The 57671-nt window shown below is 67.9% G+C and carries 50 protein-coding genes (2 of these 50 cut by a window edge); 34 read left to right on the forward strand and 16 right to left on the reverse strand.

The features are described from left to right. The 11 genes from KM176_RS03125 to KM176_RS03175 all read left to right on the forward strand — a co-directional run. Positions 1 to 365, forward strand: partial view of a phosphodiesterase gene (locus KM176_RS03125; protein ID WP_160896355.1) — the 3' end only. 436 nt of this gene lie to the left of the window's left edge; the window shows 365 of its 801 coding nt (coding positions 437-801); its start codon lies beyond the left edge, outside the window; the stop codon is at positions 363 to 365. Between the two features lie 184 nt (positions 366 to 549). Continuing rightward, positions 550 to 2490: a methyl-accepting chemotaxis protein gene (locus tag KM176_RS03130; protein WP_160896354.1), complete on the forward strand. Its 1941-nt coding sequence runs from the start codon at positions 550 to 552 to the stop codon at positions 2488 to 2490. A gap of 42 nt (positions 2491 to 2532) precedes the next feature. Then, positions 2533 to 4116 carry a chemotaxis protein CheW gene (locus KM176_RS03135; protein ID WP_160896353.1) on the forward strand — a complete coding sequence of 528 codons (1584 nt, stop codon included), beginning with the start codon at positions 2533 to 2535 and terminating at the stop codon, positions 4114 to 4116. Between the two features lie 20 nt (positions 4117 to 4136). Next, positions 4137 to 5207 (forward strand): chemotaxis-specific protein-glutamate methyltransferase CheB, encoded by a 1071-nt coding sequence (gene cheB / locus KM176_RS03140; RefSeq protein ID WP_160896352.1) that lies wholly within the window; start codon positions 4137 to 4139, stop codon positions 5205 to 5207. Beyond that, positions 5207 to 5836, forward strand: coding sequence for a HEAT repeat domain-containing protein (locus KM176_RS03145; protein ID WP_160896351.1), 630 nt, complete (start codon positions 5207 to 5209; stop codon positions 5834 to 5836). Before cheB ends, KM176_RS03145 begins: the two co-directional genes overlap by 1 nt. Beyond that, a complete protein-coding gene (locus KM176_RS03150) occupies positions 5833 to 6675 on the forward strand; it encodes a CheR family methyltransferase (protein WP_160896350.1) in 843 nt (280 codons plus the stop codon). Before KM176_RS03145 ends, KM176_RS03150 begins: the two co-directional genes overlap by 4 nt. Then, positions 6672 to 7073: a response regulator gene (locus KM176_RS03155; RefSeq protein WP_160896349.1), complete on the forward strand. Its 402-nt coding sequence runs from the start codon at positions 6672 to 6674 to the stop codon at positions 7071 to 7073. The genes KM176_RS03150 and KM176_RS03155 overlap by 4 nt, the downstream gene beginning before the upstream one ends. Next, a complete protein-coding gene (locus KM176_RS03160) occupies positions 7070 to 9358 on the forward strand; it encodes a chemotaxis protein CheA (protein ID WP_160896348.1) in 2289 nt (762 codons plus the stop codon). The genes KM176_RS03155 and KM176_RS03160 overlap by 4 nt, the downstream gene beginning before the upstream one ends. Then, positions 9343 to 9588 carry a hypothetical protein gene (locus KM176_RS03165; RefSeq protein ID WP_160896347.1) on the forward strand — a complete coding sequence of 82 codons (246 nt, stop codon included), beginning with the start codon at positions 9343 to 9345 and terminating at the stop codon, positions 9586 to 9588. Before KM176_RS03160 ends, KM176_RS03165 begins: the two co-directional genes overlap by 16 nt. 3 nt (positions 9589 to 9591) lie before the next feature. Next, positions 9592 to 9963, forward strand: coding sequence for a response regulator (locus KM176_RS03170; protein WP_160896346.1), 372 nt, complete (start codon positions 9592 to 9594; stop codon positions 9961 to 9963). 9 nt (positions 9964 to 9972) lie between these two features. Then, positions 9973 to 11178, forward strand: a complete 1206-nt coding sequence (locus KM176_RS03175) for a methyl-accepting chemotaxis protein (RefSeq protein ID WP_160896345.1) — start codon at positions 9973 to 9975, stop codon at positions 11176 to 11178. Between the two features lie 596 nt (positions 11179 to 11774). Here KM176_RS03175 and KM176_RS03180 read toward each other — a convergent pair. Next, positions 11775 to 12437: a TetR/AcrR family transcriptional regulator gene (locus KM176_RS03180; RefSeq protein WP_236045139.1), complete on the reverse strand. Its 663-nt coding sequence runs from the start codon at positions 12435 to 12437 to the stop codon at positions 11775 to 11777. Between the two features lie 154 nt (positions 12438 to 12591). Here KM176_RS03180 and KM176_RS03185 point away from each other — a divergent pair, with 154 nt between their 5' ends. Beyond that, positions 12592 to 13755 (forward strand): efflux RND transporter periplasmic adaptor subunit, encoded by a 1164-nt coding sequence (locus KM176_RS03185; protein ID WP_160896344.1) that lies wholly within the window; start codon positions 12592 to 12594, stop codon positions 13753 to 13755. 9 nt (positions 13756 to 13764) lie between these two features. Then, on the forward strand, positions 13765 to 16863 hold the full coding sequence (locus tag KM176_RS03190; RefSeq protein WP_160896343.1) for an efflux RND transporter permease subunit: 3099 nt from the start codon (positions 13765 to 13767) through the stop codon (positions 16861 to 16863). A gap of 64 nt (positions 16864 to 16927) precedes the next feature. On the opposite strand, the gene KM176_RS03195 is transcribed toward KM176_RS03190, so the two are convergent. The 6 genes from KM176_RS03195 to KM176_RS03220 all read right to left on the reverse strand — a co-directional run bounded on the left by KM176_RS03195 (position 16928) and on the right by KM176_RS03220 (position 24783). Continuing rightward, positions 16928 to 17470 carry a response regulator transcription factor gene (locus tag KM176_RS03195; RefSeq protein WP_160896342.1) on the reverse strand — a complete coding sequence of 181 codons (543 nt, stop codon included), beginning with the start codon at positions 17468 to 17470 and terminating at the stop codon, positions 16928 to 16930. Between the two features lie 15 nt (positions 17471 to 17485). Then, the gene (locus KM176_RS03200) at positions 17486 to 18835 is read right to left on the reverse strand and encodes an ATP-binding protein (RefSeq protein ID WP_160896341.1); all 1350 of its coding nucleotides are present in this window, start codon (positions 18833 to 18835) and stop codon (positions 17486 to 17488) included. Between the two features lie 91 nt (positions 18836 to 18926). Next, entirely contained in the window at positions 18927 to 20576 is a 1650-nt protein-coding gene (gene cydC / locus KM176_RS03205; RefSeq protein WP_160896340.1) for a thiol reductant ABC exporter subunit CydC, read from the reverse strand. After that, the gene (gene cydD / locus KM176_RS03210) at positions 20573 to 22258 is read right to left on the reverse strand and encodes a thiol reductant ABC exporter subunit CydD (protein WP_160896339.1); all 1686 of its coding nucleotides are present in this window, start codon (positions 22256 to 22258) and stop codon (positions 20573 to 20575) included. Before cydD ends, cydC begins: the two co-directional genes overlap by 4 nt. Before the next feature lie 15 nt (positions 22259 to 22273). Next, positions 22274 to 23323: a cytochrome d ubiquinol oxidase subunit II gene (locus KM176_RS03215; protein ID WP_202398010.1), complete on the reverse strand. Its 1050-nt coding sequence runs from the start codon at positions 23321 to 23323 to the stop codon at positions 22274 to 22276. Positions 23324 to 23340: 17 nt separating this feature from the next. Next, on the reverse strand, positions 23341 to 24783 hold the full coding sequence (locus KM176_RS03220) for a cytochrome ubiquinol oxidase subunit I (protein ID WP_160896338.1): 1443 nt from the start codon (positions 24781 to 24783) through the stop codon (positions 23341 to 23343). A 365-nt stretch (positions 24784 to 25148) separates the two neighbouring features. Here KM176_RS03220 and gph point away from each other — a divergent pair, with 365 nt between their 5' ends. The 3 genes from gph to glpK all read left to right on the forward strand — a co-directional run bounded on the left by gph (position 25149) and on the right by glpK (position 28930). Continuing rightward, positions 25149 to 25793: a phosphoglycolate phosphatase gene (gene gph / locus KM176_RS03225; protein ID WP_160896337.1), complete on the forward strand. Its 645-nt coding sequence runs from the start codon at positions 25149 to 25151 to the stop codon at positions 25791 to 25793. Positions 25794 to 25863: 70 nt separating this feature from the next. Next, positions 25864 to 27420, forward strand: a complete 1557-nt coding sequence (gene glpD / locus KM176_RS03230) for a glycerol-3-phosphate dehydrogenase (RefSeq protein ID WP_160896336.1) — start codon at positions 25864 to 25866, stop codon at positions 27418 to 27420. 25 nt (positions 27421 to 27445) lie between these two features. Further along, the gene (gene glpK, locus KM176_RS03235) at positions 27446 to 28930 is read left to right on the forward strand and encodes a glycerol kinase GlpK (RefSeq protein ID WP_160896335.1); all 1485 of its coding nucleotides are present in this window, start codon (positions 27446 to 27448) and stop codon (positions 28928 to 28930) included. Here glpK and KM176_RS03240 read toward each other — a convergent pair. After that, complete coding sequence (locus KM176_RS03240) at positions 28927 to 29844, reverse strand: LysR family transcriptional regulator (RefSeq protein WP_160896334.1); 918 nt, start codon at positions 29842 to 29844, stop codon at positions 28927 to 28929. The genes glpK and KM176_RS03240 overlap by 4 nt on opposite strands. A 155-nt stretch (positions 29845 to 29999) precedes the next feature. Between KM176_RS03240 and chvE the strand changes: the two genes are divergently transcribed. From chvE to KM176_RS03295, 11 genes are all read left to right on the forward strand, one after another. Beyond that, complete coding sequence (chvE, locus tag KM176_RS03245; protein WP_160896333.1) at positions 30000 to 31058, forward strand: multiple monosaccharide ABC transporter substrate-binding protein; 1059 nt, start codon at positions 30000 to 30002, stop codon at positions 31056 to 31058. Positions 31059 to 31162: 104 nt separating this feature from the next. After that, the gene (gene mmsA / locus KM176_RS03250) at positions 31163 to 32692 is read left to right on the forward strand and encodes a multiple monosaccharide ABC transporter ATP-binding protein (protein WP_160896332.1); all 1530 of its coding nucleotides are present in this window, start codon (positions 31163 to 31165) and stop codon (positions 32690 to 32692) included. A gap of 12 nt (positions 32693 to 32704) precedes the next feature. Next, complete coding sequence (gene mmsB, locus KM176_RS03255) at positions 32705 to 33901, forward strand: multiple monosaccharide ABC transporter permease (protein WP_160896331.1); 1197 nt, start codon at positions 32705 to 32707, stop codon at positions 33899 to 33901. Positions 33902 to 34042: 141 nt separating this feature from the next. Continuing rightward, on the forward strand, positions 34043 to 35788 hold the full coding sequence (gene araD / locus KM176_RS03260; RefSeq protein ID WP_160896330.1) for an L-arabinonate dehydratase: 1746 nt from the start codon (positions 34043 to 34045) through the stop codon (positions 35786 to 35788). Further along, positions 35788 to 36711, forward strand: coding sequence for a Gfo/Idh/MocA family protein (locus tag KM176_RS03265; RefSeq protein WP_160896329.1), 924 nt, complete (start codon positions 35788 to 35790; stop codon positions 36709 to 36711). The genes araD and KM176_RS03265 overlap by 1 nt, the downstream gene beginning before the upstream one ends. A gap of 30 nt (positions 36712 to 36741) precedes the next feature. Next, positions 36742 to 37659: a dihydrodipicolinate synthase family protein gene (locus KM176_RS03270; protein WP_160896328.1), complete on the forward strand. Its 918-nt coding sequence runs from the start codon at positions 36742 to 36744 to the stop codon at positions 37657 to 37659. 12 nt (positions 37660 to 37671) lie between these two features. Then, positions 37672 to 39195 (forward strand): aldehyde dehydrogenase (NADP(+)), encoded by a 1524-nt coding sequence (locus KM176_RS03275; protein WP_160896327.1) that lies wholly within the window; start codon positions 37672 to 37674, stop codon positions 39193 to 39195. Beyond that, positions 39196 to 40089, forward strand: a complete 894-nt coding sequence (locus tag KM176_RS03280) for a 2-dehydro-3-deoxygalactonokinase (RefSeq protein WP_160896326.1) — start codon at positions 39196 to 39198, stop codon at positions 40087 to 40089. Between the two features lie 12 nt (positions 40090 to 40101). Next, on the forward strand, positions 40102 to 40707 hold the full coding sequence (locus KM176_RS03285; protein ID WP_160896325.1) for a 2-dehydro-3-deoxy-6-phosphogalactonate aldolase: 606 nt from the start codon (positions 40102 to 40104) through the stop codon (positions 40705 to 40707). Between the two features lie 11 nt (positions 40708 to 40718). After that, on the forward strand, positions 40719 to 41576 hold the full coding sequence (locus tag KM176_RS03290; RefSeq protein WP_160896324.1) for an SMP-30/gluconolactonase/LRE family protein: 858 nt from the start codon (positions 40719 to 40721) through the stop codon (positions 41574 to 41576). Beyond that, positions 41573 to 42565: an aldose epimerase family protein gene (locus tag KM176_RS03295; RefSeq protein WP_160896323.1), complete on the forward strand. Its 993-nt coding sequence runs from the start codon at positions 41573 to 41575 to the stop codon at positions 42563 to 42565. The genes KM176_RS03290 and KM176_RS03295 overlap by 4 nt, the downstream gene beginning before the upstream one ends. 118 nt (positions 42566 to 42683) lie before the next feature. Here the strand turns inward: KM176_RS03295 and KM176_RS03300 are convergent, their stop codons facing one another. The 4 genes from KM176_RS03300 to KM176_RS03315 all read right to left on the reverse strand — a co-directional run bounded on the left by KM176_RS03300 (position 42684) and on the right by KM176_RS03315 (position 45837). After that, a complete protein-coding gene (locus KM176_RS03300; RefSeq protein WP_160896322.1) occupies positions 42684 to 43988 on the reverse strand; it encodes a TRAP transporter large permease in 1305 nt (434 codons plus the stop codon). Then, the gene (locus KM176_RS03305; protein WP_311136186.1) at positions 43981 to 44493 is read right to left on the reverse strand and encodes a TRAP transporter small permease; all 513 of its coding nucleotides are present in this window, start codon (positions 44491 to 44493) and stop codon (positions 43981 to 43983) included. Before KM176_RS03305 ends, KM176_RS03300 begins: the two co-directional genes overlap by 8 nt. A gap of 6 nt (positions 44494 to 44499) precedes the next feature. Continuing rightward, on the reverse strand, positions 44500 to 45477 hold the full coding sequence (locus KM176_RS03310; RefSeq protein WP_160896320.1) for a TRAP transporter substrate-binding protein: 978 nt from the start codon (positions 45475 to 45477) through the stop codon (positions 44500 to 44502). A 66-nt stretch (positions 45478 to 45543) separates the two neighbouring features. Beyond that, positions 45544 to 45837, reverse strand: coding sequence for a hypothetical protein (locus tag KM176_RS03315; protein ID WP_160896319.1), 294 nt, complete (start codon positions 45835 to 45837; stop codon positions 45544 to 45546). A 150-nt stretch (positions 45838 to 45987) separates the two neighbouring features. On the opposite strand from KM176_RS03315, the gene KM176_RS03320 reads away from it, so the two are divergent. Together KM176_RS03320 and KM176_RS03325 are read left to right on the forward strand one after the other, a co-directional pair. Next, positions 45988 to 46881, forward strand: a complete 894-nt coding sequence (locus KM176_RS03320) for a LysR family transcriptional regulator (protein ID WP_160896318.1) — start codon at positions 45988 to 45990, stop codon at positions 46879 to 46881. A 210-nt stretch (positions 46882 to 47091) separates the two neighbouring features. Next, positions 47092 to 49296 carry an NADP-dependent isocitrate dehydrogenase gene (locus KM176_RS03325; protein ID WP_160896317.1) on the forward strand — a complete coding sequence of 735 codons (2205 nt, stop codon included), beginning with the start codon at positions 47092 to 47094 and terminating at the stop codon, positions 49294 to 49296. A gap of 111 nt (positions 49297 to 49407) precedes the next feature. Here KM176_RS03325 and KM176_RS03330 read toward each other — a convergent pair whose 3' ends face one another. From KM176_RS03330 to KM176_RS03345, 4 genes are all read right to left on the reverse strand, one after another. After that, positions 49408 to 50238, reverse strand: coding sequence for a GNAT family N-acetyltransferase (locus KM176_RS03330; protein ID WP_160896316.1), 831 nt, complete (start codon positions 50236 to 50238; stop codon positions 49408 to 49410). Continuing rightward, entirely contained in the window at positions 50235 to 50915 is a 681-nt protein-coding gene (locus tag KM176_RS03335; RefSeq protein WP_160896315.1) for a GntR family transcriptional regulator, read from the reverse strand. The genes KM176_RS03330 and KM176_RS03335 overlap by 4 nt, the downstream gene beginning before the upstream one ends. Positions 50916 to 51102: 187 nt before the next feature. Then, complete coding sequence (locus tag KM176_RS03340; protein ID WP_160896314.1) at positions 51103 to 52416, reverse strand: DEAD/DEAH box helicase; 1314 nt, start codon at positions 52414 to 52416, stop codon at positions 51103 to 51105. Between the two features lie 286 nt (positions 52417 to 52702). Continuing rightward, on the reverse strand, positions 52703 to 52972 hold the full coding sequence (locus tag KM176_RS03345; RefSeq protein WP_160896313.1) for a DksA/TraR family C4-type zinc finger protein: 270 nt from the start codon (positions 52970 to 52972) through the stop codon (positions 52703 to 52705). Between the two features lie 142 nt (positions 52973 to 53114). On the opposite strand from KM176_RS03345, the gene KM176_RS03350 reads away from it, so the two are divergent. From KM176_RS03350 to KM176_RS03370, 5 genes are all read left to right on the forward strand, one after another. Beyond that, positions 53115 to 53810, forward strand: coding sequence for an HAD family hydrolase (locus KM176_RS03350; protein ID WP_160896312.1), 696 nt, complete (start codon positions 53115 to 53117; stop codon positions 53808 to 53810). A 1-nt stretch (position 53811) separates the two neighbouring features. Beyond that, positions 53812 to 54771 carry a sugar-binding transcriptional regulator gene (locus tag KM176_RS03355; RefSeq protein ID WP_160896311.1) on the forward strand — a complete coding sequence of 320 codons (960 nt, stop codon included), beginning with the start codon at positions 53812 to 53814 and terminating at the stop codon, positions 54769 to 54771. A gap of 164 nt (positions 54772 to 54935) precedes the next feature. Further along, positions 54936 to 56249 (forward strand): ABC transporter substrate-binding protein, encoded by a 1314-nt coding sequence (locus KM176_RS03360; protein ID WP_160896310.1) that lies wholly within the window; start codon positions 54936 to 54938, stop codon positions 56247 to 56249. Positions 56250 to 56322: 73 nt separating this feature from the next. Then, a complete protein-coding gene (locus KM176_RS03365) occupies positions 56323 to 57195 on the forward strand; it encodes a carbohydrate ABC transporter permease (protein WP_160896309.1) in 873 nt (290 codons plus the stop codon). 3 nt (positions 57196 to 57198) lie between these two features. Next, positions 57199 to 57671 carry the 5' portion of a carbohydrate ABC transporter permease gene (locus KM176_RS03370; RefSeq protein ID WP_160896308.1) on the forward strand. Its footprint extends 358 nt past the window's final position, so the window shows 473 of its 831 coding nt (coding positions 1-473); its start codon is at positions 57199 to 57201; its stop codon lies off the right edge, out of view.

Genomic DNA, 57671 nt, shown 5'->3' on the forward strand with positions numbered 1-57671 from the left:
CGGTCACCGTCTTCGTGCATCATCCCCCGATCGGCGACGGCATCCGGCATTTCCGCGACATTTCCCTGCATGACGAGGGGCGCCTGATCGCCCGGCTGGCCGCCCATGGCCCCGGCGTGCGCCATATCGTCTTCGGCCATATCCACATCCCGATGGCGGGCACCTCTCCGGAAGGAATCTCCTACAGCTCGGGTCAGGCCTGTTCGCACCGCTTCATCACCGACCTCGACAGCCCGACGCCGGACTGGACCGGCGGCAATCCCTGCTACCGCATCCTGATGCTGGACGAGCTGGGCCTGCGCGCCTTCATGGCCGAGGCCGGCCAGCCGGTGCTGTCGCGCGCCACGCTCTGCACCGGCCCCTGAAGCCGGCGCCTTCCCCCGGGGCCCCCGCCGGGCAGATCCCTCGCGTCTTCCGGATCTTCCCGGCGGGTCTCAACCACTGATTAAGGTCCCGGTCTTATCTCCTGCTGCGACGCCAAGGCGCCGCATCCGTCGGGTCGCTCCTGGCGTTCCGGCATGCCGGCCAACGCCCCGGGAGAACGATCACATGGCTCTTGTGAAGAAGCAGAATTCCACCACCCCCGCCCCCCGCGAGGAGGCCCTGGATGCCGATTTCCAGGCCGCCGCAAGCGACCGCCGCCCCCGCGCCGCCGCCGACCAGAAGCGCCAGCGCGCCCGCACCCTGGCCCGCCAGCAGCAGGCCGCCGAACGCATCGCAGGGGCCTCGGCCGATCTCAACACCGGGGTCTCGCAGGCCAGCGCCGCAACCGAGGAACTGTCCCAGGCGATGCAGCAGATTGCCAGCGGCGCCGAGGAGGCCGCCTCGGCGAGCGAGGAAAGCGCCGCCGCGATGACCCAGATCAGCCGCCGGGTCGGCCTGCAGCGGGAGATGGCGGAGACCTCACGCGATACCACCCAGAAGCTTCAGGCCTTGCTGGAGGAAACCAATACCAGCGTCGCCCTGATGATCGACAACGTCGGCCGGGCCTCGCGCCGGCAGTCGGCCTCGGTCATGAAGATGGAAGAGCTGGAAAGCCAGGCCAAGGGCATCATCGAGGCCGTCAACCAGGTGATCCGGATCGCCGACCAGACCAACCTGCTGGCGCTGAATGCCGCGATCGAGGCGGCGCGGGCCGGCAAGCACGGCAAGGGGTTCGCCGTGGTCGCCGACACGGTGCGCACCCTGGCCGAGGCTTCGGAGAAGAACGCCACCAACATCGACACGCTGATCCGCCAGATCCAGACCGGCGCGCAGCAGATCTCGGACGGGGTGCGCCAGTCGGCGGAGGCCGCCGCGACCGAGGTCGAGAAGGGCCGCCGCGTCACCGCCCAGCTGGACGAGATCAAGGCCGACATGACGGAGATCATGGTCGGCGCGCGCGAACTGGCAGAGGCCGCGCTGGAGATGGGCACCGCCGCCGCCCAGGCCCAGAAGGGCGCCGAGGAGGTGGCCGCCGCCGCCGAGGAACAGTCCGCAGGCGCCCAGCAGGCCCGCAAGGCGGTGGACATGCAGGCCCAGGCCCTGGCCGAGGCCGAGCGCGCCGCCGCCGAACTGGACGATCTCTCGGACGAGCTGAAGACCTCCACCGACATTGCCAAGTCCTCCGAGGAGGTCGCCGCCGCCGCCGAGGAACTTTCCGCCTCCATCCAGGAGCTCAACCGCGCCAGCAGCCAGATCATGGGCGCCATCCGCGAGATCGCCGATACCGCCTCGGCGCAGTCGGCAGCGGTGGAACAGGGCGTCGCCGGCATTGGCCAGATCGAGACCAACTCGGCGCTCGCGGAATCGCGTTCCTCTGCCGCGCTGGAGAAGGGCGAGGCGATCCGCACGCTGCTGGAAAGCAACAAGGCCAGCATCGACGCGATGATCACCGGCATTTCCGGCGCAATGGATGCGGCGCAGAAATCCGTCGAGGAGATCCAGGAGCTGGAGCTGATCAGCCGCAAGATCGACAAGATCGTCGATGCCATCGCCAATGTGGCGATCCAGACCAGCATGCTGGCGGTGAACGGCGCGGTGGAGGCCGCACGGGCGGGCGAATACGGCAAGGGCTTTGCCGTGGTCTCGACCGACATCCAGAACCTGGCCAATGACGCTGCCGTCAATGCCGAGCAGATCAAGGACATGGTGAAGGGCATCCAGGACCAGATCGGGGTGGTGCGCTCGGATCTTCTGGCCACGGCCGAGGCCTCTCTGGCCGAGGTCGAGCGCGCCACGGTCACCACCACCCAGCTGGTCACCGTGGCCAGCGACATGACTTCGGTGATCGGCGGCAACCAGGAGATCCAGAACGCCTGCCTGGAAATCACCCGCGCCGTCGCCGATGCCAAGCGCGGGATGGAGCAGATCGCCTCGGCCGCCGAACAGGCGCGCACCGCCGCCGAACAGGCCGCCGCCGCCGCCCGTCAGCAAAGCAACGGCGGAGAGGAATTGGCCACCACCATCGACAGCATCGCGGCCATCGCCGACGAACTTCAGAGCGCGTGAGGCTCCGGTCCCGCGGACCCCGCCCAGGCAGGAGGACGACCCATGACCCTGACCGATGACGTGCTGGAAGAGGATCCCGCCGCCGCGCTGACCGAGGAGGCAGAGGATCAGGCCACCCGCCAATACGTGACATTCTTCCTGCGCGGAGAGTGCTTTGCCTTCCCCATCGACATGGTGCAGGAGATCATCCGCGTCCCCGATACCGTGGCCGTGCCGATGACTCCGCCGGCGCTGATCGGGCTGGCCAACCTGCGCGGCGTGGTGCTGCCGGTGGTTGATCTGCGCGGCGCGCTCGGCCTTCCGGTCCAGGCCCCGGAGGAAGCCTCCCGCGTGATCGTGGTGAATGCCGGCCAGTCGGTGGGCCTGCTGGTGGATCGCGTGGCCCGCGTCACCAATGTCTCCGAGGCGCAGATCGAACCGGCACGTCAGGTCGACAGGGCGGTACAGGTCGACATGCTGACCGGCGTGGTGAAAAGCCATGACGACACCGAGCTGATCCAGATCCTCGACCCCGCCCTGGTGATCGCACAGCAATTCCCCGAGGCCGAGGCGCGGGGCGATCCGGCCCGTGTCGCGGCCCTCGCTGCGGTCCAGCCGCCGCCCGTGAACGAGGCGGAGGACGACACCGTCCAGCTGGTCAGCCTGATGATCGCCCAAGAGGAATATGCCTTCCCGATCGACAGCGTCGACGAGATCGTCCGCGTGCCCGAAAAGATCTCGGTCGTGCCGCGCAACGCGCCCCATGTGCTGGGGCTGATCACGCTGCGCGACCGGCTGCTGCCGCTGGTGTCGCTGCGCGGCATCTTCGGGTTGGCGGCGGGATCGCGCAGCGACAGCAACCGCGTGGTGGTGCTGCGCCTGGGCCAGAGCGCGGAGGAGGACCTGCGCGTCGGCGTGGTGGTCGACCAGGTCCGCGAGGTGCTGCGGGTCCCCGCTTCGGCCCGCGATCCGCTGCCGGGCGTGCTGCGGGGGGCCGAACGCCAGGAGATCGAGGCGGTCTGCCAGCTCGACGGCGGCCAGCGGCTGGTCTCGGTTCTCTCGGGAAGCGCACTTTTCGACCTGCCAACGCTGCGCGACGTCGCCGCCCTGGCCCAGGGCACGCGGGAGGCCGGCTCGGACCCCGGAGAGGAGGAAACCGTCATGAACACGGGCGAAACCGAGGAGACCCAGCTGGTGGTCTACCAGCTCGACACCCAGGAATTCGGGGTCGACATCCATTCCGTTCAGGAGATCATCCGCGTCCCCGAGACCCTGGCCCGCGTCCCGAAGGCGCCCGAGACGGTGGAGGGGATCATCAATCTGCGCGGCATGGTCCTGCCGGTGGTCGAGATGCGCCGCCGCTTCGGCATCGCCCCGACCGAGCGTGGCGACCGTCAGCGCATCCTGGTGCTGAACGTCGACGGCATCCGCACCGGCTACATCGTCGACAGCGTCGCCGAGGTGCTGCGCGTGCCCGCCAGTGCCATGGAACCCTCGCCCCGGCTGTCGAAGGAGGCGGACCGGCTGGTCGGGCGCGTGGCCAGCCTGCAGAACGGCGCCCGCATGGTGCTGGTCCTCGATGCCCGGGCGCTGATGGCGGACGACGCCGAGCTGGAAGCCCTGCGCGCCGAAGCGACCCTGCCCTGAGCGGATCGGGAGGACCGGAGATGAAACTGCTGATCGTCGACGATTCCGCCCTGATGCGCCGGGTGCTGCAGCAATGCTTCGCCGAGGACCCCGAGATCGAGCTGATGACCGCCCGGGACGGCGAGGATGCACTTGAAAAGGCGCGGGAATTCCAGCCGGACGTCATCACGCTCGATATCAACATGCCGAAGATGGACGGGCTGACCTGCCTTGCCCACCTGACCGAGGACTGCGACGCCAAGGTCATCATGGTCTCATCGCTGACCGAGAAGGGGGCGCTGGCCACTTTCGAGGCGCTGGAGCTGGGGGCGGTGGATTTCGTCGCCAAGCCCGGCGGCACGGTGTCGCTGAACCTCGATCGGGTCTTCGACGAGCTGCGCGCCAAGGTCCGAGCGGCGATGGGGATGCGCCCGGTGCGGAGAGCACCGGCCCCTCCTCCGCCCCGGCCCCGCCCTGCCGCAGCTCCGCCGCCGCGCCGGGCGCTGCGCCGCCATGCGCCGGCGGATGTTCTGCTGATCGGCAGTTCGACCGGCGGGCCGAAGACCGTGGGCGCCATCCTGGAGGCGCTGCCCGTGGATTTCCCGATCCCCATCGTCGTCGCCCAGCACATGCCGGAACGGTTCACCCGCATCTTCTCGCAGCGGCTGAACGACTCCTGCGCGCTGCGGGTGACCGAAGTGACCTCGGCCCAGCTGCTGGAACCCGGGACTGCCTATATCGCCACCGGTGGCGCCGACCTGGAACTCAGGCCGCGCGGCATGGGCCTGGCCGTACACCCGGTCGCCGCCGATGACCGCTACGTCTGGCATCCCAGCGTCTCCCGCCTGGTGGCCTCGGCGCTGGATCACGTGGCAGCCGACCGGATGCTGGCGGTGATGCTGACCGGCATGGGCAATGACGGCGCGGCGGAAATGGCCGCCCTGCATGACGGCGGCGGCCGCACCATCGCGGAATCGGCGGAAACCGCGGCCGTTTTCGGCATGCCGGAACAGCTGATCGCCCGCGACGGCGCCACCAAGGTGCTGCCGTCCTACCGCATCGCGGATCAGATCCTGCGCTGGTCCCAGACCGCCGCCGAAAGGACCCCCTGATGCCGCTGATTTCCTCTCCGTCCGAGCCGTCGCATCCCCGGCGCAAGCCCAGCCGCAGCGCCATTCTGAAGGCCCTGGCCGAGGGCACCGCCTATGCCCGCCGCCAGGCCGCGCGCGACCTGATCGGCGTGCCCGAGGCCGAGGCGGCGCTGATCCGTCAGCTGGAACGCGAGGAGGATCCGGCGGTGCGCCGGGCGCTGCTGGACACGCTGACCGGCTTCGGCGGCGCCCGGGTCACCGCGACGCTGATCGCCATGCTGCGCCAGGACGATGCCGGGCGGCGCAATGAGGCGGTGACCGCCCTGCAGCAGCTTTCGCAGGAGGTGGCGCTGCACATGGCCGACCTGCTGAGCGATCCCGATCCCGACATGCGGATCATGGCGGTGGACGTGCTGCGCCTGCTGCCGCACCCGGAGGCGCCGCACTGGCTGCACGACCTGCTGCTGCGCGAGACCCATGTGAACGTGGCCGGCGTCGCCATCGACCGGCTGGCCGAGATCGGCACCCCCGCGCATCTGCCGGCACTGGAGGCGGCGCGCACCCGTTTTGCCGCCGAACCCTACATCGGCTTTGCCGCCGATTTGGTGATCCGCCGCATCCGCGCCCTCGACGCGGAGGGGCCACGATGAGCGTCACCGCCCTCAGCGCCGAGGATTTCGGCCTGTTCCGGGAATATTTCTACAAGAAGACCGGGATCGAGTTCGACGAGAGCAAGCGCTACTTCGTCGACAAGCGCATCCTCAAGCGGATCGAGGCAACCGGCGCGCCCTCCTTTCGCGACTATTTCGTCAAGATGCGCTTCGAGGCCTCGCAGAAGGAATTCCAGAACATCGTCAACCTGATGACGGTGAACGAGACCTACTTCTTTCGGGAAGAGCACCAGTTCCGCTGCCTGACCGGCCCGGTGCTGGACGAGGTGGTCGAGATCCGCCGCCGCCGCAAGGGACCGATCCGCATCCTGTCTCTGCCCTGCTCGACCGGGGAGGAACCCTATTCCATCGCCCTGTCGCTGATCGCCGACTGGCCCGGCCTGGCGCAGCACGACGTGGAACTGGCCGGCTGCGACATCGACACCGAGGTCTTGGCCCGCGCCCGCGACGGGCTGTACGGCGCCCGCAGCGTCCAGCATGTGCCCCCCGCCGTCCTGGCCCAGCATTTCACCGCCGAGACCGGCAACCGCTTCCGCATTTCCGAGGAGCTGCGCGGCGCGGTCGATCTGTTCCGGATGAACCTCTCGAACCCCGAGGAAGCCCGCAGCCTGCGCAACTACGACGTCATTTTCTGCCGCAACATGCTGATCTACTTCGACGATACCTCGCGCCGGATGGCGACCGATGCGCTCTATGATGCGCTCAACCCCGGCGGGTTCCTGTTTCTGGGCCATTCCGAAAGCATGAGCCGGATCTCCTCTCTGTTCACGATCCGGAAGTTTCCCCAAGCCATCGTCTACCAGAGGGGCCTGTCATGACCGAAGACCGATCCGAACCCCGTCGCCCGCTGGCCCTGGTGGTGGATGATGCGACCACCGTGCGGATGTACCACCGCGGCCTGATCGAGGAAGCCGGCTGGGATGTCATCGAGGCCGAGAACGGCATGGAGGCGCTGGAGCGCGTCATTGGCCAGCCGGTCGAGGTGATGTTCGTCGACGTCAACATGCCGGTGATGGACGGCTACCGCTTCATCGCCGCCGCCCGCAGCAGCGAGACCCTGGGCCAGGTGCCGGCGGTGATGATCTCCACCGAGGCGCAGGTGCTCGACAGTGACAAGGCCTTCGCGGCGGGCGCCAACCACTACCTGGTGAAACCGGCGCGTCCCGGGGACCTGCGGGCCCTGCTCGCGCTTCTCGCCCCGGAGGTTCCGGCATGAGCCCGCTTCTGACCCAGTTCATCCAGGAGACCCGGCACCTGATCGAACAGGCCTCCAGGGCCCTGTTGGCGCTGGAGGCCGCGCCATCGGACAGCGAACATCTCGACGGGCTGTTCCGCGCCGTGCACACCGTCAAGGGCGCCTCGGGCCTGTTCGAGATCGCGCCCTTCACCCGCATCGTCCATGCCGGAGAGGACGTTCTGGACGCGGTGCGCGCCGGCGACGTCCCCTTCGATGCCGAACTCGCGGACCAGCTGCTGCGGATGCTCGACCAGATGAGCGAATGGCTGGAGGCGCTGGAGACCAGCGGCGGGCTGACCGAGGAGGCCGCCGGGGTCGGAGAGGCGCTGTCGCAGGCATTGCGGGCCCATCTGATCGAGGCGGCGGAGGCGCCGGTGGTGCTGTCGCCCGATCTCTCCCCCCGCACCGACTGGCCCGAGGCCGTTCCCGAGGCGCTGCGTCACGGCACCGGCTGTCATCTGATCACCTACCAGCCGCATCCGGAGGTCTTCTATTCCGGCGACGACCCGCTGCTGACGGTGATGACCACGCCCGGACGCGGCTGGTGCCGGACCCTGCCGCCCGAGGTCTGGCCGGATCCGGAGGCCTTCGATCCTTTCACCGCACTGCTGGGCTTCCAGCTGGTCAGCACCGCCCCCCTGGCCGAGCTGGAGGCGCATTTCCTCTATGTCGCCGATCAGGTCCGGATCGAGGCCCTGCCCGACCGCGCGCCCCCGCCGCATCCCGCAGAAGGGCCCGGCGCCGTGCTGGCCGACATGGCCCGGGCGCTCTGCACCTCGCAGCTGCGCCTGCTGGAGGCCGGGGCCCCCGAGGCGCAGCGCCCGGCGCGGCAGGGCACCGCGCGTACCGTGCTGATGCGCGCGGCCAGGGCCCTCGGCCAGGCCGGGATCGCCGGGCAACTCGCGGCGCTCGACCCCGGGGAGGCCGGTGCTGCCGGAGCGCTGGCCGATCTGGCGCGGGCGCTGTCCGACAGCCTCAGCGCGCCGCCACCCGCCCTGCCCGGCCCCCCCGTGGCCGCGCCGCAGCCACCGCCCCCCGCAGAGGCGCCGGACCCGGCCCAGGCCGCCCCCCGCAAGGCCGCGCCGATCCGCGTCGACGCGGAACGGATCGACCAGCTGATGAACCTGGCCGGAGAGCTGATCGTCGCCAAGAACGCCATGCCCTTCCTGATCCGCAAGGCCGAGGAGATGGAGGACCCCCGCGCCCTCGCACGCGAAATCAAGGCCCAGCATGACGCCATCAACCGCATCGCAGATGCGCTGCAGACCGCCGTGATGCAGATCCGCATGGTACCGGTCGGCACCGTGCTGAGCCGCTTCAACCGGCTGGTCCGGGACCTGGCGCGCAAGCTCGACAAGCGGATCCGGCTGGAGATCACCGGTGAGGAGACCGAGGCCGACAAGGCCATCGTCGAGGAACTGGCCGACCCGATGGTGCACCTGATCCGCAACGCGATCGACCACGGGCTGGAGACGCCCGCCGAACGCCGCGCCGCCGGCAAGCCCGAGGAGGGCACTTTGCGCCTGTCGGCCAGCCAGCGCGACGATCACGTTGTGATCGAGATCGGCGACGACGGGCGCGGCATCGACCTGGACCGGGTGGTCGCCAAGGCGCTGGAAAAGGGCCTGATCGACGCCGCCGAACTGGACACCATGACCGAGGAGGCGCGGATGCAGCTGATCTTCCGCGCCGGCCTGTCGACCCGGGACGAGATCTCGGACCTGTCAGGGCGCGGCGTGGGCATGGACGTGGTGGCCAGCATGGTGCGCCGCGTCGGCGGGACCATCGCACTCAGCAGCCGGACCGGCCAGGGCACCACGGTCCGGGTCAGCCTGCCGCTGTCTATGGCGGTGCAGCGGTTGATGATGATCGAGGTCGGCGGCGGACTTTACGGCGTGGCGGTGGACCAGATCGTCGAGAGCCAGCGCCTGACCCGCGACCGAATCCACCGCCACCGTCACGAGGAAACGATCCTGCTGCGCCAGCGGATGATCCCGCTGCTGCGGTTGCGCGACCTGTTCGGCTGCCCGCCCGAAGATCCCGGCGAGGTGAAACCGGAAATCAACATTATGGTCGTAAGCGTCGACGGAAACGAGGTCGGGCTGGTGGTGGATCGCTTCCACGCCGGCATCGAGGCGGTCGTGAAACCGATGGAGGGCATCCTGAACGGCGTCAACTGTTTCGCCGGGACCGCCCTTCTGGGGGACGGCTCGGTCCTGCTGGCCCTGAACCTGTCGGAGGTACTGTCATGCCGCTGGAACTGACCGAGGACCGCGCGGTGCTGCACGGCCATGCCGAGATCACCGAGGCCGAGGACCTGTTGGCCTGGCTGCGCCGCACGCCGGCGCCGCGCGTCGATGTCTCGGGTTGCGGCTCGGCGCATCTGGCGGTGCTGCAGGTGCTGCTGGCCCTGCGCCCTGCCCTCGACGGGATCGGCAACGCGCAGGACTGGCGCGGCTTCCTCGCCGCGGCCCGGCCCCAGGAAACGGAGTGAGAGATGAGTACGATCCTGATAGTCGATGACAGCCCGACGGTGCTGATGAGCATGGAACAGCTGCTCAGCCGGTTCGGCTACGGCGTGATGAAGGCCGCCAGCGCCGAGGAGGCGCTGCGCAGCGTCTCGGGTGGCAGCCGGCCGAACCTTGTGATCACGGATTTCAACATGCCCGGCAAGAACGGCGCAGAGCTGATCCGGGCGTTGCGCGCCATGGCCCAGCACCGCTTTACCCCGATGCTGGTGCTGACCACGGAATCCCAGCGGGACCGCCGCGAGGAGGCCAAGGCCGCCGGCGCCACCGGCTGGCTGGTCAAGCCCGCCGATCCGGTCCAGCTGGAAAGCGTGCTGAAGAAGCTGCTTCCGAACGGCTGAGCGATGCGCGTGCGGGCGATCCGAACCCTTCTGGCCGGCCTGATGCTGGCCGCGCTCTCGGGCATGGGCGCATTGCTGTTGCCCCCGCTTGCCGTGGCCGGGCTGGTGCTGGTCGCGGCTGTCCTGACCCTGCATCTGACCGGGCGCCCCCCTGCCCCTGCCCCGCCCGAAGCGCCCCCGGATGCCCCCGAGGAGAGCGCCCGGATCCTTCCCCTTGTGCGCCAGCCCCCGCCCGCCGTCGGCCTGTCGGCGCCCCATCTGGCCGCGCTGATGGAGATCCTCGAACGGCTGGCCCTGAACGCGGTCGAGGACACCAACCGTTCCAGCACCGATTTCATCACCCGACTGATGGACATCGAAACCCGGGTCAGCTCGGCCAACCATCAGCACAGCGCCGCCCTGGCCGAGCTGACCCAGATCGACGCCATGGCCGAGGGACATGCCGACGACCGCACCGTGATCGACGAGGCGATCAACACCGCCATCGGCTTCAACCAGTCGATCCAGGTGGAATATGCGGCCTCGACCAATGCCCTGCAGGAGGTCGAGACGTCGATTTCCGAACTGCACAAGGAGCTGGGCACGATCAGCCGCATCGCCAAGGAAATCGACCTCCTGTCGATCAATGCCGCCATTGCCGCCGCCCGCGCCGGCGAGGCGGGCGCGGGCTTTTCGGTCATCGCACAGGCGATCCGCGGGCTGGCGCTGGAAACCCACAACATGACCCTGCGGATGGAACCGCTGCTGCAATCGGCGCGCGGCACCGTTCAGTCCCATGCCGCCCGCAAGCAGGACAGCCGCGACCGCCACAAGGGCGAGATCGGCCAGAGATTGGCGGACCAGGTGACGCTTCTGGAATCAATGCGGGTGAAACTGCGCCAGCTGGCCACGGATTATGCCGCGCTGATCGAGAACAACCGCGCCGACGTGGAGCATTCCCAGCAGGCCGGGCAGGATGTCGAACAGGCGATCCGCGCGGCCATGGCGACGGCGCAATACGGCGATATCATCCGCCAGCAGATCGAAACGATCATCGGCTGCCTGAAGACCCTGCGGGCGGTCTCGGAACGCGGAGCTCCGCTGGCCGAGACCGAGCCCGAGCTGGAGCGCCTTCTGGGGGGCCTGTCGGGCGGCTACGTGATGGACAGCCAGCGCCGCGCCCATGCCGGCGGCGGGCCGGGCACGCCGGAGGAACCCCAGGTCGAGCTGTTCTGATGTCCGCCCCGGCGCTGTCGCCCGCGCCGCGTCACGGGGCAAGGCGCTCCGGATCCCGCCCAACAGGGCGGCGCGCACACCCCACTTCGGCACGAATGGCCGGGAGACACGGGACGGACGGCCCCCTCCCTCCGGGCGCCGCCGGAACTTGCATCCGGACCGAAGGCGGAAGCAGCGTCAGAGAAGAAAGCTGGGACAGGGACAGGGACAGGGACAGGGACAGGGACAGGGACAGGGACAGGGACAGGGACAGGGACAGGGCAAAAAGCAGCGAACCCGCTGTCTCGCAAGGCGCCGTTCATCCGGTTTCAACCTGCCGCACCAGTTCGCCGGGCTCTTGGCTCTTGGCTCTTGGCTCTTGGCTCTTGGCTCTTGGCTCTTGGCTCTTGGCTCTTGGCTCTTGGCTCTTGGCTCTTGGCTCTTGGCTCTTGGCTCTGAAAAGATCATGTCGGGCCAGACATCCTAGCAAGGCCTTGCCGGCGGCCAGGGTCCATCAGGGCGCGGGGTGCGCCCGGAAGCGAACGGATCACGTCAGGCGGGCTGGCACACGCGATGCGTGCGGGACAACGGGCACATCCGGCCCGCCGCGTGCCGGATCAGCTGATGCCCTTCAGGAACACGCTCAGTCCAAGATTGAAACGGGCCTCCCAGGCGGCGGGGGACGGGCGGTGATGGGTGTCGATCAGGGTTTCCAGCACCGACAGATGCAGCATGTCCAGCAGCAGCGCCGAGGCGGCATCGGTGTCGCGCACGCTCAGCTCGCCGCGTGCGCAGGCCCGCTCCAGCTCGTATTTCAGGCGTTGCTGCTTGTAACGCGGTCCCTCCTCCAGGCAGCGCCGTGCCAGCCGGGGATGGTTCTGCGCCTCGGCCACCGCCAGGCGGAACAGCGCGATCGGCAGTTCCCAGGCATCGCAGGGCTGATCGAAGCGGAACATGTCGCGCAGCCGCGCGCTCAGGTCGCGGTCGTCGTCCAGGCAGCAGGCCTCCGGATCGCCATGGCAGAAACGCTGTTCCAGATAGGCTTCGAACAGGCTGTCGCGGTCCTGGAACAGCCCGTAGAGGGTCTGCTTCGACATGCCGGCGCGCCGGGCCACGGCCGACATGGTCATGCCCGCCAGCCCCACCTCGTGAAACAGGTCGTCCAGCGCATCCAGGATCTTCTGCCGCCGCTCGGAGGCTTCCATGACCACGGGGCGCCCCTTGCGGCCACGCGCCGCACCGCAGACCGATGCGGTTTCCTTCTCTGCCTGCCCCGTCATCACCGTTCCCTTCCGGACCGGTCATTTCCTCGCCGGTACGTGAATTGTCTTGCGAAATTTCTCCCGCAGCATTTAAAAGACTTCCGAGTCTTGTATTACATCCGCGGGCGCGCTCCAAGCGCTTTCCCCTCACAACTCCGAGAAGGAGCCGGTCATGGCCCACTTCAGCCTCGCCTCCCTGCGGGCGCTCCCCCTTGCGCTTGCCCTGCTGGCCGGAACGACCGCCCAGGCGCAACAGGGCGGCCAGATGCCGCCCGGCGCCGTGACCGTCGTAACCCTTGAGCCGCAATCGCTGACGCTGACCTCGACCCTGCCGGGCCGGGTGCGGGCCTTCGCGGAATCCGAGGTGCGCCCGCAGGTCAACGGCATCGTCACCGAACGCCTGTTCCAGGAAGGCTCGGACGTGAGCGAGGGCCAGGTGCTCTACAAGATCGACGCCACGACCTACCAGGCGGCAGTGGACCAGGCGCGGGCCTCCGTCACCTCGGCCCAGGCGACGCTGCGCGCCGCCGAGCGCGACTTCGACCGGGTCTCGGCTCTGAGCGACCGGGGCGTGTCGACCCAGCAATCGATGGACGAGGCGACCTCTTCGCGTGATACCGCGCGCGCGCAGGTCAGCGTCGCGGAGGCCGCGCTGCGCTCGGCCCAGATCGAGCTGGACCATACCGAGGTGCGCGCCCGCCTGTCGGGCCGCATCGGCCTGTCGGACGTCTCTCAGGGGGCGCTGGTGACCGCCAGCCAGACCACCGCGCTGGCCACGATCCGCAAGCTGGACGTGGTTTCGGTCGATGTGACCCAGTCGGCGGCAGAGCTGCTGCAATGGCGCCGCGGCCAGGGCGTGCAGGCGGTGGAGGATGCCGATGTGGCGCTGACGCTGGCCGATGGCAGCACCTATGAGCAGACCGGCAAGCTGACCGCCGCCGAGCCCCATGTCGATGAACAGACCGGCGTGGTGGTGCTGCGGCTGCAGTTCCCCAATCCCGACGGCGTGCTGCTGCCGGGCATGTATGTCCAGGTGGAAATGCCGACGACCCGGGTCGAGAACGTCTTCCTGGTGCCCCAGGAGGCCGTCAGCCGCGACCGGCGCGGCAACCCGACCGCCCTGGTGGTGAACGCCGAGAACAAGGTCGAACCCCACCCGCTGAAGGTGCTTCAGGACCAGGGCAGCGACTGGGTGGTGACCGGGGGCGTCGCCGCCGGCGACCGGGTCATCGTGGCGGGCATGAAAAGCGCCGCCCCCGGCGCGACGGTGGTCCCGCAGGAACGCAAGACCGATGCCGAGGCCCAGGCCTCGCCCGGTGCAGACGCTTCGAAATAAGGCGAACCGATGGCACGCTTCTTCATTGACCGGCCCATCTTCGCATGGGTCATCTCGATCATCATCATGGGCGTCGGGCTGCTGTCCATCATGACGCTGCCGGTGGCGCAGTATCCGCAGATCGCGCCGCCCTCGATCACCATCAACGCCACCTACCCCGGCGCCTCGGCGCAGACCGTCGCCAATACCGTCACCCAGGTCATCGAACAGCAGATGACCGGGCTCGACGGGATGCGCTACATGTCCTCGAACGCCTCCTCGGCGGGCACGACGCAGATCACCCTGACCTTCGAGACCGGGACCGATCCGGACATCGCCCAGGTGCAGGTGCAGAACAAGCTTTCTCAGGCGACATCGCTGCTGCCGGAAAGCGTGCAGAAGCAGGGCGTCACCGTGCGCAAGTCCTCTGCCGGCTTCCTGATGGTGATCTCGCTGATCTCGCCCGACGGCTCGATGGACGAGACCGACCTGGGCGACTACCTGCAATCCAACCTCGTCGACGACATGAGCCGGATCGAGGGCGTCGGATCGGTGCAGGTCTTCGGCTCGCAATACGCGATGCGGATCTGGCTCGATCCAGCCAAGCTGACCGCCTATGAGCTGACGCCCTCGGATGTGGTGTCCGCCGTCAGCGAGGAGAACGCGCAGATCTCGGCCGGGGCTTTCGGCAATCGTCCCGCCCCCGAGGGCCAGATGCTGAATGCCACGATCACCGCCCAGTCGCTGCTTCAGACGCCCGAGGATTTCCGCCAGATCGTGCTGCGCGCCGAGGAAGACGGCGGCCTGGTGCTGCTGGGCGATGTCGCCAAGGTCGAGATCGGCTCCGAAGGCTACAGCTTTACCGCCACCTACAACGGCCAGCCCGCGACCGGCATGGCGATCAGCCTCGCCCCCGGGGCCAATGCGCTCGACACGTCCGAGCGGGTGCACGAGCGGATGAAGGAATTCGCGCAGTTCTTCCCGCAGGGCATCGACTACGTGATCCCCTACGACACCACCCCCTTCATCGAGATCTCGATTGAATCGGTGATGCACACGCTGGTCGAGGCGATCGTGCTGGTGTTCCTGGTGATGCTGCTGTTCCTGCAGAACTTCCGCGCCACGCTGATCCCGACGCTGGCGGTGCCGGTGGTGCTGCTGGGCACCTTCGGGGTGATGGCGGCCATGGGCTTTACCATCAACACCCTGACCATGCTGGCCATGGTGCTGGCCATCGGCCTGCTGGTCGATGATGCCATCGTCGTGGTCGAGAACGTCGAACGCGTGATGGCCGAGGATGGCTCCTCTCCGCTGGAGGCGACCAAGAAATCCATGGGCCAGATCACCGGCGCGCTGATCGGCATCGCCATGGTGCTGTCGGCGGTCTTCGTGCCGATGGCCTTCTTCGGCGGCTCGACCGGCGTCATCTACCAGCAGTTCGCCATCACCATCGTCTCGGCCATGGCGCTGTCGGTGGTGGTCGCGCTGACGCTGACCCCGGCGCTTTGCGCGACGCTGCTCAAGCAGGGGCACGGGCCCAAACGCGGCCTCTTCGGGCTCTTCAACCGCGGTTTCGAGGCGACGACACGCGGCTACGGGCGCGGCGTGGCGGGGATCGTGAAACGGCCCTTCCGCATGGCGCTGATCTATCTGGTGATCGTCGGCGTCATGGTGGGGATGTTCCTGCGCACCCCGACCGGCTTCCTGCCGGACGAGGATCAGGGCATCATGTTCGTGATGATCCAGGCCCCCACCGGCGCCACGCTGGAACGCACCGAGGCGGTCGTCGATCAGGTCGAACAGTACTTCCTGAAGAACGAGGCCGACGCGGTGCAGGCGGTCTTCGGCGTGGCGGGCTTCGGCTTTGCCGGCCAGGGGCAGAACATGGCACTGGCCTTCGTGCGGCTGAAGGACTGGTCCGAACGCACCGACCCCGCGCTGTCGGTCAAGGCGGTGGCGGGGCGGGCCTTCGGCGCGCTCAGCCAGATCCAGGATGCCTTCGTCTTCCCGATCGTGCCCCCTGCGGTGACCGAGCTGGGCAATGCCTCGGGCTTCGACATGTATCTTCAGGCACGCGGCGGCCAGACCCATGAAGAGCTGACCAATGCCCGCAACATGCTGCTGGGCATGGCCGCGCAAAGCAAGCTGGTGACCGGCGTGCGCCCGAACGGGCTTGAGGATGCGGCGCAGTTCGACCTGGACATCGACTGGCGCAAGGCCGGCGCGATGGGGGTTTCGGCGACCGACGTGTCGAACCTGCTGGGCATCGCCTGGGCGGGCTCCTACGTGAACGACTTCATCGACCAGGGCCGGATCAAGAAGGTCTATGTCCAAGGCCAGGCCGACAGCCGCGCCACCCCCTCGGACATCGCCAAGTGGCGGGTGCGCAACTCTTCCGACGGGCTGGTGCCCTTCGCGAACTTCGCGCAGGGGTCCTGGAAGACCGGCGCGCAGGGCATCTACCGCTACAACGGCGTGCCCGCGATGCAGATCCAGGGCAGCCCCGCCCCCGGCGTCACCACGGGCGAGGCCATGGCCGAGATGGAGCGCCTGGCCGGCCAGCTGCCGCCCGGCTTCAACGTCGCCTGGACCGGCCTGTCGCTGGAGGAAAAGCAGTCCGGCAACCAGGCGCCGCTGCTCTATGCGCTTTCGCTGGCCGCGGTCTTCCTGTCGCTGGCGGCGCTCTATGAAAGCTGGACCATTCCCTTCGCGGTGATGCTGGCCATGCCCATCGGGGTGCTGGGCGCGCTGATCGGTGCCTGGCTGGGCGGCTACGAGAACGGCGTGTTCTTCCAGGTCGGCCTGCTGACCGTCATTGGCCTGACCGGCAAGAATGCCATCCTGATCGTCGAGTTCGCCCGCGAAAGGATGCAGTCGGGCGAGGCGCTGATCCCCGCCACGGTAGAGGCCGCACGCCAGCGCTTCCGACCGATCATCATGACCTCCATGGCGTTCTCCCTCGGGGTGGTGCCGCTGGTCCTGTCGACCGGCGCGGGGTCGGGCGGGCGCAATGCCATCGGTGCGGGGGTGCTGGGGGGCACGCTGGCCTCGACCATGCTGGGCGTGCTGCTGGTGCCGCTGTTCTTCGTCATCGTGATGCGGCTGTTTACCCGCCGACCGAAGGGCTGAACCTGGCACATACGAAAAACGGGGGCCTTCGGGCCCCCGTTTCGCATCCCCCCGGGATCTCTGCCTAGCGGATCTGCCGCTTGGCCAGCCGCCGCGCCAGGGTACGCCGGTGCATCCCCAGACGCCGCGCGGCCTCGCTGATGTTGAAGTCGGTGTCGCGCAGCACTTCCTGGATACGCTCCCATTCGCCGACCCGCAGCCCGCCCGAGGCCTGGCCCAGCGGCAGCGTCGGATCGCCCTCGCCGCGCTCGAAGGCGGCCTCGATCTCGCTCGCGGTGGCGGGTTTGGCAAGGTAATGGCCGGCGCCCAGCTTGATCGCCTCCACCGCCGTGGCGATCGAGGCAAAGCCGGTCAGCACGACGATGCGCGGCGGCGGGCTGAGGGCGGCAAGGTCGCGCACGCATTCCAGCCCGCTGCGCCCGGGCAGCTTCAGGTCGACCAGCGCGCAATCGGGCACGCGGGCCTCGCCCATCTCCTGGGCCTCTTCGGCCGAGGCCGCGATGCGCACATCGAAGCCGCGCCGCTGCATCGACTTCTGAAGGGTTTCCGCCAGTGCCGTGTCATCCTCGACGATCAGCAGGTCGCGGCGGCTTTCCGTCTCGCTCATGACGTGATGCTCCGTTCAGGGCGGCAGGACGAGGACGACACGCGCCCCGCCCTCCGCGCGGTTCTCGATCCGCCAGTCGCCGCCCAGGCGCCGCACGGCGTTCGACACGAGGTAGAGGCCGAAGCCCCGCCCGGGGTTGCCCTTCTCGGCCTGGACCGGGCGGATCGGATGGGCAAGGATCTTGTCCGGGAAACCCGGACCGTCATCCTCGAATTGCAGGATGATGCCGCCGGCACCGCTGCGCCCGGCGCGGATCGTCATGTGCTGCGCCCCCGCCTGCCCCGAATTGGTCAGGATGTTGCGCAGCGCCTGTTCCAGCAGCGCATCCACCAGCAGGGTCTGCTGCGCGATCTCACCCTCGGGCAGGCGCACCTTCAGCGTGCCGCCATCATCATGCCAGTCGGCCACCAGCTCTTCCAGGAAGTCGCCCAGAAGGATGCTCTCGGCGGCCTCGAACCGATCAAGACCGGCGGCGAACAGCATGTGGCTGACGATGCGCCGGCAACTGGCCAGTTCCGCCTGCATCTGCGCCAGGTTCGCCTTGAGTTCCGCCTCGGGCGGCAGACCGACCTGGGCCCAGTCGTCCAGCGTCACCGCGACGGTGGTCAGCGGCGTGCCCAGCTCATGCGCGGTGGAAGAGGCCATGACGCCCAGCCGCACGAAATGCTCGTCCTCGACGATCTGCTGGCGCAGGGCGCCGATCTGGGCGTCCCGGGTCGCCAGGTTGCCCTGGATGCCGCGCAGGATCCAGGTCAGCAGCCCGACCGACAGCACGAAGCCCAGGAACATCCCCTCAAGGTGCAGGCTCATGAAGGTGGAGCCATGCGCCAGGTGTTGCGGCAGCGTCAGCGGCAGGCCGTGGTTCAGCAGCCAGAAATAGGCCAGCACAGCGGCGCCGAGGATCGCCAGGACCTGCGGCATCGGGATCAGCACCAGCGCCAGCATGACCTGCAGGAAGTACAGCGTCACGAAGGGATTGGAGGCACCGCCGCTGAAATAGAGCAGGATGGTCAGCGCGATGACGTCGAACAGCAGCTCGACCGTCAGGGTCCAGCGCCGCACCCGGCGTTCCCGGAAGGAGCGCCAGACCGCCGCCAGATTGATCGCCGCCGAGATCGCGATGACCGTCAGCATCGGCCCCACCGGCAACTTCGCCTTGAACAGGAAGACCGTCAGCGCGATGGCCATGACCTGCCCGACCAGCGCGAACCAGCGCAGCCGGATCAGCAGGATCAGGTTGCGCAGCGCCGCATTGTCCGAGGCCGCGCGGATCGCGGCATCATGGGAAGCTTCCGTCCCGCCGCCCCCTGGGGATGCGGGGCCGCCGGGCGCGGGGCCCGCCTTCCACCTGGAAAATACACTCATGACCATCACCCCTTCATCCGGGTGCAATCATGGCCTGCGACCGCCGTCAATGCTACCTTCAGATAGGGCACTGCGCTGTCGCCGGGGCGCGTCATGCGCGGGCACCACCGATCACGACCTGACGGTCGGCCAGCGCCAGGGCCTGCGGGCGGTGGGTGACCAGCAGCACCGTGCGCCCCCGGATCAGCGTCGCCAGCGCCGCGATGACCTGCGCCTCGGTGGCACTGTCGAGGCCCTCTGTCGGCTCATCCAGCAGCAGTACCGGCGCATCGACCAGCAGCGCCCGCGCGATGCCCAGCCGGCGGGCCTGCCCGCCCGACAGCCGCGTGCCCAGCTCGCCCAGTCGGGTCTTCAGACCCTCGGGCATGGCGCGGATCTCGGCGGCCAGCTGGGCCTGCTCCAGCACCTGCCAGAGGCGGTCCTCGTCGGCATCGGGACGCGCCAGGCGCAGGTTCTCGGCGATGGTGGCGTTGAACAGCTGCACCTGCTGCTCGACCACGGCGATGCGTTGGCGCAGCGTCGCATCGGCGATGCGGCGCAGGTCGGTGCCGCCCAGGCTGACAAAGCCGCGATCAGGATCGTGGAAGCGTTGCAGCAGAGCAAGAACCGTGCTTTTGCCCGCGCCGGTGGGGCCGGTCAGCGCCAGGCAGCGGCCCTCTTGCAGGGTCAGATCGAACCCGTCCAGAACCGGGCTGCCACCGTCATAGGCAAAATGCACATCTTCAAAGCGGACCGCATTGCCCCGAGGGGTTTCGGGCATGGCGGGTTCGCTGACCGCCGGGGTCTGGTCGGTCAGCGCGAAGATCCGCCGCGCCGAAGCCAGCGTCGCATCCCAGGCCGCGAAGGCACCGGGCAGCGAGGACACCGCCTCAACGCTGGCCATGGCGCCCAGCACCAGCATGGCGAAGATCGGGCCGGAAACCTCTCCGGCGGCGGCGCCCGGCAGCAGGATCAGCGCTGCGCCCAGGGTCATCGCCTGGCCGACGCCGTTCGTGAGGGCCGTGCCCGCAGCGGCGGCCCAGGCCGGGCGGCGCTGCGCCGCGATCAGCCGCAGCGACAGGGCGCGCAGCCGGTCGATCTGGGCACCGGTCGCGTTCAGCACCCGCAGCTCCTCGAAGCCGCGGGTCAGATCGCCGGTGCCCGATTGCAGCTCGGCTCGGGCCGAGGACAGCGCGCTCCCCGCACCCAGCGTGGCGCGGCGCACCAGCAGCGGCACCGCGACCCCGGCCAGCAGCAGCCCCAGGGCCGTCATCACCGCCACACCGGGCGAGACCAGCGCGAAGGCCGCCACGATGATCACCGAGGAGATCAGCGCCGCCAGCCCCGGGCCCAGAATGCGCAGGTGGAAGGTGTCGAGCGCGTCGATGTCGCTGCGGATGCGCGCCAGCAGGTCCCCGTGGCGCAGGCCCTGAAGCCGCGCCGGGGCCAGCGGCACCAGCTTCTTGTAGAACCAGGGCCGCAGCCGGGCCAGCACCGCCAGCGTGGCATCATGGCTGACCAGCCGTTCAAGGTAGCGCGCGCCCGAACGCAGCAGCGCCAGCCCCCGGATCCCGGCGGCAGGGGTGAAGAATTCCAGCGTCATCTTGCCAAGGCCCGCCAGCGCCATGGCGGTGATGAACCAGCCCGACACCGCCATCAGCGCGACGTTGGACAGGATCACGATCACCGAGAGCAGCACGCCCAGGGCGATCTTCCAGCGCATCGGGTGGCACAGTCTGAGAAGGCGGCGAACTTCGGTCATGCGATCTCTCCCTCTGGGCGCTCCAGGCGGATCACCCGGTCGGCGCGGGCGGCGCAGTCGGCATCATGGGTGACGATCAGGCGGGCGGCCTGCGGGCAGGCGCGCAGCACCGATGTCATCACCGCCCCGGCCATGTCGCGATCCAGCGCGGCGGTGGGTTCGTCGAGGATCAGCAGCGCCGGATCCCCGACCAGCGCACGCGCCAGGGCGACGCGGCGGATCTGCCCGCCGGACAGGCCCGCGCCGGATTCACCCAGCGGTGTGTCGTAGCCCCTGGGCAGCGCGACGATGAAGTCATGGGCCTGCGCCTTGCGGGCGGCCTCTTCCAGGTCGTAGCGGCTGGCGCCGGGATGCCCCAGGGCGATGTTCTCGGCGATGGTGCCGGCGAACAGCGTCGGGCGCTGCGGCAGCCAGCCGATGCGGGCCTGCCAGTCGGCGGCGGCAAAGTCGGAAAGCGGGCGGCCATCAAGCAGGATCTGCCCCTGCTGCGGCGCAAGCAGGCCCAGCAGCAGGCGCACCATGGTGGTCTTGCCGGCGCCGCTGGGGCCCATCACGGCCAGGGTTTCGCCCCGGGCCAGATCGAAGCTGAGGTCGCGCAGCCCTTCCGAGCCCGCGTGGATGTAGCCAAGCCCCTGGACGCTGATCCTCTGCGGGGCGCCCGCGGGCAGGGCCGCGCCGGCGCGGGCCTCGGCCTCGGGCATCTGCATGATCGAGATCAGCCCCTCGGCGGCGCCGATGGCGGTCATGCGGGCATGGTAATGCTGGCCCATTTCGCGCAGCGGGCGGAAGAATTCCGGCGCGATCAGCAGCGCGAAGAGGCCGGGCAGGAAGGCGATTTCGCCGTAGTACAGGCGGAAGCCGACGTAGACGGCGACCATGGCCACCGCGATGGTGGCGAAGAATTCCAGCACCAGAGAGGACAGGAACGCCAGGCGCAGCACCTTCATGGTGGCGCTGCGATAGCCCTCGGACATGGCGGCGACCAGCGCGGCCTCGCGCTCGGCGGCGCCCAGCTGGCGCAGCGTCACGAGGCCCGACAGGCGGTCGAACAGATGTGCGCCCATCAGCAGCAGGCGCTGCCACTGACGACGGTTGAGCGCCTCGGCCCCCTTGCCGACGACGATCATGAAAATGGGAACGATGGGGGCACAGATCGCAAGGATCAGGCCGGTGACCCAGTCGAAGGGGAAGACGGCGGCCAGCACCAGCAGGGGCACCATGGCTCCGATGATCTTCTGCGGCAGATAGGCGGCAAAATAGTCCTGCACCGCCTCGACACCCTCGGAAAGGATGCCCGCCACCTCGCCCGAGGACCGGGCCTGCATCGCCACAGGCCCGGTCGACGCGATCCGCACCAGCACCGCCTCACGAAGTGCCTTCCTGATCTGCGCCCCGGCCTCGAAGGCCGTACCCTGCCGAAGCATGTCCGACAGTATTCTTCCCAGGATCGTCCCGACGAACAGGAGGATCGGGGTCGCGAGGTCCGAAACCCCGCTGCCCTGCAGAACGACCCCGGCAATGATGCGCGCCAGGGCCCAAGCCTGCAGGATGGTCAGGCCGGCCGAAAGGCCGGCCATGGTGATCGACAGGCCCAGCATCCGCCCCCCGTACCGGCGGTAGCCTCCGAGCCAGCGCTCGTCCTGCTTCGCTTCGGCACCATGGGGAGAGCGGATCTGGGTCATGTCGTTCGGCCTTCTTCAGTGCGCGTGGCTAACCAGCTTGGAAATCCGCGCGCGGAATACCCAGATCTGGTACCAGTTGTACATAACCATGACGGGCAGGAAGCCACCCATGGTCATCGTGAAGGTGATCAGCGACACCTGCGGGCTTGCGCCGTCGCGGATGCTCCAGGTGTGGGGCACCAGCCAGGGGTGCAGCGTGATCAGCATGCTCAGGCCCATGATCAGCAGCGCACCGCAGTACCACAGCACGGCGCTGACATCGTCGTCGCGCAGGGTGGCGCGGCGCACCTTGTCGATGCAGACCAGCGCCAGGATGCCGAAGATCGCCCAGATCCAGAAGAAGTGACCCAGCCACTTTTCACGGGCCCAGTCGAACTTGAACAGCGACCAGACCAGGGTGATCACGACCGACCCGATGGCCAGCCAGAAGATCGTCGCGGTCCAGCGGGCCGCGTCCTGGCGGATCGGCTCGTCCTTTTCGAAGCGGGCGCGGACGAAAAGCACGCCCGAGAGCAGCACGGCCACCACGGCGGCAATGCCGGTCCAGATCGAGAAGGCAGAGACGAAGTCGAAGGCAGAGCCGGCAAAGTGCGGAACCTGGCCCTCGACATGGGTCAGCTTGAAGCCCTGAAGCGAGGCGCCCACGCACATGCCGCCGAAGAAGGTGACGACAAGGCTGGAGATGCCGAAGACCCAGTCGCCGAAGCACTGCCACTTCGCGGAGGCAAGGTGACGGAACTCAAGCGTCACCGCCCGCGCCATCACCCCCCAGAGCACGAAGGCCAGGGGCACCATCAGATAGTGGAAGGCAGAGCCGTAGACGAAGGGGAAGGTCCCGAAGAGGATCCCCCCGGCCACGATCAGCCAGGTTTCGTTGGCGTCCCAGGTGCCGGCCATGGCCGCCATGATGGCGCCGCGTTCCTCGTGGTCGCCCACGAAGAGGCCGAAGATCCCGGCGCCGAGGTCGGCGCCGTCAAGTGCGATGTAGAGCAGTACGGCGACGCCGAGCGCCAGCCACCAGGCATTCGCCAGGAAATACTGCATGTCGTCCAGATGGTTTGTCATTTGGTCGCTCTCCTGGCTCAGATCGGGCGGACGTATTCGGGGTGATCGGCCTTGCCGGCTTCCGGCAGGTCCAGTTCGCCCAGGTGTTCATGCCCTTCCCCGGCCACGGGGCTGGTCAGGTCGGGACCCATGCGGCAGACCTTCAGCAGGAACCAGATGGTGCCCAGGACCACGGCGGTCTCGAAGACGGCGAAGCCGATCAGCCAGAAGGTGGCCAGCGCCGTGGACATGTGGCTCATGCCGTCCTTGACGGTCATCATGCCGTAGACGATCCAGGGCTGACGGCCGATCTCGCGCGTCCACCAGCCGGCAATGACGGCGATGTAGGGCAGCGCGACGGCGGCGGTGCAGGCCATCAGGAACAGGCGTTGCTGAGAGGCCAGGCGCTCGGTCAGCTGACCGCGGTAGCGCAGCCAGCAGCCCCAGAGACCCAGCAGCAGCAGTGCGCCACCGATCGCCGCCATGACGCGGAACGAATAGAAGGGCAGCACGACGGGGGGCTGTTCATCTTTCGGGAAGCTGTTCAGGCCCTCGACGGCGCCGTTCCAGGTCTTCGTTTCGATCAGCGACAGGGCGTGGGGGATCTTGATCGACCAGGCAAGGCCCGTGCCTTCCTTGTTCGGCCAGCCGATGATGTTCCACGCGTTGTTGACGTTGCCGTCCTTGTCGTAGGTGTCGTACTGGCCTTCCATGGCGGCCAGGGCGGCCGGCTTGTTGTCCAGGACGTTTTCACCCAGCACGTCGCCCATGTAGACCTGAACCGCCGCAACGACCGCCAGAGCCACCAGGGCGTATTTCAGCGGGCGCAGGAACAGATCGACGTTGCGCCGCTTCAGCACGAACCAGGCGCAGACGGCGACCACGAAGGTCAGCGACAGCTCCACGGCGGCCAGCAGCATGTGCGGGAAGGCGGCGAAGACGTTGGGGTTGAACAGCGCGGCCAGCCAGTTGGTCACCTCGAAGATGCCATCCTTGAACTCGACCCCGGTGGGCGTCTGCATCCAGCTGTTTGCGACAAGGATCCACATCGCCGACAGCGTCGAGGACAGCGCGACGTTGAAGGTGGCGAAGAGGTGCATCTTGCGGCTGATCTTGCCCCAGCCGAAGATCATCAGGCCGATGAAGCCCGCTTCGTACATGAAGGCGGTGATCGTCTCGTAGCCCAGAACCTGGCCGAAGAACGGGCCGGCGGCCTGGGAGAAGGGACCGTAGAGAATTCCGAAGGCCATCTCCATGGTGACGCCCGTTGCCACGCCTGCGCCGAAGTTCACGATGAACAGCTTCTCGAAGAAGCGGCAGAGGCGGTACCAGCGTTCGTCCTGCGTCTTCACCCAGAGGGCTTCGGACACGAAGAGGATGATCGCCAGGCCGATGGTCAGCGGGGGGAACAGGATATGCACAGACGAGATCAGGGCGAAGTCTATCCGCGAGATCAGGGTGCTCAGTGTGTCGGGCGGCATGCCAGACCTCCTTTGCATCGGCGGAGCAAGCGCCCTCCGGGGCCGCCAGAGGGCGGAATTGCAAGGGGGATCCGAGGAGATCGCGACCGCAAAGGGGGACGACCAGCACCACCAGGGTTGCTGTCGGGCGGTTGGTAGGAGCCTCCTCCGCGCGGACACATTGGACAAATTGTCCAATGCGAGATGTATCTTTTGACCAAGGGGAAACCTTGGTATGCAGGGTTTCGGGAAAATAGGAGATTTTTCAACTTTTCCCGGACAGCCTTGCACGAGGCGGATGGCGGGGTTGTCTTTTCGCACCCCCTGCGACCGGTCTAGGATGGCCCGGCGGGCCGCTGCGCCCCTCCCCTCCCGAAGGAAAGACCATGGCCCGAATCGTCTTCGACCTCGACGGCACGCTGATCGACAGCGCCCCCGACATCCGCGAGGCCGCCAATGGCCTGCTGGAGGACGAGGGGCTGCCGCCGCTCTCGATCTCCGAGACGCGCCGCTTCATCGGCGAGGGCAGCCCGACCTTCGTGCGCCTGATGATGGCCGCCCGCGACATCGAACCGGACCGCCATGCGCCGCTGCTGGCGCAGTTCCTGGACCGGCTGAAGGGCGCGGTGGCGCTGACCCGGGTCTATCCCGGTGCCAAGGCCGCGCTGGACGCGCTGGCGCAGGCCGGGCACAGCCTGGCGATCTGCACCAACAAGCCCGAGGCCCCGGCCCGCGCCGTGCTGGACCATCTGGGCCTGCTGCCCCGCTTTGCCGAGGTGCTGGGCGGCGACTCCCTGCCCCAGCGCAAGCCCGCCCCCGAACCGCTGCTGGCGGTGCTGGACCGCCTGCCCGCCGGCCCCGCGATCTACATCGGCGACAGCGAGGTCGACGCCGCCACCGCCGAGGCCGCCGGCGTGCCTTTCCTGCTGTTCACCGAAGGCTACCGAAAGGGCGCCGTGCACGACATGCGCTGGCAGGCCACCTTCGCCGATCACGCCCGGCTTCCCGAGCTGATCGCGGCCCTGGTCTGAGGTCCAAGCTTTGACATTCCGGGCCGGGACCTGTTTCCTGCCGCCGACCCCCGGCCCGGAAGGATGACCCATGGCGACCCCTGGTGAACGGCACGACTTCGACCTCTTCATCATCGGGGGCGGCGTGAACGGCTGCGGCATTGCCCGCGACGCGGCGGGGCGCGGGCTGCGCACCGGCCTGGCCGAGATGGGCGATATCGGCGGCGCCACCTCCTCGGCCTCGACCAAGCTGTTCCACGGCGGGCTGCGCTACCTGGAATACTGGGAGGTCCGGCTGGTGCGGGAATCCCTGATGGAGCGTACCCGGCTGCTGAAGGCGATGCCGCATATCTCATGGCCGATGCGCTTCGTGCTGCCGCTGCACCAGGAGATGCGCTTTGAAGGCAATACGCCCACCTCGCGGCTGCTCAGCACGGTGATGCCCTGGATGAAGGGCCGCCGCCCGGCCTGGCTGATCCGGCTGGGGCTGGCGATCTACGACCGGCTGGGCGATCGCGGCCCCCTGCCCGGCACCACCAGCCTGTCGCTGCCCGGCACCCCCGAGGGCGCCGGGCTGAAACCCGGCTTCACCCGCGCCTTCGAATATTCCGACGCCTGGGTGCAGGACGCCCGCCTGACGGTGCTGAACGCCCGCGACGCCGAGGCCCGCGGCGCCACCATCCTGCCGCGCACCCGCGTCACCGGGGCCGAGCGCAGCGCAGAGGGCTGGTCGATCACCCTCTCGGACGGGCGGCAGGTGACGGCCCGGCTGCTGGTCAATGCCGCCGGCCCCTGGGTCGGAGAGATCCTGCACGACACGCTGCGTCTGAACACCCGCGAAAATGTCCGCCTGGTGCGCGGCAGCCATATCGTCACCCGGCGGCTTTTCGACCACGACAAGTGCTACTTCTTCCAGGGCACCGACGGGCGGATCATCTTCGCCATCCCCTACGAGGACGACTTCACCCTGATCGGCACCACCGATGTCGACCATCCCGATCCCGACCAGCGCCCCGAAGCCTCGGAAGAGGAAATTGCCTACCTGATCCGCTTTGCCAACGACTACCTTGCCCGGCCCATCGGGCGGCAGGACGTGGTCTGGACCTATTCCGGGGTGCGGCCGCTTTATGACGATGGCGCCGCCAGCGCCTCGGCGGCGACGCGGGACTACGTGCTGAAGCTTGAGGAAGGCGCGGCACCGCTGCTGTCGGTCTTCGGCGGCAAGATCACCACCTACCGGCGCCTGGCCGAGCACGCGATGCAAAAGATCGCCCCCGCGCTTGGGGAAAGGGATGCGCCCTGGACCGCCGGCGTCCCCCTGCCCGGCGGCGACTTCCCCGTCGAGGAAACCGCGCAGCGGATCGCGGCGCTGTGCCAGACCTATCCGTTCCTCGGCATGAAGCAGGCCCGCCGGATGTTCCGCCATTACGGCACCGAGGCCGCGCAGATCCTGGGCGACGCGACCCGCTGGGAGGACCTGGGCACCGATTTCGGCGCCGGGCTGAGCGAGGCCGAGCTGCGCTGGCTGATGAGCCGGGAATATGCCCGCACCGCCGAAGACGTGCTGTGGCGGCGCACCAAGCTGGGGCTCAGGCTGGACGCGGCGCAGGTCGCCGCACTGGAAGACTGGATGGCGCGGGCCACGTAAGCCATCGAAGGGAGGAGACCACCCCATGACCCATATCCTTGCCATCGACCAGGGCACCACATCCAGCCGGGCGATCCTGTTCGACGCACAGATGCAGATCGCCGGCTCTGCCCAGCAGGAATTCCCGCAGCATTTCCCGCGCTCGGGCTGGGTGGAACATGACCCCGCCGACATCTGGTCCTCGACCGCCGCGACCTGCCGCGCCGCGATCGAGAAGGCCGGCCTGCGCGCCAGCCAGATCAGCGCCATCGGCATCACCAACCAGCGCGAGACCGTCGTGCTCTGGGACCGGGAGACCGGCAAGCCGCTTTACAACGCCATCGTCTGGCAGGACCGGCGCACCGCCGCCCTGTGCCACGACCTGCGCGAGGCCGGCCACGAGGAGCGCGTGACCGAGATCACCGGCCTGCTGCTGGATCCCTACTTCTCCGGGACCAAGCTGAAGTGGCTGCTGGACACGGTCGAGGGCGCCCGCGAACGCGCCGCCGACGGCCACCTGGCCTTCGGCACCGTCGACAGCTACCTGATCTGGAAGCTGACCGGGGGCGCGACCCATGTCACCGACATCACCAATGCCGCGCGCACCATGCTCTGCGACATCCGCACCGGCGACTGGTCGGAAGAGATGTGCGCCCTGCTCGACATCCCGATGAACCTCCTGCCCGAGATCCGCGACTGCGCCGATGATTTCGGCGTCACCCGGCCGGATCTTTTCGGGCGCGAGATCCCGATCCTGGGCGTGGCGGGCGACCAGCAGGCGGCGACCATCGGCCAGGCCTGCTTTGAACCCGGGATGCTGAAAAGCACCTATGGCACCGGCTGTTTCGCGCTGCTCAACACCGGCGACACACCCGTGCGGTCGAACAACCGGCTGCTGACCACCATCGCCTACCGGCTGGACGGCCGGACCTCCTATGCGCTTGAGGGCTCGATCTTCGTGGCGGGCGCCGTGGTACAGTGGCTGCGCGACGGCATGGGGCTGATCCGCAAGGCCGGCGACAGCCAGCGCCTGGCCGAGGCCGCCGATCCCGAACAGCAGCTGATGCTGGTGCCCGCCTTCACCGGCCTGGGCGCGCCCTACTGGAACCCCGAGTGCCGCGGCGCCGTTTTCGGGCTGACCCGCAATTCCGGACCCGCGGAATTCGCCCGTGCCGCCCTGCAATCGGTGGGTTTCCAGACCCGCGACCTGCTGGAGGCGATGCATGCCGACTGGAGCGGCGGCGAAACCCAGGCGCTGCGCGTCGATGGCGGCATGAGCGCCTCGGACTGGACGATGCAGTTCCTGGCCGATGTCACCGGCGCCCCCGTCGACCGCCCCGCCATGGTGGAAACCACGGCCCTTGGCGCCGCCTGGCTGGCCGGGCACCGCGCCGGGCTTTATCCCGACCAGGCGGGCTTTGCCCGCGCCTGGGCGCTGGAGCGCACCTTCACCCCCGCGATGCCCGCCGCACAGGCACAGGCGCTCTATGATCGCTGGAAACGCGCCGTGGCGGCGGCCCAGGCCTACTAGATCCGCCGCAGCACCTCTTCCAGCACCGTCTGGGCGGCGCGCGGCAGCTGCTTGCCCCGGTTGGTGATCACGAAATAGGGCGAGACGGTGAACCGGCTGGCGACGTTCAGCGTCACCAGCCGGGCGCCCAGCTCGGGGCCGGTCAGGATCTCGGCCACCTCGCTGGACTGCGGCGCGATCACCTCGGCGCTGGCCAGCAGCGCCAGCACCACCAGCAGCGAGGAGGAGTTGTAGATGTTGCGCGGCACCTCCACCCCCTCGGCGACAAAGCCGTCCTCGACCGCGCGCCGGATCGGAGAGCCGCGCTCCTGCACCACCCAGGGGTAGTGGCGCAGCGCCTCCAGCGGCACCTCGGCACGGCCCGCCAGCGGATGGCTGTCGCGCACCAGAAGCGAGACATCCTCGGAGCGGGCGGGATAAAGATGCAGGTCGCGCCGGTCATGTTCGGGCGGCAGGCGCGCGACGATGAAGTCGAAGCGCCCCTCCTGGAGCCCGCGCACCAGCTGCACCGAGGGGCTGACCTCGATCGTGGCCTCGATGCGGGGTGATTGCTCCTTCACGTATTGCAGCGCCGGCATCAGGAATCCCATTGCCGGGCCCGTCACCGCGCCCACCCGGACCTCGCCCATCTGGCCGCTGTTGAGGCTTTCGACCTCGGATTGCAGGCTCTCCATTTCCCAAAGGATAACACGGACATGGCGCAGGAAGGCCTCTCCCAGCGGGGTCGGTTCCATCCAGCGGGGATGCCGGATGAACAGCGGCGCGCCGGTCTCCTGCTCGATGTCGGCCAGCATCCGGCTGGCGGCGGGCTGCGACATCGCAAGTGCCTCGGCCGCAAGCTGCAATTTCTGCCGGCGTGCGATCTCTGCCACCAGGCGCAGATGCGTCGGCTTCAGGCGGCGAAACAGGTCCATGGCTCCTCCCTCATACCAGTTTCGGTATATATTTCACCGTAAATAGCATTTTACAGATATGGAAGCGCGGTTTACCCACACTGTTGGTTGAGGAGACAACCAGGGAAACGCCCGTACGGCAAAGGAGAGCTGTCCGGGTTTCAGTGGAGGAGATCATGATCTTCAAGAAATTCGCGGCCCTTGCGGCCGCCTCTCTCATGCTGGCCGCAGGGTCCGCTCAGGCCGATGGTCTCGTGGGCATCGCGATGCCGACCAAATCCTCGGCGCGCTGGATCTCGGACGGGGATTCCATGGTGAAGCAGCTGAAGGCTGCGGGCTACGACACCATCCTGCAATATGCCGAGGACGACATTCCGAACCAGGTCGCCCAGATCGAGAACATGATCACCCGCGGCGTCAACGTGCTGGTGATTGCCGCCATCGACGGCACCACCCTGTCGAACGCGCTGGAGAATGCCCATTACGCGGACATCCCCGTGATCGCCTATGACCGGCTGATCCGCGACAGCGACTATGTCAGCTATTACGCCACCTTCGACAACTTCAAGGTCGGAGTCGAACAGGCGACCTCTCTGGTGGACGGGCTGAAGGAACGCTTCCCCGATGCCAAGCCCTGGAACGTCGAACTGTTCGGCGGCAGCCCGGACGACAACAACGCCTACTTCTTCTACAACGGCGCCATGTCGGTCCTGCAGCCGCTGATCGACGACGGTTCGATCGACGTGGTGTCCGGCCAGGAAGGCATGGACAAGGTCGGCACGCTTCGCTGGGACGGCGCCGTCGCCCAGGCCCGCATGGATAACCTGCTGTCGGCCTATTACACCGACAAGCACGTCAACGGCGTGCTCTCGCCCTACGACGGGCTGTCGATCGGCATCCTGAGCTCGCTCAAGGGGGTCGGCTACGGCTCGGGCGACACGCCCATGCCCATCGTCACCGGCCAGGACGCCGAGATCCCCTCGATCAAGTCGATCATCGCGGGCGAACAGTACTCCACCGTGTTCAAGGACACCCGGGAGCTGGCCGGCGTTGCCGTCAACATGGTGAACGCGCTGATGCAGGGCAAGGAGCCCGAGATCAACGACACCACCACCTACGACAACGGCAAGAAGGTCGTTCCGGCCTACCTGCTGGAGCCCAAGCTGGTCGACAAGTCGAACTGGAAGGAACTGGTTGTCGACAGCGGCTACCACGACGCGTCGAACTTCCAGTGACGCCGCGCGCCGGGTGACCGGCCCGCGATGCGTCGCCCCGGGCCTGCCCGCGCCCCTTACGGGGGCAGGCCCACCCCATCCTCCTGATTTCGAGAGGCAAAGCCATGACTTCTTTGCTTGAAATGCGCTCCATCACCAAGGAATTCCCCGGGGTGAAGGCGCTCGACAACGTCAACCTGACGGTGGCCGAGGGCGAGATCCACGCGATCTGCGGCGAGAACGGCGCCGGGAAATCGACGCTGATGAAGGTGCTTTCCGGCGTCTACCCCGCCGGGACCTACGACGGCGAGATCCATTACGACGGCAAGCTGGCGCAGTTCGCCGGCATCAACGACAGCGAAGAGCTGGGCATCATCATCATCCACCAGGAACTTGCCCTGGTGCCGCTGCTGTCGATCGCCGAGAACATCTTCCTGGGCAACGAACGCGCCAGCCGCGGCGTCCTCGACTGGCGCGAGACCTTCCAGCGCACCGAGGGGCTGCTGAAGAAGGTCGGGCTGAAGGAAAGCCCCGGCACGCTGATCGACAGCCTGGGCGTCGGCAAGCAGCAGATGGTCGAGATCGCGAAGGCCCTGTCCAAGGACGTGCGGCTGCTGATCCTCGACGAACCCACCGCCGCGCTTTCGGAACACGACAGCCAGGCGCTGCTGGACCTGATGCTGGAGCTGAAGGCCCAGGGCGTCACCCAGATCATCATTTCCCACAAGCTCAACGAGGTGAAGCGCGTCGCCGACAGCGTGACGGTGATCCGCGACGGCTCGACCGTCAGCACCATGTCGGTGCACACCGACGAGATCACCGAGGACCGCATCGTGCGCGACATGGTGGGCCGCTCCATGTCGGACCGCTATCCGCCCCGCGTGCCCACCCCCGGCGCCCTGCTGATGGAGGTCGAGGGCTGGAACGTCTGGCACCCCGAGCACAAGGGCCGCCAGGTGATCCGCAACGCCAGCTTCAACGTCCGCGCCGGAGAGGTGGTGGGCATCGCCGGCCTGATGGGATCGGGCCGGACCGAGCTGGCGATGTCGATCTTCGGGCAAAGCTACGGCAAGAACATCTCGGGCACCGTGAAGATGCACGGCCAGCCCGTGGATACCTCCAGCGTGGGCCGCGCCATCGCCGCCGGGCTGGCCTATGTGACCGAGGACCGCAAGTCGCTTGGCCTGGTGCTGGAGGAAACCATCCAGAAGAACACCACCCTGGCCAACCTGCCCGGCGTGTCCAAGGCCGGCATCATCAACGAGGCCGAGGAAACCCGCGTCAGCGAGGAATACCGCCGCGCGATGAACATCCGCACCCCCTCGGTGTTCCAGAAGGTGATGAACCTTTCGGGCGGCAACCAGCAGAAGGTGGTGCTGTCGAAATGGCTGTTCTCGGGCCCCGAGGTGCTGATCCTCGACGAGCCCACGCGCGGCATCGACGTCGGCGCGAAATTCGAAATCTACGGGATCATCAACGACCTCGCGGCCCAGGGAAAGGGCGTGGTCATGATCTCGTCCGAAATGCCCGAGCTTCTGGGCATGTGCGACCGGATCTACGTCATGAACGAGGGCGCCCTGGTGGGCCAGCTGACCAAGGACGAGGCCAGCCAGGAACGGATCATGTCGATGATCGTGACGGAAGTCGTGGAATAGGGAGTGAGAGACTTGGAACTGGCAGAAAAGAACAATTCCGGCAGCGAAGGCCCCAAGCTTGGCGCTTATCTGGCCGGCCACCTGAGGGATTACGGCCTGCTGGTCGCCCTGATCGCGATCATGGTCTTCTTCCAGATCGTCACCAACGGCACGCTGCTGAAGCCGGTGAACATCACCAACCTGTTCCTGCAGAACAGCTACATCATCATCATGGCGCTCGGCATGCTGATCGTCATCGTGGCCGGCCATATCGACCTTTCGGTCGGCTCGGTCATGGGCTTCATCGGGGCGCTGGCGGCAGTGATGATGGTGAACTGGGGCTGGCCCGTGTGGCTGACCATCCCGGCCTGCCTGGTCGCGGGCATCGCCATCGGGGCCTGGCAGGGCTACTGGGTCGCCTACTGGAAGATCCCCGCCTTCATCGTCACCCTGGCGGGTATGCTGGTGTTCCGCGGCCTGTCGCTGTGGCTGCTGGAAGGCCAGTCCATCGGCCCCTTCGACCGCAGCTTCCAGGCGCTTTCGACCGGCTTCATCCCCGACCTCTTCGGCATCAACCGTCCCAACGGCACGGCGCTGGCCGCCGGCGTGATCGCGGTGATGCTGGTGATCTGGATGGGCCTGCGCAAGCGCGCCGCCAACCGCAAGTACGGCATGGATGACGAACCCGCGATGTTCTTCGCCGTGCGCACCCTCGTGATCTGCGGCGCCCTGTTCTACGTCATGTACAAGCTGGCGGGCTTCCGCGGCCTGCCCAACGTGATGATCTCGATGACCATCCTGACGGTGATCTACGCCTTCATCACGGAAAACACCGTGCTGGGCCGCCGGATCTACGCCCTGGGTGGCAACGAGAAGGCCGCAAAGCTCTCTGGCATCAAGACCGAGAAGCTGACCTTCCTGGCCTTCATCAACATGGGCCTGCTGGCCGCCCTTGCCGGGCTGATCTTCGCCGCCCGCCTGAACACTGCGACCCCCAAGGCCGGCTTCGGCTTCGAGCTGGACGTGATCGCGGCGGTCTTCATCGGCGGTGCGTCGATGTCGGGCGGCTCGGGCAAGATCATGGGCGCGGTCATCGGCGCCTTCATCATGGGCGTGCTCAACAACGGCATGTCGATCATGGGGATCGGCATCGACTACCAGCAGGTCATCAAGGGCCTGGTGCTGCTCGCCGCCGTGTTCTTCGACGTCTACCAGAAGAACAAGGGCTGAGGGTTCCTCCCGGCGGGCCTCCCTCCCCCGCCACCACCGGACCGGGCGGCGGCCTGACCGCCGTCCGGAACCCCGGCGCGACCGCGCGCCCCATCTGCCCCGGCGCCGCGCGCCTCTCGTCTCAGGACAAGGTTCAAGGAAATGACGTTCAAACCCGCTGAATGGCCCCGCAAGCTGCGCTCCCAGGAGTGGTACGGAGGCAACTCCCGCGACACGATCTACCACCGTGGCTGGCTGAAGAACCAGGGTTACCCGCATGACCTCTTCGACGGGCGCCCGATCATCGGGATCATGAATACCTGGTCCGACCTGACCCCCTGCAACGGCCACCTGCGCGAGCTGGCCGAGAAGGTTAAGGCCGGCATCTGGGAGGCCGGCGGCTTCCCGGTCGAGGTGCCGGTGTTCTCGGCCTCGGAAAACACCTTCCGGCCCACGGCGATGATGTTCCGCAACCTCGCCGCACTGTCGATCGAGGAACAGATGCGCGGCCAGCCGATCGACGGCTGCGTGCTGATGGTGGGTTGCGACAAGACCACGCCTTCGCTGCTGATGGCGGCGGCCTCCTGCGACCTGCCCTCCATCGTGGTGACCGGCGGGCCGATGCTGAACGGCTATTTCCGCGGCGAGCGTGTGGGATCGGGCACCCACCTGTGGAAATTCTCCGAGGACGTGAAGGCCGGCAAGATGACCCAGGAGGAATTCCTGGAGGCCGAACAGTCCATGTCGCGCTCCACCGGGACCTGCAACACCATGGGCACCGCCTCCACCATGGCCTCCATGGCCGAGGCGCTCGGCATGGCGCTGTCGGGCAATGCCGCGATCCCCGCGGTGGATTCCCGGCGCCGCGTCATGGCGCAGATGTCGGGCCGGCGCATCGTGCAGATGGTCAAGGACGACCTGAAGCCCTCGGACATCATGACCAAGCAGGCCTTCGAAAACGCCATCCGCACCAATGGCGCCATCGGCGGATCGACCAATGCGGTCATTCACCTGCTGGCCATTGCCGGGCGTCTCGACGGCGTGGATCTGACCCTGGACGACTGGGACCGCTGCGGGCGCGACGTGGCGACCATCGTGAACCTGATGCCCTCGGGCAAGTACCTGATGGAAGAGTTCTTCTATGCCGGCGGCCTGCCGGTGGTGCTGAAACGGCTGGGGGAATCCGGCCTGCTGCACAAGGACGCTCTGACGGTTTCGGGCGACACGATCTGGGACGAGGTCAAGGACGTCGTGAACTGGAACGAGGACGTCATCCTGCCGGCCGAGCGTCCGCTGCGCGACCATGGCGGCATCGCCGTGCTGAAGGGCAACCTGGCGCCGAACGGCGCGGTGCTGAAACCCTCGGCCGCCTCGCCGCACCTGATGCAGCACCGGGGCCGCGCCGTCGTCTTCGAGGATATCGACGACTACAAGGCCAAGATCGAGGACCCGGACCTCGACATCGACGAAACCTGCGTGATGGTGCTGAAGAACTGCGGGCCGAAGGGCTATCCCGGCATGTCCGAGGTCGGCAACATGGGCCTGCCGCCGAAGGTGCTGCAGAAGGGCATCACCGACATGGTGCGGATCTCGGATGCGCGGATGTCGGGCACGGCCTATGGCACCGTGGTGCTGCACACCTCGCCCGAGGCCGCCGCCGGGGGGCCGCTGGCGGTGGTGAAGAACGGCGACATGATCGAGCTGGACGTGGAGAACCGCCGCATCCACCTGGATATCCCGGATGCGGAACTGGCCGCGCGCCTCGCCGCCTGGGCCCCCACCCATGAAATCCCGCCCTCGGGCTATGCCTGGCTGCACCAGCAGCATGTGCAGGGCGCCGATACCGGGGCGGATCTGGACTTTCTCAAAGGGTGCCGGGGCTCCCCGGTCGGAAAGGACGCGCATTGATGGAGATCGCCCTCATCGGTATCGGCAAGATCGCCCTCGACCAGCATGTCCCGGCGATTGCCGCCTCTCCCGACTGGGAGCTTGCCGCCACCGTGTCGCGCGCCGGCACGGTGGAGGGCACCCCCGCCTTCACCGACTTCGACGAGCTGCTGGTGACGCGCCCCGACATCCGCGTGATCTCGCTCTGCCTGCCGCCGGTGCCGCGTTTCGACTATGCGTCGAAGGCGCTGGCCGCCGGGCGCCACGTGATGCTGGAAAAGCCCCCCGGCGCGACGCTGGCGGAATGCCATGCCCTGACCGAACTGGCGAAGCAGAACGGCGTGTCGCTTTACGCCACCTGGCATTCGCGCGAGGCCGACAAGGTCGCCGATGCCAAGGCCTGGCTGGCCTCCCGGGTGCTGAGATCGCTCACCGTCACCTGGAAGGAGGATGTCCGCCGCTGGCATCCCGGCCAGGACTGGATCTTCGAGGCCGGCGGCCTGGGCGTTTTTGACCCGGGCATCAACGCGCTTTCCATCGTGACCGAGATCCTGCGCGAAGAGATCCATGTACGCGACGCCACGCTGGTCTTCCCCGAGAACCGCCAGGCCCCGATCGCCGCCGAGGTCGCCTTCCATCATCCCCAGGCGCAGGTGCAGGCGACGCTCGATTTCCGCCAGGAGGGAGAGCAGACCTGGTCCATCGAGGCGGTGACCGACACCGGCACCCTGCTGCTGACCCATGGCGGCGCGCGGATGTTCATCGACGGCGTCGAACAGGGCGCCTCGCAGGACGGCCTCTCGGGGGAATACCCCAGGCTTTACGCGAAGATGGCGGCGCTGGTGCAGCGCGGCGGCCTCGACATGGACCTGCGGCCGATGACCCACGTCGCCGATGCCTTCCTTCTCGGGCGGAGAGAGACCACCGCCCCCTTCCATTTCTGACTGTCTGCAAAGACCGAAAGGACCGTTGCCGTGAAAACCCCTCTGACCGGGATCCTGCCTGTCGCCCCCACGCCCTTCAACGCCGATGGCACGCTGGATGTGCCGGGGATGCGCAATGTCATCGACTGCCTGATCGACCAGGGCGTCGATGCGATCTGCATCCTGGCGAACTACTCTGAACAGATGGTGCTGTCGGACGAGGAACGCGCGCTGATGACGCGCGTCAGCCTGGAACATTGCGCGGGCCGGGTGCCCGTGATCGTCACCATCAGCCATTTCAGCACCGACATCGTGGTGAAGCGCGCCATCGAGGCCCAGGCCCTCGGCGCCTCCATGGTGATGATGATGCCGCCCTACCACGGCGTCGGCATGGTTCCCGCCCCGGACACGATCTTTGAACATTTCGCCGCCGCCTCGGACGCGATCAGCATTCCGATCATGATCCAGGACGCGCCGCTGTCGGGCGTGACCCTGCCGGTGCCGCTGCTGGTGAAGATGGCGCAGGAGATCGAGAACGTCTCCTATTTCAAGATCGAGACGCCCTTTGCCGCCGACAAGCTGGCCGCGCTGATCGCGGCGGGCGGCGATCACATCGTCGGCCCCTTCGACGGCGAGGAGGCGGTGACGCTGCTGGCCGATCTGGATGCCGGCTGCACCGGCACCATGACCTCGGGGATGTTCCCCGAGATGATCCGCCCCATCGTGACCGAATACCTGGCGGGCAACCATGACGCGGCGCTGGCACAGTGGAAGCTGTGCATGCCGCTGATCAACCACGAGAACCGCCAGTGCGGGCTGCGCGCCTGCAAGACGGTCTATGCCGCCGGCGGCGTGATCGGTTCGGATTACGTGCGCCATCCGCTGAAACCGATGTCCCAGCGCACCAAGGACCGCCTGCTGCAACTCGCCGGCGATCTGGACCTGATCGCGCTTCGCTGGGGCAAGTAAGGGAGACACCGCATGACCTTCGATCCCCATGGCAAGCACCTGATCGCCGGCGCCTGGGTCGCCACCGACACCACCTTCCAGTCCGTCCCGGTCAGTGGCCCCGCCCACAGCTTCTTTGCCGGCACCGCCGCGCTGGTCGACAAGGCCGCGCAGGCCGCCGAAGAGGCCTTCTGGAGCTACGGCTATTCCACCCGGGAGGACCGCGCCGTCTTCCTCGACACCATCGCCGAGGAGATCGAGGCCCGCGGCCCCCAGATCACCGAGATCGGCAGCGCCGAGACCGGCCTGCCGCCCGGCCGTCTGGAAGGCGAGCGCGGCCGCACCACCGGCCAGCTGCGGCTTTTCGCAGAGCACATCCGCAAGGGCGCCTACCTTGACGTGCGCCACGACCCGGCGCTGCCGGACCGCGCCCCCCTGCCCCGGCCCGACCTGCGGATGATCGAACGGCCCATCGGCCCGGTGGCGGTCTTCGGCGCCTCGAACTTCCCGCTGGCGTTTTCCACCGCCGGGGGCGACACGGCCTCGGCCTTGGCCGCCGGCTGCCCGGTGGTGGTCAAGGGTCACGAGGCCCATCCCGGCACGGCGGAAATCGTCACCGAAGCGATCCATGCGGCCATCGTGAAATGCGGCCTGCACCCGGGCGTCTTCTCGATGATCCACGGCGGCATGGGCCACGAGGTCGGCGCCGCGCTGGTCCAGCACCCGCTGATCCGCGCCGTGGGCTTCACCGGCTCCTACCGGGGCGGCAAGGCGCTGTTCGACCTCTGCGTCACGCGCCCCGAGCCGATCCCCTTCTTCGGCGAACTGGGCTCGATCAACCCGATGTTCCTGCTGCCCGCCGCGATGTCCGCCCGCGCCGCCGAGATGGCGACGGGCTGGGCCGGATCGCTGACCATGGGCGCCGGGCAGTTCTGCACCAACCCCGGCTCGCTGGTGATGATCGCCGGCCCCGAGACCGAAACCTTCCTTGAGACCGCCGCCGCCGAGCTGGCCAAGGTCGCCCCCCAGCCGATGCTGACCGAGGGCATCGCCAATGCCTACCGGAAGGGCACCGCCGCCATTGCCGCGCAGACCGGCGTGCAGGAGGTCATGACCTCCACCTGCGACCTGCGCAACGCGGCGCCCTACGTCTTCCGTACCACCGGCGCGGAATGGATGGCGAACGAGGCGCTCTCGGAAGAGGTGTTCGGCCCCTCGGGCATCGCCATCGTGGTCAGCGATTTCGAGGAAATGCTGGCGGTGGCCCGCAGCTTCCACGGCCAGCTGACCACCACGCTGATGATGGATGCGGGCGATACCGGGGCCGCGCAGCGCCTGATGCCGATCCTGGAGCGCAAGGCCGGGCGGCTGATGGCCAACGGCTTCCCCACCGGCGTCGAGGTCTGCGACAGCATGGTCCATGGCGGGCCCTTCCCGGCCTCCACCAACTTCGGCGCCACCTCGGTTGGCACGCTGGCGATCCGCCGTTTCCTGCGGCCCGTCTGCTACCAGAACCTCCCCGAGGCGATCCTGCCCGAAGACCTGCAGGGGCTGTGAATGGCCCGGCTCTGGATCGCGGCGGACTGGGGCACCTCGAACCTGCGTCTCTGGGTCCTTGGCCCAGAGGGCACGGTGCTGGCCGAGCGTGCCTCGGATCGCGGCATGGGCCAGCTTGCCCCCGACCAGTTCGAGGGCGCGCTGCTGGATCTCTGCGCCGATCTGCTGCCCGAAAAGGGCCGCACCCAGGTGCTGATCTGCGGCATGGCGGGGGCCAAGCAGGGCTGGTGCGAGGCACCCTATGCCGCCACCCCCTGCGCGCCGGCGGGACTGGCGCCCGTCACCGCCCCCACGCAGGATCCGCGCCTTGTCGTGCGCATCCTGCCCGGGGTGGCCCAGGCCGCGCCCCCGGACGTGATGCGCGGCGAGGAAACCCAGATCGCGGGCTTTCTGGCCGGTGCGCCTGATTTCGACGGCACGCTCTGCCTGCCCGGCACCCATACCAAGTGGGTGCGGGTGCAGGGCGGCCAGATCCGCCAGTTCCGCACCCTGATGACCGGAGAGGTCTTCGCGCTGCTCTCGCAGGCCTCGGTGCTGCGCCATTCGCTGGGCGGCGAAGGCTGGGACGACAGCGCCTTCGAAGCGGGCCTTGCCGCCGGGCTGCACGCCCCCGAGGGGCTGCTGGGCGATCTTTTCGCGATCCGCTCGGCCACGCTGCTTCGGGGCACGGCGCCAGACGCCGCCCGCGCCCGGCTGTCGGGCCTGCTGATCGGCGCCGAACTGTCGGGCGCGGCGGCCTTCTGGCAGGACCTCCCGGTCGAAATCATCGGCAGCCCCGCCCTTTCGGCCCGCTACGAGGAAGCGCTGCGTGCCGCCGGGGCCCGGGTGCGCCTGGCCACTGCCCCCGACCTTGCGCTGGCGGGGCTGCGCGCGGCCCACGCCCGCCTGACCTGAAGGAGAGACGTCATGAGCCGCAACATCATCGCCATCCTGCGCGGCCTGCCCCCCGCCGATGCCCTGCCCGTGGCCGAGGGGCTGATCGCCGCCGGGATCACCCGGATCGAGGTGCCGCTGAACTCTCCCGAGCCGCTGGTCTCGATCGCCACGCTGGCGAAGGCCTTCGGCGACAGCGCCCTGATCGGCGCGGGCACCGTGCTGAGCGTCGCTCAGGTGAGCGCCGTCGCCGGGGCCGGCGGCAGGCTGATCGTCTCGCCCGATACCAACCCGGAGGTCATCGCGGCCAGTGCCGCGCAGGGCCTGGCCTCCTGGCCGGGCTTCATGACCCCCTCTGAGGCCTTCGCGGCGCTCCGCGCCGGCGCCACGGGGCTGAAGCTGTTCCCGGGGCTGCTGGTCGGCCCCGCCGGGCTGAAGGCCATGCGCGCGGTGATCCCCGCCGATGTGCCGGTCTATGCCGTGGGCGGCGCGGGGCCGGAAAACTTTGCGGACTGGATCGCGGCGGGGGCGGACGGCTTCGGGATCGGCACCGCGCTCTACCGTCCCGGGGATCCCGCCGCTACGGTGGCGACCCGGGCCGCCGCCATCGTCGCGGCCTATGACGCCTGCGCCAGCTGAAAGACCAGACCATGACCCAAGCCCGCATCTTCGACCCGCGTTCCTGCTTCCTGGGCGAGGGGCCGCTGTGGCACCCCGAACGCCAGCAGCTGTTCTGGTTCGACATCATCCACAAGCGCCTGCGCAGCCGCCGCGACGAGGCGGCCCTGGAATGGCAGTTCGAGGAGCATTTCTCGGCCGCCGGGCGCATCGATGCCGACACGCTGCTGCTGGCCTCGGAAACCGGGCTGTGGAGCTTCGACATCGACAGCGGCCGCAAGGAGCGCTTTCTGACGCTTGAGGCCGACAAGCCGCAGACCCGCTCCAACGACGGGCGCGCCGATCCGCAGGGCGGCTTCTGGATCGGCACCATGGGCAAGCAGGCCGAACGCGATGCCGGGGCCATCCACCGCTATTTCGAGGGCCGGATCGAGACGATCTTCATGGGCATCACCATCCCCAACGCGATCTGCTTCGCCCCCGATGGCCGCACCGCCTATTTCGCCGACACCCCGACGCAGAAGATCCTGCGCCAGCCGCTGGATCCCGAGGGCTGGCCCGAGGGCGCGCCCGAGCTGTTCCTGGATCTGGCGCCCGAGGGGCTTTATCCCGATGGCGCGGTGGTCGATGCCGAAGGCGCGCTCTGGAGCGCGCAATGGGGTGCCGGGCGTGTCGCGCGCTACCTGCCCGACGGGCAGCTGGAGCGGGTGGTGCAGCTGGCCGGATCCCAGAGCACCTGTCCGGCCTTCGGCGGCCCGGATGGTGAAACGCTGTTCGTCACCTCGGCACAGGAAGGCCTGGAACACCCGGATTCCGCGCAGGGACTGGTCTACTGCATCGAAACCGGTATCAAGGGACAGCAGGAGCACCGGGTGAGGATGACCAGATGACCCATGTCCAGACCTTCGGCACGCTGCCCTCGGGCGAAGAGGTCCGGGTGGTGGAGATTGGCAATGGCGTGCTGTCCGCCCGGCTGCTGACCCACGGCGCGCGGCTGCAGGATCTGCGGCTGGCCGGCGTGGCGCATCCGCTGGTGCTGGGCTCGGACCGGCTGGAGGATTACCTGGGCCCGATGGCCTATTTCGGCGCCACCGTGGGCCGCTACGCCAACCGCATCGGCGGCGCCGCCTTCGTGCTGGACGGGGAGCGCTACGCCCTGGATGCCAACGAGGGCGGACGGACCTGCCTGCATGGCGGCAGCGAAGGCACCGGGGTCTGCAACTGGACCCTGGCCGAGGCCGGCGCCGACATGGCGGCCTTCACCCTGGACCTGCCCGACGGCCACATGGGCTTTCCGGGCCTTTTCGAGGCCCGGGTCACCTACCGCATCGAGGCGGCGCAGCTGCTGGTGGAGATGGAGGCGCAGTGCAGCGCCGACTGCCCGGTCAGCCTGGCACATCATTCCTATTTCAGCCTGGACACGGCGGGCGACGTGGCGGGCACCCGGCTGCATGTGCCGGCCAGCCATTACCTGGCGGTGGATGCCGCCAAGATCCCGCTGCCGGGCGCCCCGGCCCCGGTGGCCGGCACCGCCTTCGACTTCCGCGTGCCGCGGCTGTTCGGCGCCTCCGGGATCGACCACAACTACTGCTTCGAGGAGGCCGAGGGCGTGGTGCGGCTGATGGCCATCGCCTCGGGGCGCGAAGGTCTGTCGCTGGTGGTGGAAAGCGATGCGCCGGGGCTGCAGGTCTACGGCGCCGATCACCTGCCGATCGCCGGGCTTCCCGGGCTGGAGGGGCTGTCCTACGGGCCGCGCGCCGGGCTGGCGCTGGAGACCCAGAACTGGCCCGATGCGCCGAACCGTCCGGATTTCCCCGACGCGGTGCTGCGCAGTGGCGCGACCTATCGCAACGTGACGCGCTACGGTTTCCGGCGCTAGGGCGGCGAGCGTGGCCGGGGGCTCTGCCCCCGTCTCCTGCGGAGACTCCCCCGCCATATTTGGGGAAAGATGAAGCAAGGGCCCGTCGCTGCGGCGGGCCCTTTCAGGTGTTGCGGGATCAGTTGAACATCGAGTTCGGGATGATCAGGGCGATGTCCGGGAACAGGATGATCAGCAGGATGCAGACGATCATCGCGATCAGGAACGGGGTCACGCCCTGGAACACGGTTGCCAGCGGCACCGAGCGGGCGACGTTCTTGACCACGAAGACATTGAGCCCGACCGGCGGGGTGATCATCCCCATCTCGATCACGATGACGGCGATGACGCCGAACCAGATCGGATCGAAGCCCAGGGCCACGATCACCGGGTAGTAGATCGGCACCGTGATCACCAGCATCGCCAGACCGTCGAGGAACATCCCCAGCACCACGTAGCTGAGCAGGATCACGATCAGCGTGCCGTAGCGGCCGATCCCGAGCGCCTCAAGCGCATGGCCCAGAGCATCGGGGATGTTGGTGAGCGCCAGGAACGGGTTCAGCACGTTGGCGCCGATGACGATCATGTAGAGCATCGCCGAGGTGCGCACCGTGTCCATCACCGCGCGCTTGAAGCCCGAAAGGCTCATGGCGCGGGTGCCGAAGGCCAGCAGCACCGTCAGCGCCGCGCCGACGCCGGAGGCTTCGACCGGGGTGAAGATGCCGGTGTAGATGCCGCCGATGGAGACCACGATGACGATCAGCAGCGGCAGCGCCCGGAAGAGCAGCGTGAAGCGTTCCGCCAGCGGCACCGCGTGGCCCTTGGGCCCCTGGGCCGGGTCCCGCAGGGTGACGATCCAGATCGCCGCAATGAAGAGCAGCATCATCAGCGCGCCCGGCAGGATGCCCGCCATGAACAGCCGCCCGATCGATTCTTCGGTCAGGATGGCGTAGATCACGAAGCCGGTCGAGGGCGGGATCAGGAAGCCCAGCGTGCCGCCGGCAGCGATCGAGCCGGTCGAAAGGCCATCACCGTAGCCCAGGCGCTTCATCTCCGGCAGGGCGACCTTGCCGATGGTGACGGCGGTCGCCACCGAGGAACCCGAGACCGCCGAGAAGGCCGCACAGCCCAGCACCGAGGCCGTGGCCAGGCCGCCGCGGAAACGTCCGACCCAGGCATGGGCCGCGTCATAGAGCCCGCGCGAGAAGCCCGCCTCGGAGCTGATGTTGCCCAGCAGGATGAACATCGGCACCACGATGAGCGAGTAGTTCGCGACCGCCGAATAGCTTTCGGTCAGCATGAGCGCGCCTGCGCGGCGCAGCCCCTCGACGATCCAGGTGCCGAAGAATCCCACCATCAGCATGGAGAAGGCGACCGGCGTGCGCATCACCATCAGCCCGAAAAGGGCGACGAAGCCCAGGATCCCGATCTGAAGCTCAGTCATCGCCGGCCCCCCTGTTGGCAATGATGGTGATCAGCTGCACCGCGAAGACCAGGATGCAGAGCCCCATGCCGAAGGCCATGAGGGCGTAGAAGGGCCAGAGCGGCAGGGCGAGCATGTTCGTCGTGTCGCCGAATTCCAGCGCGTCCATGGCCTTGTACCAGGCGCGCTCGGTCAGGTGATACAGCACCAGGATCGACAGGCAGCGGGTCAGGATGTCGCCCAGGAAGCGCCCGCCCCAGCCGATCAGCCGGTCGAAGATGTCGGCGCGCACATGCACGCCCGAGGAGGTCGCGTAGGGCAGCGCCAGCATCGCCAGCGCCACCGCGTTCAGCTGCACGATCTCGTTCAGCCCGAGGATCGGCGCGCCCAGGAAGTAGCGCGAGATGACGCCCCAGGCGATGATCACCACCATCGCCAGCAGCAGCACCCCGGCCACCACCGAGAGCGCATGGGTGGCCCTGTCGGTGATGACCGACAGGGACCGCAGGGTTTTCGAATGCGTCACGGACACTCACTCGGCCTTCAGGGCGTCGTAGTAGTCCTGCGCGCCCTTGGTGGCCTTCAGCACCTCGGGGATGATGCTGGCCGAGGCCTTGTTGAAGGCGGCAGCCGCGTCGGGCGTGGGGGTGATCACCTCGTGGCCGGGCATCCCGGCGAAGGCCTTGATGCCTTCGGCGGCGACGCGCAGCTGGGTGTCCTGGCCCAGTTGCGAGGCCTCGCGGCCGGCGTCCAGGACCGCCTTCTGGTCCTTGTCGGACAGCGACTTGAAGGCATCGCGGTTCATCAGGATGAAGAACGGAGAGTTGGTGCTGTCGATGCCGATGGTCAGGTACTTGGAGACCTCGCCCAGCTTGAAGGCATTGACGCCGGTGCCGTCGATCATCGCCGCGTCGATCACCCCGGTCTGGAGCGAGTTGTAGATCTCGGAGACCGGCATGGAGACCGGGGTGGCGCCCCAGGCCTCGACCATCAGGCCGGTGTTGCGCGAGGGCACGCGGATCTTCATGCCCTTGACGTCATCGAGGGTGCGCACCGGCTTGTCCTTGGAGAAGATGTAGTTCTTCGCCGAGGACCAGAGCGAGACCAGCTGTACGCGGCGGTATTCGCCCTTCAGCATGTCGATGTGATCCCACAGCGTCTGGGTGCCGGTTTCCTCGTTCAGCACGCCGGGCAGTTCGGCGACCAGGGTCAGCGGGAAGGTGTTGGCGGTGTAGCCTGCCAGGCTGACCGACAGATCCGCCACGCCGTCGAGGGCGCGCGAATACTGTTCGACCGGGCCCGGGCCCAGTTCGCCGCCGTTGTAGAGGCGCACGGTCACGTCACCGCCGGACTTCTCCTTCACCATCTCGGCGAAGGGTTCGAAGGTGCCCGTCGTGTAGGGATGGCCGCCGGCCAGGAAGTTCGCGAATTTCAGCTCTTCGGCACCGGCAGCGGCGACGGAGAGCCCCAGCGCCACGGCGGCACCGGCAACAGTCTTGAAAATACCCATAATATCCTCCCGGGTAAGTTGCGGGACGGCCCGGAGCGGCCAGACCATCCCCGTGATGGTGCGGGGTCAGGCCCCGCTGTCCTTGCCCACCCTCTTGCTGATCGGGCCCGTGCAGGGGGGCGCGACCTTGCAGGTGGTCGGGAAATCCTTCGGCGTGCCGCCGTGCGGGACGGCATGGCGCTCGGGCGTGAAAGCGCCGGTGACGGGGGCCGTCTTCTTCGGCGTGCAGGGGGACGTCCTGGCGATGCGGTCGGGGGATGCCTTCGTCCGGGCGGCGCTCACGAAGCCCGCAGGATCACCGCGCAGCGCGGCGATGGCCGGTGAATGCGACGTATCCCTCCCCCCGATGATGCGTGCCATTCTCGCCTCCCCCGTTCATGGCAACCGCAAGGCGCGGACCGGCGGAACCGGACTGCGACCTCACTGAACCGTGACTATACAAGGCCGCGTCTTCTGGACAATTTCCGAGCTTTGGACATAGCGTTCCGATATCTGAACGATGAGGGCGCCATGAAGTGGAAGATCGACGACGTTCCGGTCTTTGTCGCGGTGGTCGACCACCAGGGCATCACCGCCGCCGCCCGGGCGCTGGACATGCCGAAATCCACCGTCTCGGCCGCGCTTCAGCGCCTTGAGACCGCGCTTGGCCTGCGCCTGCTGGACCGCAATTCCCGCAACCTCCGCGTCACCAGCGAGGGAGAGACCTTCTATCGCCAGTCGCTGCTGATCCTCGAACAGGTGCGCGAGACGGATGCGACCATGGCCGGCCTCAACAGCCTGCCATCGGGTCGCCTGACGATCTCTCTGCCGCCCGCCTTCAGCCAGGAGATCCTGGCGGCGAATCTCGCGGCCTTCCGGCGCCGCTACCCCGAGATCGAGTTCGAGCTGATCGTCACCAGCCGCCCCGTCGATCTGGTGCGCGAACAGCTGGATGCCGCCATCGTCGTGGGCCATCAGGACGATTCCGAGATGATCTCGAAGACGCTGGTGTCGGGATCACTGCGTTGGGTGACGACGCCCGCCTACCTGGCCGCCCATCCGGTCGGGCGGCGCATCGCCGAGATCGAACCCCACGTCCAGATCTGCGAGAAACGCTATGGCCAGAAACGCATGGCGGTGCTCTGCGACGGCCAGGCCGCCAGCGTCGATCTGGCGCGCGGCGTCACCCATGTGAACGATCCGCTGGCGGTGCGCCGCGCGGTGCTGCACGGCGCCGGGATCTCGCTCCTGCCAGAGTTCTACTGCCATCAGCAGCTGCGCGAGGGCACCCTGATCGAGATCTGCCAGCACATCACCTTCGACCCGGAAATCTCCAAGCTTTCCGTGGTCTACCCCAGCCGGCGGCTGATGTCGCCGAAGGTCCGCGCCTTCCTGGAATTCCTCGACCACATCTGCCGGATCTGAGCCGTCGCAGCGTCACCATTTCTCCACCGATGGCGCTACCGCGTCCTTCTGACTGTTGATATCGCCGCGAAGCCCCTCTAGGGAATTGGGCAGGAGACTGCGGCCCAAGCCCAGTGCCCCCGGAACGCCCTTCCGGGACGGGACGCCGCCCAACAGAGAGGCCGCCGACAGCGGTCGTAACCTTCCGACGACGTAAAAGGGGAAAGAAACATGGCTCCTTCGAACACGCCCGATATCGTGTATACAAAGGTAGACGAAGCGCCCGAGCTCGCCTCGGCCTCGCTTCTGCCGATCATCCGGGCCTTTGCCGCACCTGCCGGCGTGACCATCGGCACCAAGGATATCTCCCTTGCGGGCCGCATCATCGCGACCTTCCCGGAAGTGCTGACCGAAGCACAGCAGCAGACCGATGACCTGGCCGTGCTGGGCGAGCTGGTGAAGACCCCCGAAGCCAACGTCATCAAGCTGCCGAACATCTCGGCCTCGGTGCCCCAGCTGGTCGCCGCGATCAAGGAACTGCAGTCCCAGGGCTACGCCCTGCCCGACTACCCCTATACCCCCGAGACCGACGAAGAGAAGGCCATCCAGGCCAAGTACGACGGCATCAAGGGCTCGGCCGTGAACCCGGTGCTGCGCGAGGGCAACTCGGACCGCCGCGCCGCCGTCGCGGTGAAGAACTACGCCATGTCGCACCCGCACCGCATGGGCGAGTGGACCGCCGACAGCAAGACCCGCGTCTCGGCCATGTCGGGCGGCGACTTCTTCTCGAACGAAGTTTCGGCCACGCTGGCGGCTGCCGCCAAGGCCAAGATCGTGCTGGAAACCGCCGCAGGTGAAACCGTCCTGAAAGAGGGCGTCTCCTACCCGGCCGGCACCGTGGTCGATGCGACCTTCATGTCCGCCAAGGCGCTGGACGCCTTCCTGACGGAAGAGATCGCCAAGACCAAGGAAGAGGGCACGCTGTTCTCGATCCACATGAAGGCGACGATGATGAAGGTCTCGGACCCGATCATCTTCGGCCATGCGGTCAAGGCCTGGCTGGCCCCGGTGTTCGAAGCCTTCGGCGACAAGCTGGCCGCGCTCGGCGTCAACCCGAACTCGGGCCTGGGCGACCTGCTGGCCCGCGTGAAGGACGATGCAGAAATCATGGCCGCCATCGACGCCTGCACCGCCGAGCGTCCGCCGATGTACATGGTGAACTCCGACAAGGGCATCACCAACCTGCACGTCCCCTCGGACGTCATCATCGACGCCTCGATGCCCGCGCTGATCCGCGCCGGCGGCAAGGGCTGGGGCCCGGACGGCAAGGAAGCGGACACCAACTGCGTGATCCCCGACAATTCCTACGCGCCGGTCTATGACGCCTCGGTCGAATTCTTCAAGGCCAACGGCAAGCTGAACCCGGCGACCGCAGGCACCGTGCAGAACATCGGTCTGATGGCGCAGAAGGCGGAAGAATACGGCTCCCACCCCACCACCTTCGAGATCCCGGCGGACGGCACCGTCAAGATGATCCTCGAAGACGGTACCGTGCTGCACAGCCACGCGGTCGAAGCCGGCGACATCTGGCGCTCTGCCTCGGCCCGCAAGGCCCCGATCGAGGACTGGGTGAACCTGGCCATCGAGCGTCAGGCCGACACCGGCTACCGCGCGATCTTCTGGCTGGACGAAGCCCGTGCCCACGACGCCGAGCTGATCAAGATGGTGAAGCCGATCCTCGAGGCGAAAGGCGTTGCCGACAAGTTCGAGATCATGGCGCCCCGCGAAGCCACCATCGCCAGCCTTGAGACCATCACCAAGGGCGAGAACACGATTGCCATCACCGGCAACGTGCTGCGCGACTACCTGACCGACCTGTTCCCGATCCTGGAACTGGCGACCTCGGCCAAGATGCTGTCCATCGTCAAGCTGATGCAGGGCGGCGGCCTGTTCGAAACCGGCGCCGGCGGCTCGGCCCCCAAGCACGTCCAGCAGCTGGTGGAAGAGAACCACCTGCGGTGGGACTCCCTGGGCGAGTTCTGCGCCCTGGGCGAGTCGTTCCGCTTCCTGGCCTCGGCCAAGGGCAACGCCAAGGCCAAGGTGCTGGGCGCCGCGGTCGACGTGGCCACGCAGGGCATCCTCGACAACGACAAGTCGCCCTCGCGCAAGGTGGGTGAGCCCGACAACCGCGACAGCCACTTCTACTTCGCCATGTACTGGGCCAAGGCCCTGGCCGAGCAGAGCGACGACGCAGAGCTGGCCGCCCACTTCGCCCCCATCGCCAAGGCGCTGGCCGACAACGAAGCCACCATCGTGGCCGAGTTCAAGGCGGTTCAGGGCAAGCCGGCGGATCTGGGCGGCTACTACCATGCCGATCCGGCGAAGGTCACGGCGGTCATGCGCCCCTCGGCCACGCTGAACGGCATCATCGGCTGATCCGGGCGGCGGGGGCCTGCCCCCGCCCCTGTCCAGACAGAACCGCCGCCGGAGCGATCCGGCGGCGGTTTTCGTTTTCAGATCTGATACTTACCCCAATTCCTCTGAGGCTTACCCCAATTCCATCGTGGCGATGGCCTGCAGGGTCGGCCCGGTGCGGGGCGGATCGCCCCGGTACATCCGGGCGGTGGCGAAGGTCTCTTCGAAGCCCAGCCCCTCCAGCGCCTCGGCCAGGGCCAGATTGCCCGGCGCCACGTCGATGAAGACCGTTTCGGAGGGCAGGCGCGCCAGCGCGGCCCGGGCCAGCCGCAGCGCCAGCGCCGTGTCCGGGGCGATGATCGGCCCGATCTTCACGCCGCTGCCGCAGCGCCGGATGGTGGCAAAGCCCTGATCCTCTTCCAGCGCCACGCTGACCCGGTCCGCTCCGGCCTTCAGCCATTCGAACAGGAAGGCGGGACGAACAATGCCCGTGGCCTCCAGATCGACCCGCGCCAGCGCCGCCAGGTCCTGCGGACCGACATCGCGGATCTCGGCATCCGTCTCGGGCGTGAGGGTCCCGGCGAAGCGGCGCGAGGCCCCCGCCCGCACGAAGCCCGAGGCGGCGTAATTCGCCTCCTGCGCGGCGACGCCATCCAGCCCGATGCAGCGGGTCCCGGCATGGGCCAGCGCATGATCCCACAGCGCCTTGCCGATGCCCTGGCCCCGAAACTCCGGCGCGCAGATGTAAAAGCCCAGAAAGGCGAAATCCGGCGAATGGTTGACCACAGAGATGCAGGCCACCACCGCGCCGTCGCATTCGGCCACGAAGAACCCCTCCGGGTCGGCGGCATGGAAGGGCACGGCATCGGCCAGCCCGGGGTTCCAGCCCTCGGCAGCGGCCCAGCCCAGCATCAGCGACAGCTCTTCGGGGCGGGCGGTGCGGAAGCGGACGGATCGGGTCATGGCACCAGGGCCTCCTTCAGGCTGAGCGGACGGGTGCGCCGGTCGAGGTCGAGCGAGGAAATCAGCGTCTGGAGATGTTCCACCATCAGCCATTCGGCGCGATCGGCATCGCCGGCGGCCAGCGCATCGACCAGGCGGTGATGGGGCGCGTTCACGCAGCCCGCAGTGCTGCCCCGGCCATAGATCGCCATGATCAGGGACGAGCGCGCGACCAGTTGCTCCAACAGCTCGCGCAGGGTCTCCTTGCCCGAAATCCGGGCGATTTCCAGGTGGAACTGGCCGCAAAGATAGACGCCGCGCCCGTGGTTGCCCTCCGCCTCGGCGGCGTGCTCCTCGGCGATGAGGGCGCGCAGGGCCCCGGCATCGGCGTCGCTCATGCGAAGGGCGGCGGCCCGTGCGGTCGAAGCCTCGAGCAGCGCGCGCGCCTCCAGCACCTCGATGGCCTCGGTCGGGCCGGGATGGGCGACATAGGCGCCCCGGTTCGGACGCCGGTCCACCAGACGCATATGCGCCAGGCTTTGCAGCGCGGCCCGGGCGACGGTGCGGCTGACCCCGAAGATGGTGCCGACCTCGTCCTCGTTCAGCTTGGTCCCGGGGGCGATGCGATGGGCGTGGATGGCATCCGCCAGTTCCGTCGCCACCCTGTCGCTGCTGATCTCCTGAATCCCGCCAGCCATGTCCCGCAATCCCTCTCCACATGCAGAGTGACCGGGTTCACACCCCCGTTCAAGCACCGATCCGGTGCCAAAATGGCTTTTCATGTGCCGGAAATCAGGTGGCACCGCGGTCAAATATATTCTCCGCGCACCTTGTTCGCGACGGACCGGGAGAGGTCAAGCTCTCCCGGACCTGCCGCAGGGTCAATCAGGCGGCAGGCTTGCGGCGCGGACGGCGGCGGCGGGCGCCATTGCCCGGGGCACCGGCGTTCTGCTGGGGCTTGCGCCCTTCCCCACCCTTGCCGGCATTGCCGTTGCCACCGCCGCCACCGCGACGGCGACCGCCGCCGGAGCGCGGCTTGGAGGCCGCTTCGGAGCTGCCGGCATGGGCCAGCATGTTGGGCCCGGAGGCGACCGGGATCTCGATCTTCATCAGGCGCTGGATCTGGCGCAGCAGGTCGACATCCTCGGCGGTGCAGAAGGCGATCGCCTCGCCCTCGCGGCCCGCGCGGGCGGTCCGGCCGATGCGGTGCACGTAGTTCTCGGGCACTTCCGGCAGGTCGTAGTTGATCACGTAGGCGACGCCGGGAATGTCGATGCCGCGGGCGGCAACGTCGGTGGCGACCAGGATGGTGATCTCGCCCGAGCGGAAGCCGGCGATGGCGCGGTCACGCTGGCCCTGGCTCTTGTTGCCGTGGATCGAGGCGACGTTGTAGCCGTCCTTCTCCAGCTGGCGCTTCAGCTTTTCCGAACCGTGCTTGGTGCGCCCGAAGACCAGCGTCAGGGCCTCGGGTTCCTTGTCGAGGATCTCGCGCAGCATGGCGGGCTTGTCGGCCTTGGACAGGAAGTGCACCGACTGGGTGACCTTGTCGGCGGCCTTGCCCGGAGGCGTGACCTGCACCTTCTCGGGGTTGGTCAGGTAGGCGCGGCTCAGCTCTTCCATCTGCTTGGGCATGGTGGCCGAGAACAGCATGGTCTGGCGCGGCGTGCCCAGCGCGGGCGCGATCTTGCGCAGCGCGTGGATGAAGCCCATGTCGAGCATCTGGTCGGCCTCGTCCAGCACCAGGTTGCCGACCTGCGACAGGTCGACGGCGCGGCGGTCCATCAGGTCGATCAGGCGACCGGGGGTGGCGACCAGGATGTCGGTGCCCTTCTCCAGCATGTTGATCTGGCGGTTCAGCGACTGGCCGCCCACCACGGTCGAGACCTTGATGCGGGTCTTGCCGGTGATGGCCTTCAGGTTGTCGGCGATCTGGTTGACCAGCTCGCGGGTCGGGGCCAGCACCAGCGCCTTGGCGGTGCGCGGCGCAGGACGGCCCGGTTTCGCCAGCATCCGGTCGATCAGCGGCAGGCCGAAGGCCAGGGTCTTGCCGGTGCCGGTCTGGGCCAGGCCCAGCACGTCGCGGCCTTCCAGCGCCAGCGGGATGGCCCGGGCCTGGATCGGGGTGGGCGTCTCGAAGCCGCCTTCGGCCAGGGCACGGGTCAGGGTCTCGGACAGGCCGAGGGTGTCGAAGTTGGACACGTCAATTCCTTTCGAACCATGCGCCCGGGTCCTCCCCGGAGCATGCGCATGGTAGGCAGGTCGCGGCGCGCCACGGACCGGCTTGGTTTCAGCGGGGCCTGCCCTGCCGGCACGCCGGAAACTCCGGCCCCGGGGACATGCGCGCGCCCGCGTCAGCCGCCCTGCGTGATGGGGAAACTGGGGAAGGTGAAAGCGCGGATCGGCAAGGATACGTCGCGCGGCTGCCTCACGCGGCAGCAAAGATGAGAGCTAGATGGAGGAAAAACATGAAACTGTCAAGGAACTGCTACTTCAGCTGGCTGTCCTTCGACCCGCGCCGGTTGATCCCGCCCCGCGCCTGCGGGCGGGCATCGCGTTCCTGCTGGCACTCGATGCACAGTTTCACCCCCGGAATGGCCAGGCGGCGCTTCTCGGGGATAGGTTCCTCGCAGTCGGCGCAATGGGTCAGGCTTTCGCCCTGCGGTTGCCGCCGGCCCTTCAGGCGCTGAAGCTCGTCCTGGATCGAGGCCTCGATCTGTTCGTTCACCGCGCCGTCGCGCGACCATCCGCCCGCCATGGCATCCCTCCGCCGGAACCCGTCTGTCGATGACGGTTATGTAAAGATCCCGGCCCGCAGTTTCAAAGCCCCCCTCCGCGCTTTGCAAGGGCGCCCTTTCGCCTTACGGTGCCCGCAGCCCGAAATTCCGGACCCTGCACAGATGACCATCGCCCCCCCGCCCCAAACGCCCTTCGATCTGGTGATCTTCGACTGCGACGGCGTGCTGATCGACAGCGAGGTGATCTCGGCGCGGATGCTGGTGGCAGAGCTGGCGCTGCGTGGCATCGCCATCGACCTGCCCTATGTCGCGCGGCACTTCCTGGGGCGCAGCTACCCGGTGGTGATGCAGCAGATCCGGCAGGATTTCGGCGTCACCCTGACCGCCGACTTCGAGGCCGACTACCGCAACCGCCTGATCGCCGCCTTCGAGTCCGAGCTGCGCATCATGCCCGGCGTGCGCGCCGCGATCGAGGGGCTGCGGGTGCCCTACATGCTGGCGACCAGCTCATCTCCGCGGCGGCTGGAAAGTTCGCTGCGCATCGTCGGGCTGTCCGATCTGTTTGCCGGGCGCTGCGTGACCGCCTCCGAGGTGGCCCATGGCAAGCCCGCGCCCGACCTCTTCCTGCATGCCGCCGCGAAGGCCGGTGCCGATCCCGCCCGCTGTCTGGTGATCGAGGACAGCCTGCCGGGCCTGCGCGCGGGGCTGGCCGCCGGCATGACCACCTGGCAGTTCACCGGCGGCAGCCACCTGAAGGGGCTCGACCTGCCGCTGCCCGACGACATTGCCCCGCATCACCGCTTCGACGATTTCAACCGCTTCCTCGACCAGCCCGCCCGCTGCGGGCAGGAGGCGTGACATGGCGACCCTGCCCCCCGAAGACCGCGATGCCTCGGCCCGCGACCTGGCCGCCCGCGCTGCCTGGCTGTCATTCGTCGGCGGCCTGACCCAGGACCAGATCGCGACCGAACTCGGGATCTCGCGCCAGCGGGCGCAGCGGCTGGTGGCGCGTGCCGGTCAGGAAGGGCTGATCCGCGTCCGCATCGAACACCCGATCGCCGCCTGCCTTGAGCTGGAGCGCGCCCTGAAGGCCCGCTTCGGGCTGGCGCAGGCCTGGGTTTCGCCCTCTCTGGGGGACGGGGCCGATCCGATGCAGGGGCTCGCGCGTTTCACCGCCCCGGTGCTGGAACGCATGTTCGCGACCGAACCGGGCCGCACCTTCGCCCTTGGCACCGGGCGCACCCTGCGCATGGTCGTGGACCAGATGAGCCCGCTGGAAGGCGCCCACAACCGGCTGGTGTCGCTGATCGGCAACGTGGCGCCCGACGGCTCGGCCTCCTTCTTCGAGGTGATCATGCGCTTTGCCGAGATCACCGGGGCCAAGCACTACCCGATGTCGATCCCCGTCGCCGCCCGCAACCGCGAAGAGCTGGAGCTGTTCCGCTCTCTGCCCCATGTGCGGGCCGCGCGCGATCTGGCACAGTCCGCCGATCTGGCCATCGTCGGTATCGGCCAGATGTCCGACAATGCCCCGCTGCATGTCGACGGCTTCCTGAGCGCCGAGGAACTGGCCGATCTTCAGGCCGCCGGTGCCGTGGGCGAGATCTGCGGCCATGTCTACGACAGCGAGGGGCGCTACCTCGATCACCCGATCAACCAGCGCGTCACCGGCGTGCAGGTCCCGACGGGGGACATGCCGGTCTATGCAGTGGCCTGCGGAGCGACTAAGATGCCGGGACTGCGGGCGGCGCTGAAGGGCCATCTGCTGCACGGTCTCTTCGTGGACGAACTCTCGGCCCGGGCGCTCCTCACCGCCTGAGCCCGTCCCAAGCGTCTGAAAAGATTAACCCTCCCTTAAAATTACGGCCCCACCCTGGGACCGGGCCAACCGACACGCGCGGGAAGTGTCTTGACTCTTCCTTAGCGATAGTTGAGCATTGGCTCATGTGCTGAGCAATTGCTCACATGACATGGGAGGATATCATGACAAGCACACTCCGCGCCCTTCTGGGGGCGTGCGCCGTTTCCGCGTTGTCCGTGGCCGCTCAGGCCGAGACCATCACGGTCGCCACCGTCAACAACGGCGACATGATCCGCATGCAGGGTCTGATGGACGACTTCAAAGCCAAGCATCCCGACATCGACGTGGAATGGGTCACCCTGGAGGAGAACGTCCTGCGCCAGCGCGTCACCCAGGACATCGCCACCAAGGGCGGCCAGTTCGACGTGATGACCATCGGCACCTACGAGGTCCCGATCTGGGGCGAGCGCGGCTGGCTGGTCTCGCTCGACGACATGCCGGCCGCCTGGGATGCCGACGACCTGCTGCCGGCGATCCGCGGCGGCCTGACCATGGACGGGCACCTCTATGCGGCGCCCTTCTACGGCGAAAGCTCCATGGTGATGTATCGCAAGGACCTGATGGAGAAGGCAGGTCTGGAGATGCCCGAAGCCCCCACCTGGGACTTCATCGCCAAGGCCGCCGCCGCCATGACCGACAAGGACGCAGAGGTCTACGGCATCTGCCTGCGCGGCAAGGCCGGCTGGGGAGAGAACATGGCCTTCCTGACCGCCATGGCCAACAGCTTTGGCGCCCGCTGGTTCGACATGGACTGGAAGCCGCAGTTCGACACCGAGGCCTGGAAGACCACGCTCGACACCTATCTGGACCTGATGAACAACTACGGGCCCCCGGGGGCGTCCGGCAACGGTTTCAACGAGAACCTCGCGCTGTTCCAGACCGGCAAGTGCGGCATGTGGATCGACGCCACGGTCGCCGCGTCCTTCGTGACCAACCCCAAGGACAGCAAGGTTGCCGACCAGGTGGGCTTTGCCCTGGCGCCCGATGCGGGCAAGGGCAAGCGGGGCAACTGGCTCTGGGCCTGGAACCTCGGCATTCCCGCCGGCACCAAGCACGAGGCCGCCGCCAAGACCTTCGTGGAATGGGCCACCTCCAAGGAATACACCGAACTGGTCGCTTCCAAGGAAGGCTGGGCCAACGTGCCGCCGGGCACCCGGACGTCCCTCTATGAGAACCCCGAGTACCAGAAGGCCGCGCCCTTCGCGAAGATGACGCTCGACTCGATCAATGCCGCCGATCCGCAGAACCCGACCGTGGACCCCGTGCCCTATGTCGGCGTGCAGTTCGTCGCCATCCCCGAGTTCCAGGGCATCGGCACCGCCGTCGGCCAGCAGTTCTCGGCCGCGCTGGCGGGCCAGGTCAGCGCGGAGCAGGCGCTGCAAAGCGCGCAGTCCCTGACCGAGCGCGAGATGAAGAAAGCCGGCTACTACAAGTAACCCCTCCGCCCCTTCGCAGGCCCGGGCACGACCCGGGCCTGTCTGCCCCGCGGAAAAAGTCCCGAGACCCCCGATGGCCACGAAACATTCACGTGCCGCCGCGCGGCTCATGATCTCACCGGCGGTGCTTCTGCTGCTCGCCTGGATGATCATACCGCTGGCGATGACCCTGTATTTCTCCTTCCTGAGCTACAACCTGATGTCGCCCGGGATGGAACGCTGGATCGGCTTCACCAATTACCAGTACTTCCTGACCGATCCCGCCTTCTTCGCCGCCCTGACCAACACCATCCTGCTGGTCGTCGGCGTGCTGATCGTCACCGTGATCGGCGGCACCCTCTTCGCCCTGCTGCTGGACCAGCCCTTCTTCGGACAGGGGATCGTGCGGATCATGGTGATCGCGCCCTTCTTCGTCATGCCAACCGTCTCGGCGCTGGTGTGGAAGAACATGTTCATGAACCCGGTGAACGGGCTTTTCGCGCATCTCTTCAAGGCGCTCGGCCTGCAACCCTTCGATTTCCTGGCCCAGGCGCCGCTGGCCTCGATCATCGGGATCGTCAGCTGGCAGTGGCTGCCCTTCGCCACGCTGATCCTGCTGACCGCGCTGCAATCGCTGGACCAGGAACAGCTGGAGGCCGCCGAGATGGACGGCGCGCCCTGGCTCAGCCGGTTCATCCACATCATGCTGCCCCACCTGGCGCGCGCCATCACCGTGGTGATCCTGATCCAGACGATCTTCCTGCTGTCGATCTTCGCCGAGATCCTGGTGACCACCAACGGCGGTCCGGGCACGGCCTCCACCAACCTCACCTACCTCATCTACATGCAGTCGCTGCTGCAGTTCGATGTGGGCGGGGGATCTGCCGGGGGCGTCGTCGCCATCATCCTGGCCAATATCGTCGCGATCTTCCTGATGCGGATGATCGGCAAGAACCTGGAGGCCTGAGCCATGGCACGTGCTGTTTCGACCAGACGCAAGGTCTTCACCACCGCCCTCGCCTGGGGGCTGGGGCTGGCGATCTTCTTCCCGATCTTCTGGACCGTCCTGACCTCGTTCAAGACCGAGGCCGAGGCGATCGCCGACCCGCCGCTGTGGGTCAACTTCCACTGGACGCTGGAGAATTACGTCACCGTGCAGGAGCGTTCGGACTATTTCCGGCACTTCTGGAACTCGGTCGTGATCTCGGTCGGATCGACCCTGGTGGGGCTGATCATCGCGGTGCCGGCAGCCTGGGCCATGGCCTTCGTGCCCGGCAAGCGCACCAAGGACGTGCTGATGTGGATGCTCTCGACCAAGATGCTGCCGCCCGTCGGCGTGCTGGTGCCGCTCTACCTGATCTTCCGCAACCTCGGCCTGCTGGACACCAGGACCGGGCTGGTGATCGTGCTGACGCTGATCAACCTGCCGATCATCATCTGGAT

Source organism: Pseudooceanicola endophyticus, from assembly GCF_018760365.1.
GTDB lineage: Bacteria > Pseudomonadota > Alphaproteobacteria > Rhodobacterales > Rhodobacteraceae > Pseudooceanicola > Pseudooceanicola endophyticus.

What these genes read in the sequence shown, in the direction of transcription:
- KM176_RS03130 (WP_160896354.1), top strand. Translation starts at nt 550, where the DNA reads ATGGCTCTTGTGAAGAAGCAGAATTCCACCACCCCCGCCCCCCGCGAG.
- KM176_RS03135 (WP_160896353.1), top strand. Translation starts at nt 2,533, where the DNA reads ATGACCCTGACCGATGACGTGCTGGAAGAGGATCCCGCCGCCGCGCTG.
- cheB (WP_160896352.1), top strand. Translation starts at nt 4,137, where the DNA reads ATGAAACTGCTGATCGTCGACGATTCCGCCCTGATGCGCCGGGTGCTG.
- KM176_RS03145 (WP_160896351.1), top strand. Translation starts at nt 5,207, where the DNA reads ATGCCGCTGATTTCCTCTCCGTCCGAGCCGTCGCATCCCCGGCGCAAG.
- KM176_RS03150 (WP_160896350.1), top strand. Translation starts at nt 5,833, where the DNA reads ATGAGCGTCACCGCCCTCAGCGCCGAGGATTTCGGCCTGTTCCGGGAA.
- KM176_RS03155 (WP_160896349.1), top strand. Translation starts at nt 6,672, where the DNA reads ATGACCGAAGACCGATCCGAACCCCGTCGCCCGCTGGCCCTGGTGGTG.
- KM176_RS03160 (WP_160896348.1), top strand. Translation starts at nt 7,070, where the DNA reads ATGAGCCCGCTTCTGACCCAGTTCATCCAGGAGACCCGGCACCTGATC.
- KM176_RS03165 (WP_160896347.1), top strand. Translation starts at nt 9,343, where the DNA reads ATGCCGCTGGAACTGACCGAGGACCGCGCGGTGCTGCACGGCCATGCC.
- KM176_RS03170 (WP_160896346.1), top strand. Translation starts at nt 9,592, where the DNA reads ATGAGTACGATCCTGATAGTCGATGACAGCCCGACGGTGCTGATGAGC.
- KM176_RS03180 (WP_236045139.1), bottom strand. Translation starts at nt 12,437, where the DNA reads ATGACGGGGCAGGCAGAGAAGGAAACCGCATCGGTCTGCGGTGCGGCG.
- KM176_RS03185 (WP_160896344.1), top strand. Translation starts at nt 12,592, where the DNA reads ATGGCCCACTTCAGCCTCGCCTCCCTGCGGGCGCTCCCCCTTGCGCTT.
- KM176_RS03190 (WP_160896343.1), top strand. Translation starts at nt 13,765, where the DNA reads ATGGCACGCTTCTTCATTGACCGGCCCATCTTCGCATGGGTCATCTCG.
- KM176_RS03195 (WP_160896342.1), bottom strand. Translation starts at nt 17,470, where the DNA reads ATGAGCGAGACGGAAAGCCGCCGCGACCTGCTGATCGTCGAGGATGAC.
- KM176_RS03200 (WP_160896341.1), bottom strand. Translation starts at nt 18,835, where the DNA reads ATGAGTGTATTTTCCAGGTGGAAGGCGGGCCCCGCGCCCGGCGGCCCC.
- cydC (WP_160896340.1), bottom strand. Translation starts at nt 20,576, where the DNA reads ATGACCGAAGTTCGCCGCCTTCTCAGACTGTGCCACCCGATGCGCTGG.
- cydD (WP_160896339.1), bottom strand. Translation starts at nt 22,258, where the DNA reads ATGACCCAGATCCGCTCTCCCCATGGTGCCGAAGCGAAGCAGGACGAG.
- KM176_RS03215 (WP_202398010.1), bottom strand. Translation starts at nt 23,323, where the DNA reads ATGACAAACCATCTGGACGACATGCAGTATTTCCTGGCGAATGCCTGG.
- KM176_RS03220 (WP_160896338.1), bottom strand. Translation starts at nt 24,783, where the DNA reads ATGCCGCCCGACACACTGAGCACCCTGATCTCGCGGATAGACTTCGCC.
- gph (WP_160896337.1), top strand. Translation starts at nt 25,149, where the DNA reads ATGGCCCGAATCGTCTTCGACCTCGACGGCACGCTGATCGACAGCGCC.
- glpD (WP_160896336.1), top strand. Translation starts at nt 25,864, where the DNA reads ATGGCGACCCCTGGTGAACGGCACGACTTCGACCTCTTCATCATCGGG.
- glpK (WP_160896335.1), top strand. Translation starts at nt 27,446, where the DNA reads ATGACCCATATCCTTGCCATCGACCAGGGCACCACATCCAGCCGGGCG.
- KM176_RS03240 (WP_160896334.1), bottom strand. Translation starts at nt 29,844, where the DNA reads ATGGACCTGTTTCGCCGCCTGAAGCCGACGCATCTGCGCCTGGTGGCA.
- chvE (WP_160896333.1), top strand. Translation starts at nt 30,000, where the DNA reads ATGATCTTCAAGAAATTCGCGGCCCTTGCGGCCGCCTCTCTCATGCTG.
- mmsA (WP_160896332.1), top strand. Translation starts at nt 31,163, where the DNA reads ATGACTTCTTTGCTTGAAATGCGCTCCATCACCAAGGAATTCCCCGGG.
- araD (WP_160896330.1), top strand. Translation starts at nt 34,043, where the DNA reads ATGACGTTCAAACCCGCTGAATGGCCCCGCAAGCTGCGCTCCCAGGAG.
- KM176_RS03265 (WP_160896329.1), top strand. Translation starts at nt 35,788, where the DNA reads ATGGAGATCGCCCTCATCGGTATCGGCAAGATCGCCCTCGACCAGCAT.
- KM176_RS03275 (WP_160896327.1), top strand. Translation starts at nt 37,672, where the DNA reads ATGACCTTCGATCCCCATGGCAAGCACCTGATCGCCGGCGCCTGGGTC.
- KM176_RS03280 (WP_160896326.1), top strand. Translation starts at nt 39,196, where the DNA reads ATGGCCCGGCTCTGGATCGCGGCGGACTGGGGCACCTCGAACCTGCGT.
- KM176_RS03285 (WP_160896325.1), top strand. Translation starts at nt 40,102, where the DNA reads ATGAGCCGCAACATCATCGCCATCCTGCGCGGCCTGCCCCCCGCCGAT.
- KM176_RS03290 (WP_160896324.1), top strand. Translation starts at nt 40,719, where the DNA reads ATGACCCAAGCCCGCATCTTCGACCCGCGTTCCTGCTTCCTGGGCGAG.
- KM176_RS03295 (WP_160896323.1), top strand. Translation starts at nt 41,573, where the DNA reads ATGACCCATGTCCAGACCTTCGGCACGCTGCCCTCGGGCGAAGAGGTC.
- KM176_RS03300 (WP_160896322.1), bottom strand. Translation starts at nt 43,988, where the DNA reads ATGACTGAGCTTCAGATCGGGATCCTGGGCTTCGTCGCCCTTTTCGGG.
- KM176_RS03310 (WP_160896320.1), bottom strand. Translation starts at nt 45,477, where the DNA reads ATGGGTATTTTCAAGACTGTTGCCGGTGCCGCCGTGGCGCTGGGGCTC.
- KM176_RS03315 (WP_160896319.1), bottom strand. Translation starts at nt 45,837, where the DNA reads ATGGCACGCATCATCGGGGGGAGGGATACGTCGCATTCACCGGCCATC.
- KM176_RS03320 (WP_160896318.1), top strand. Translation starts at nt 45,988, where the DNA reads ATGAAGTGGAAGATCGACGACGTTCCGGTCTTTGTCGCGGTGGTCGAC.
- KM176_RS03325 (WP_160896317.1), top strand. Translation starts at nt 47,092, where the DNA reads ATGGCTCCTTCGAACACGCCCGATATCGTGTATACAAAGGTAGACGAA.
- KM176_RS03330 (WP_160896316.1), bottom strand. Translation starts at nt 50,238, where the DNA reads ATGACCCGATCCGTCCGCTTCCGCACCGCCCGCCCCGAAGAGCTGTCG.
- KM176_RS03335 (WP_160896315.1), bottom strand. Translation starts at nt 50,915, where the DNA reads ATGGCTGGCGGGATTCAGGAGATCAGCAGCGACAGGGTGGCGACGGAA.
- KM176_RS03345 (WP_160896313.1), bottom strand. Translation starts at nt 52,972, where the DNA reads ATGGCGGGCGGATGGTCGCGCGACGGCGCGGTGAACGAACAGATCGAG.
- KM176_RS03350 (WP_160896312.1), top strand. Translation starts at nt 53,115, where the DNA reads ATGACCATCGCCCCCCCGCCCCAAACGCCCTTCGATCTGGTGATCTTC.
- KM176_RS03355 (WP_160896311.1), top strand. Translation starts at nt 53,812, where the DNA reads ATGGCGACCCTGCCCCCCGAAGACCGCGATGCCTCGGCCCGCGACCTG.
- KM176_RS03360 (WP_160896310.1), top strand. Translation starts at nt 54,936, where the DNA reads ATGACAAGCACACTCCGCGCCCTTCTGGGGGCGTGCGCCGTTTCCGCG.
- KM176_RS03365 (WP_160896309.1), top strand. Translation starts at nt 56,323, where the DNA reads ATGGCCACGAAACATTCACGTGCCGCCGCGCGGCTCATGATCTCACCG.